General features: G+C 70.2%; 61 protein-coding genes (2 of these 61 running past the window's edge). 27 read left to right on the forward strand and 34 right to left on the reverse strand.

What is annotated here, in order from left to right:
• From Z052_RS13100 to Z052_RS13110, 3 genes are all read right to left on the reverse strand, one after another.
• Positions 1-209, reverse strand: partial view of a site-2 protease family protein gene (locus tag Z052_RS13100; protein WP_099289113.1) — the start only. The gene continues 940 nt to the left of window position 1, outside the view; the window shows 209 of its 1,149 coding nt (coding positions 1-209); it begins with the start codon at positions 207-209; its stop codon lies off the left edge, out of view.
• A gap of 196 nt (positions 210-405) precedes the next feature.
• The gene (locus Z052_RS13105) at positions 406-666 is read right to left on the reverse strand and encodes a hypothetical protein (RefSeq protein WP_049930246.1); all 261 of its coding nucleotides are present in this window, start codon (positions 664-666) and stop codon (positions 406-408) included.
• A 357-nt stretch (positions 667-1,023) separates the two neighbouring features.
• The gene (locus Z052_RS13110) at positions 1,024-1,881 is read right to left on the reverse strand and encodes a molybdopterin synthase (protein WP_099289114.1); all 858 of its coding nucleotides are present in this window, start codon (positions 1,879-1,881) and stop codon (positions 1,024-1,026) included.
• A gap of 130 nt (positions 1,882-2,011) precedes the next feature.
• On the opposite strand from Z052_RS13110, the gene pyrH reads away from it, so the two are divergent.
• The 4 genes from pyrH to Z052_RS13130 all read left to right on the forward strand — a co-directional run bounded on the left by pyrH (position 2,012) and on the right by Z052_RS13130 (position 5,736).
• On the forward strand, positions 2,012-2,731 hold the full coding sequence (pyrH, locus tag Z052_RS13115; protein ID WP_094494615.1) for a UMP kinase: 720 nt from the start codon (positions 2,012-2,014) through the stop codon (positions 2,729-2,731).
• The gene (lysS, locus tag Z052_RS13120; RefSeq protein ID WP_049930251.1) at positions 2,728-4,455 is read left to right on the forward strand and encodes a lysine--tRNA ligase; all 1,728 of its coding nucleotides are present in this window, start codon (positions 2,728-2,730) and stop codon (positions 4,453-4,455) included. Before pyrH ends, lysS begins: the two co-directional genes overlap by 4 nt.
• A complete protein-coding gene (locus Z052_RS13125) occupies positions 4,456-4,719 on the forward strand; it encodes a hypothetical protein (protein ID WP_049930252.1) in 264 nt (87 codons plus the stop codon).
• Positions 4,720-4,824: 105 nt separating this feature from the next.
• Complete coding sequence (locus Z052_RS13130; RefSeq protein ID WP_086219241.1) at positions 4,825-5,736, forward strand: sensor histidine kinase KdpD; 912 nt, start codon at positions 4,825-4,827, stop codon at positions 5,734-5,736.
• Here the strand turns inward: Z052_RS13130 and Z052_RS21255 are convergent.
• From Z052_RS21255 to Z052_RS13145, 4 genes are all read right to left on the reverse strand, one after another.
• A complete protein-coding gene (locus Z052_RS21255; RefSeq protein ID WP_004597316.1) occupies positions 5,720-5,854 on the reverse strand; it encodes a hypothetical protein in 135 nt (44 codons plus the stop codon). The genes Z052_RS13130 and Z052_RS21255 overlap by 17 nt on opposite strands.
• 103 nt (positions 5,855-5,957) lie before the next feature.
• Positions 5,958-6,260, reverse strand: a complete 303-nt coding sequence (locus Z052_RS13135) for a DUF5808 domain-containing protein (RefSeq protein ID WP_049930257.1) — start codon at positions 6,258-6,260, stop codon at positions 5,958-5,960.
• A gap of 113 nt (positions 6,261-6,373) precedes the next feature.
• The gene (locus Z052_RS13140) at positions 6,374-8,116 is read right to left on the reverse strand and encodes a bifunctional N(6)-L-threonylcarbamoyladenine synthase/serine/threonine protein kinase (RefSeq protein ID WP_099289115.1); all 1,743 of its coding nucleotides are present in this window, start codon (positions 8,114-8,116) and stop codon (positions 6,374-6,376) included.
• 9 nt (positions 8,117-8,125) lie between these two features.
• A complete protein-coding gene (locus Z052_RS13145; protein WP_099289116.1) occupies positions 8,126-8,431 on the reverse strand; it encodes a 30S ribosomal protein S24e in 306 nt (101 codons plus the stop codon).
• 149 nt (positions 8,432-8,580) lie between these two features.
• Between Z052_RS13145 and Z052_RS13150 the strand changes: the two genes are divergently transcribed.
• Positions 8,581-9,165 (forward strand): hypothetical protein, encoded by a 585-nt coding sequence (locus Z052_RS13150; protein ID WP_049930263.1) that lies wholly within the window; start codon positions 8,581-8,583, stop codon positions 9,163-9,165.
• A gap of 32 nt (positions 9,166-9,197) precedes the next feature.
• Here the strand turns inward: Z052_RS13150 and Z052_RS13155 are convergent, their stop codons facing one another.
• The 5 genes from Z052_RS13155 to Z052_RS13175 are packed head-to-tail and all read right to left on the reverse strand — an operon-like array spanning position 9,198 to position 12,366.
• A complete protein-coding gene (locus tag Z052_RS13155) occupies positions 9,198-9,836 on the reverse strand; it encodes a GTP-dependent dephospho-CoA kinase family protein (protein WP_049930264.1) in 639 nt (212 codons plus the stop codon).
• Between the two features lie 28 nt (positions 9,837-9,864).
• Positions 9,865-10,062 (reverse strand): transcription elongation factor subunit Spt4, encoded by a 198-nt coding sequence (spt4, locus tag Z052_RS13160; RefSeq protein WP_006114409.1) that lies wholly within the window; start codon positions 10,060-10,062, stop codon positions 9,865-9,867.
• Positions 10,062-10,637: a DNA-directed RNA polymerase gene (locus Z052_RS13165; protein ID WP_006114408.1), complete on the reverse strand. Its 576-nt coding sequence runs from the start codon at positions 10,635-10,637 to the stop codon at positions 10,062-10,064. Before Z052_RS13165 ends, spt4 begins: the two co-directional genes overlap by 1 nt.
• A 21-nt stretch (positions 10,638-10,658) precedes the next feature.
• Positions 10,659-11,120, reverse strand: a complete 462-nt coding sequence (locus Z052_RS13170) for a DUF188 domain-containing protein (protein ID WP_049930267.1) — start codon at positions 11,118-11,120, stop codon at positions 10,659-10,661.
• A 1-nt stretch (position 11,121) separates the two neighbouring features.
• On the reverse strand, positions 11,122-12,366 hold the full coding sequence (locus Z052_RS13175; RefSeq protein WP_049930268.1) for a translation initiation factor IF-2 subunit gamma: 1,245 nt from the start codon (positions 12,364-12,366) through the stop codon (positions 11,122-11,124).
• A 182-nt stretch (positions 12,367-12,548) separates the two neighbouring features.
• Between Z052_RS13175 and Z052_RS13180 the strand changes: the two genes are divergently transcribed.
• Both Z052_RS13180 and Z052_RS13185 read left to right on the forward strand, forming a co-directional pair.
• On the forward strand, positions 12,549-13,004 hold the full coding sequence (locus tag Z052_RS13180; RefSeq protein WP_049930271.1) for a DUF5810 domain-containing protein: 456 nt from the start codon (positions 12,549-12,551) through the stop codon (positions 13,002-13,004).
• A gap of 36 nt (positions 13,005-13,040) precedes the next feature.
• Positions 13,041-13,478, forward strand: a complete 438-nt coding sequence (locus tag Z052_RS13185; RefSeq protein ID WP_099289117.1) for a DUF5809 family protein — start codon at positions 13,041-13,043, stop codon at positions 13,476-13,478.
• Between the two features lie 98 nt (positions 13,479-13,576).
• On the opposite strand, the gene Z052_RS13190 is transcribed toward Z052_RS13185, so the two are convergent.
• The 8 genes from Z052_RS13190 to cofD all read right to left on the reverse strand — a co-directional run bounded on the left by Z052_RS13190 (position 13,577) and on the right by cofD (position 19,348).
• Positions 13,577-13,843, reverse strand: coding sequence for an elongation factor 1-beta (locus Z052_RS13190; RefSeq protein ID WP_049930274.1), 267 nt, complete (start codon positions 13,841-13,843; stop codon positions 13,577-13,579).
• Between the two features lies 1 nt (position 13,844).
• Positions 13,845-14,024, reverse strand: a complete 180-nt coding sequence (locus Z052_RS13195; protein WP_049930276.1) for an HVO_2753 family zinc finger protein — start codon at positions 14,022-14,024, stop codon at positions 13,845-13,847.
• A gap of 121 nt (positions 14,025-14,145) precedes the next feature.
• The gene (locus tag Z052_RS13200; RefSeq protein ID WP_099289118.1) at positions 14,146-15,381 is read right to left on the reverse strand and encodes a tripartite tricarboxylate transporter permease; all 1,236 of its coding nucleotides are present in this window, start codon (positions 15,379-15,381) and stop codon (positions 14,146-14,148) included.
• Positions 15,382-15,464: 83 nt separating this feature from the next.
• Positions 15,465-15,659 (reverse strand): 30S ribosomal protein S17e, encoded by a 195-nt coding sequence (locus tag Z052_RS13205; protein ID WP_049930279.1) that lies wholly within the window; start codon positions 15,657-15,659, stop codon positions 15,465-15,467.
• A gap of 104 nt (positions 15,660-15,763) precedes the next feature.
• Positions 15,764-16,399 carry a DUF447 domain-containing protein gene (locus Z052_RS13210; RefSeq protein ID WP_089308343.1) on the reverse strand — a complete coding sequence of 212 codons (636 nt, stop codon included), beginning with the start codon at positions 16,397-16,399 and terminating at the stop codon, positions 15,764-15,766.
• Positions 16,396-17,397: a triphosphoribosyl-dephospho-CoA synthase gene (locus Z052_RS13215; RefSeq protein ID WP_086219256.1), complete on the reverse strand. Its 1,002-nt coding sequence runs from the start codon at positions 17,395-17,397 to the stop codon at positions 16,396-16,398. Before Z052_RS13215 ends, Z052_RS13210 begins: the two co-directional genes overlap by 4 nt.
• A gap of 47 nt (positions 17,398-17,444) precedes the next feature.
• Entirely contained in the window at positions 17,445-18,299 is an 855-nt protein-coding gene (locus Z052_RS13220; RefSeq protein ID WP_099289119.1) for a tRNA-dihydrouridine synthase, read from the reverse strand.
• On the reverse strand, positions 18,296-19,348 hold the full coding sequence (gene cofD / locus Z052_RS13225; protein ID WP_049930284.1) for a 2-phospho-L-lactate transferase: 1,053 nt from the start codon (positions 19,346-19,348) through the stop codon (positions 18,296-18,298). Before cofD ends, Z052_RS13220 begins: the two co-directional genes overlap by 4 nt.
• Positions 19,349-19,543: 195 nt before the next feature.
• On the opposite strand from cofD, the gene Z052_RS13230 reads away from it, so the two are divergent.
• The gene (locus tag Z052_RS13230; protein ID WP_086219228.1) at positions 19,544-20,059 is read left to right on the forward strand and encodes a hypothetical protein; all 516 of its coding nucleotides are present in this window, start codon (positions 19,544-19,546) and stop codon (positions 20,057-20,059) included.
• A 55-nt stretch (positions 20,060-20,114) separates the two neighbouring features.
• Here Z052_RS13230 and Z052_RS13235 read toward each other — a convergent pair whose 3' ends face one another.
• A complete protein-coding gene (locus tag Z052_RS13235) occupies positions 20,115-21,053 on the reverse strand; it encodes an isoaspartyl peptidase/L-asparaginase (protein ID WP_094521436.1) in 939 nt (312 codons plus the stop codon).
• A gap of 122 nt (positions 21,054-21,175) precedes the next feature.
• Between Z052_RS13235 and Z052_RS13240 the strand changes: the two genes are divergently transcribed.
• The 3 genes from Z052_RS13240 to icd all read left to right on the forward strand — a co-directional run bounded on the left by Z052_RS13240 (position 21,176) and on the right by icd (position 25,186).
• Positions 21,176-22,705 (forward strand): HTTM domain-containing protein, encoded by a 1,530-nt coding sequence (locus Z052_RS13240; RefSeq protein WP_094521435.1) that lies wholly within the window; start codon positions 21,176-21,178, stop codon positions 22,703-22,705.
• 57 nt (positions 22,706-22,762) lie between these two features.
• Positions 22,763-23,767, forward strand: coding sequence for a glycosyltransferase (locus Z052_RS13245; RefSeq protein WP_049930293.1), 1,005 nt, complete (start codon positions 22,763-22,765; stop codon positions 23,765-23,767).
• A 156-nt stretch (positions 23,768-23,923) separates the two neighbouring features.
• Complete coding sequence (icd, locus tag Z052_RS13250) at positions 23,924-25,186, forward strand: isocitrate dehydrogenase (NADP(+)) (protein WP_094521434.1); 1,263 nt, start codon at positions 23,924-23,926, stop codon at positions 25,184-25,186.
• Between the two features lie 64 nt (positions 25,187-25,250).
• On the opposite strand, the gene Z052_RS13255 is transcribed toward icd, so the two are convergent.
• The gene (locus Z052_RS13255) at positions 25,251-25,664 is read right to left on the reverse strand and encodes an Lrp/AsnC family transcriptional regulator (RefSeq protein WP_006114390.1); all 414 of its coding nucleotides are present in this window, start codon (positions 25,662-25,664) and stop codon (positions 25,251-25,253) included.
• 96 nt (positions 25,665-25,760) lie between these two features.
• Between Z052_RS13255 and carA the strand changes: the two genes are divergently transcribed.
• Together carA and surE are read left to right on the forward strand one after the other, a co-directional pair.
• Complete coding sequence (gene carA, locus Z052_RS13260; RefSeq protein WP_049930296.1) at positions 25,761-26,822, forward strand: glutamine-hydrolyzing carbamoyl-phosphate synthase small subunit; 1,062 nt, start codon at positions 25,761-25,763, stop codon at positions 26,820-26,822.
• A gap of 188 nt (positions 26,823-27,010) precedes the next feature.
• Complete coding sequence (gene surE, locus Z052_RS13265; RefSeq protein WP_049930297.1) at positions 27,011-27,898, forward strand: 5'/3'-nucleotidase SurE; 888 nt, start codon at positions 27,011-27,013, stop codon at positions 27,896-27,898.
• Positions 27,899-27,979: 81 nt separating this feature from the next.
• Here surE and Z052_RS13270 read toward each other — a convergent pair whose 3' ends face one another.
• Positions 27,980-28,219, reverse strand: a complete 240-nt coding sequence (locus Z052_RS13270; RefSeq protein ID WP_080508553.1) for a hypothetical protein — start codon at positions 28,217-28,219, stop codon at positions 27,980-27,982.
• Between the two features lie 431 nt (positions 28,220-28,650).
• On the opposite strand from Z052_RS13270, the gene Z052_RS13275 reads away from it, so the two are divergent.
• Together Z052_RS13275 and Z052_RS13280 are read left to right on the forward strand one after the other, a co-directional pair.
• Positions 28,651-30,423, forward strand: coding sequence for a glutamate--tRNA ligase (locus tag Z052_RS13275; protein ID WP_094494626.1), 1,773 nt, complete (start codon positions 28,651-28,653; stop codon positions 30,421-30,423).
• A 102-nt stretch (positions 30,424-30,525) separates the two neighbouring features.
• Positions 30,526-30,855, forward strand: a complete 330-nt coding sequence (locus Z052_RS13280) for a ferredoxin family protein (RefSeq protein WP_094494627.1) — start codon at positions 30,526-30,528, stop codon at positions 30,853-30,855.
• Between the two features lie 375 nt (positions 30,856-31,230).
• Here Z052_RS13280 and tmcA read toward each other — a convergent pair whose 3' ends face one another.
• Positions 31,231-33,588: a tRNA(Met) cytidine acetyltransferase TmcA gene (tmcA, locus tag Z052_RS13285; protein WP_094521433.1), complete on the reverse strand. Its 2,358-nt coding sequence runs from the start codon at positions 33,586-33,588 to the stop codon at positions 31,231-31,233.
• Between the two features lie 136 nt (positions 33,589-33,724).
• Between tmcA and Z052_RS13290 the strand changes: the two genes are divergently transcribed.
• Positions 33,725-34,171: a UPF0179 family protein gene (locus Z052_RS13290; protein ID WP_049930303.1), complete on the forward strand. Its 447-nt coding sequence runs from the start codon at positions 33,725-33,727 to the stop codon at positions 34,169-34,171.
• A 27-nt stretch (positions 34,172-34,198) separates the two neighbouring features.
• Here Z052_RS13290 and Z052_RS13295 read toward each other — a convergent pair whose 3' ends face one another.
• Positions 34,199-34,924 carry a nucleoside phosphorylase gene (locus Z052_RS13295; RefSeq protein ID WP_094494629.1) on the reverse strand — a complete coding sequence of 242 codons (726 nt, stop codon included), beginning with the start codon at positions 34,922-34,924 and terminating at the stop codon, positions 34,199-34,201.
• Positions 34,925-35,110: 186 nt separating this feature from the next.
• Here Z052_RS13295 and Z052_RS13300 point away from each other — a divergent pair, with 186 nt between their 5' ends.
• From Z052_RS13300 to Z052_RS13320, 6 genes are all read left to right on the forward strand, one after another.
• Positions 35,111-35,305: a hypothetical protein gene (locus Z052_RS13300; protein ID WP_094494630.1), complete on the forward strand. Its 195-nt coding sequence runs from the start codon at positions 35,111-35,113 to the stop codon at positions 35,303-35,305.
• A gap of 96 nt (positions 35,306-35,401) precedes the next feature.
• Complete coding sequence (locus Z052_RS13305) at positions 35,402-36,724, forward strand: hypothetical protein (protein ID WP_094521432.1); 1,323 nt, start codon at positions 35,402-35,404, stop codon at positions 36,722-36,724.
• Positions 36,725-36,820: 96 nt separating this feature from the next.
• Positions 36,821-37,138 (forward strand): hypothetical protein, encoded by a 318-nt coding sequence (locus Z052_RS19800; protein WP_141213938.1) that lies wholly within the window; start codon positions 36,821-36,823, stop codon positions 37,136-37,138.
• A gap of 137 nt (positions 37,139-37,275) precedes the next feature.
• A complete protein-coding gene (gene hmgB, locus Z052_RS13310; protein ID WP_049930312.1) occupies positions 37,276-38,619 on the forward strand; it encodes a hydroxymethylglutaryl-CoA synthase in 1,344 nt (447 codons plus the stop codon).
• A 136-nt stretch (positions 38,620-38,755) separates the two neighbouring features.
• A complete protein-coding gene (locus tag Z052_RS13315; protein WP_094521431.1) occupies positions 38,756-39,211 on the forward strand; it encodes a 30S ribosomal protein S19e in 456 nt (151 codons plus the stop codon).
• 258 nt (positions 39,212-39,469) lie between these two features.
• Complete coding sequence (locus tag Z052_RS13320; RefSeq protein ID WP_094521430.1) at positions 39,470-39,946, forward strand: MOSC domain-containing protein; 477 nt, start codon at positions 39,470-39,472, stop codon at positions 39,944-39,946.
• 14 nt (positions 39,947-39,960) lie between these two features.
• Here Z052_RS13320 and ppc read toward each other — a convergent pair whose 3' ends face one another.
• The gene (ppc, locus tag Z052_RS13325) at positions 39,961-42,663 is read right to left on the reverse strand and encodes a phosphoenolpyruvate carboxylase (RefSeq protein ID WP_049930316.1); all 2,703 of its coding nucleotides are present in this window, start codon (positions 42,661-42,663) and stop codon (positions 39,961-39,963) included.
• A 243-nt stretch (positions 42,664-42,906) separates the two neighbouring features.
• On the opposite strand from ppc, the gene Z052_RS13330 reads away from it, so the two are divergent.
• Both Z052_RS13330 and Z052_RS13335 read left to right on the forward strand, forming a co-directional pair.
• Positions 42,907-43,746 carry a cytochrome B gene (locus tag Z052_RS13330; RefSeq protein ID WP_094494634.1) on the forward strand — a complete coding sequence of 280 codons (840 nt, stop codon included), beginning with the start codon at positions 42,907-42,909 and terminating at the stop codon, positions 43,744-43,746.
• Between the two features lie 118 nt (positions 43,747-43,864).
• Positions 43,865-44,254, forward strand: coding sequence for a hypothetical protein (locus Z052_RS13335; protein WP_049930320.1), 390 nt, complete (start codon positions 43,865-43,867; stop codon positions 44,252-44,254).
• A gap of 39 nt (positions 44,255-44,293) precedes the next feature.
• Here the strand turns inward: Z052_RS13335 and Z052_RS13340 are convergent, their stop codons facing one another.
• The 4 genes from Z052_RS13340 to Z052_RS13355 all read right to left on the reverse strand — a co-directional run bounded on the left by Z052_RS13340 (position 44,294) and on the right by Z052_RS13355 (position 47,739).
• Positions 44,294-44,767, reverse strand: a complete 474-nt coding sequence (locus tag Z052_RS13340; protein ID WP_099289120.1) for a hypothetical protein — start codon at positions 44,765-44,767, stop codon at positions 44,294-44,296.
• Positions 44,764-45,783 (reverse strand): PGF-CTERM sorting domain-containing protein, encoded by a 1,020-nt coding sequence (locus Z052_RS13345; protein WP_099289121.1) that lies wholly within the window; start codon positions 45,781-45,783, stop codon positions 44,764-44,766. Before Z052_RS13345 ends, Z052_RS13340 begins: the two co-directional genes overlap by 4 nt.
• 65 nt (positions 45,784-45,848) lie before the next feature.
• Entirely contained in the window at positions 45,849-46,379 is a 531-nt protein-coding gene (locus tag Z052_RS13350; RefSeq protein ID WP_049930326.1) for a DUF5817 domain-containing protein, read from the reverse strand.
• Positions 46,380-46,875: 496 nt separating this feature from the next.
• Positions 46,876-47,739: an inositol monophosphatase gene (locus Z052_RS13355; protein ID WP_049930328.1), complete on the reverse strand. Its 864-nt coding sequence runs from the start codon at positions 47,737-47,739 to the stop codon at positions 46,876-46,878.
• A 117-nt stretch (positions 47,740-47,856) separates the two neighbouring features.
• On the opposite strand from Z052_RS13355, the gene Z052_RS13360 reads away from it, so the two are divergent.
• The gene (locus tag Z052_RS13360) at positions 47,857-48,114 is read left to right on the forward strand and encodes a hypothetical protein (protein WP_094521429.1); all 258 of its coding nucleotides are present in this window, start codon (positions 47,857-47,859) and stop codon (positions 48,112-48,114) included.
• A 333-nt stretch (positions 48,115-48,447) separates the two neighbouring features.
• Here the strand turns inward: Z052_RS13360 and Z052_RS13365 are convergent, their stop codons facing one another.
• Entirely contained in the window at positions 48,448-49,224 is a 777-nt protein-coding gene (locus Z052_RS13365) for a hypothetical protein (protein WP_141213937.1), read from the reverse strand.
• A 451-nt stretch (positions 49,225-49,675) separates the two neighbouring features.
• Here Z052_RS13365 and Z052_RS13370 point away from each other — a divergent pair, with 451 nt between their 5' ends.
• Together Z052_RS13370 and Z052_RS13375 are read left to right on the forward strand one after the other, a co-directional pair.
• Complete coding sequence (locus Z052_RS13370; protein ID WP_089308413.1) at positions 49,676-50,266, forward strand: transcriptional regulator; 591 nt, start codon at positions 49,676-49,678, stop codon at positions 50,264-50,266.
• Positions 50,263-50,820: a hypothetical protein gene (locus tag Z052_RS13375; RefSeq protein WP_094521427.1), complete on the forward strand. Its 558-nt coding sequence runs from the start codon at positions 50,263-50,265 to the stop codon at positions 50,818-50,820. Before Z052_RS13370 ends, Z052_RS13375 begins: the two co-directional genes overlap by 4 nt.
• A gap of 53 nt (positions 50,821-50,873) precedes the next feature.
• Here Z052_RS13375 and Z052_RS13380 read toward each other — a convergent pair whose 3' ends face one another.
• The 3 genes from Z052_RS13380 to priS all read right to left on the reverse strand — a co-directional run.
• Positions 50,874-52,124 carry an MBL fold metallo-hydrolase gene (locus Z052_RS13380; protein ID WP_094521426.1) on the reverse strand — a complete coding sequence of 417 codons (1,251 nt, stop codon included), beginning with the start codon at positions 52,122-52,124 and terminating at the stop codon, positions 50,874-50,876.
• 105 nt (positions 52,125-52,229) lie between these two features.
• Entirely contained in the window at positions 52,230-53,345 is a 1,116-nt protein-coding gene (locus Z052_RS13385) for a hypothetical protein (RefSeq protein WP_094521425.1), read from the reverse strand.
• A gap of 10 nt (positions 53,346-53,355) precedes the next feature.
• Positions 53,356-53,850: the 3' portion of a DNA primase small subunit PriS gene (priS, locus tag Z052_RS13390; RefSeq protein ID WP_094521424.1), read on the reverse strand. The gene runs 669 nt beyond the window's last position; only the last 495 of its 1,164 coding nucleotides appear in the window; its start codon lies beyond the right edge, outside the window — the gene reads right to left on this strand; it ends in the stop codon at positions 53,356-53,358.

Here is a 53,850-nt window from a genome sequence, read left to right on the forward strand (position 1 = left end):
TCGACGACCTCCACGTCGACCTCGTACCCCGCCTCTCGAAAGTGGGGGGTCAGCTTGCGCAACAGCGTCCGCTCCGGGACGTACGACTCGCCGCGGTATCGCACGCGACCGTCCTCGCGGCGGACCTCGTCGATCCGAAAGAACGTCCGGAGCGGCTCCGGACGCGGCGCGCCGTCGCCGGCCGTCGCCGCGTCCTCGTGTTCTGGCATCGTGGGGTCGTAGCTGGTCGGCGAGTATAAACCCCGCGTCGGCGGGCACGGGTACCGCAAACACGGCGCGGCGCGTGGGCTGGCGGAACTCGACGCGGACGCGCTCGCGGTCAGAAAAGCGCGGGACGGGGACCGGTTCGTGAACCGAGTGCGCCTCGGAGCGGTACTGCGTTCGTCGGTCGGCGGAGCGCGTCCCTCAGGCGGGTTCGACGCGCCAGGTCGTCGCGCCCGTGTACGACCACTTCTCGACGGTGAGCTCCGTCGCCGAGTCGCGGAGCTTCACCATCAGGGCGCCGATCTCCTTCGGCGAGAGGTCGACGTCGTCGGAGATGAACTTCCCCTTGAAGTACATCTCGCCGTCTTGTGCGCGGTCGAGCAGGTACTGCTTCAGCCGCTCTTCCTTGCTGCGGTCGTCGTTCGCGCTCGCGTTCGTGGAGGGGTTCGCAGTCGCGCTCATAGTACACCTCACCCTTGCTCCCGGAGGGTGTTATAAAGGCGTCACCGTTGGGCGACGTTCAGGGGGTTTCAGGGCGTTTCACCGAACTCGCCGGGGTAAAACGTGTCTGACGGACTCTTTACAACGCTTCTAGAACGCGCTAGAAATTTTATAACCCGTTTTGAACACGTTTTCTCCGTCGCTGACTCGGTACGCGAGTAACTCGCCGCCGTCCGGTCCGACGGCCGGAAAGAAACAAAAAGCGCCGCGTATTCTCGGTCTCGGCGCGCTCGCGCGGCATCCCCGCGACCGCCGAGACGACCTCTTAGGACCGATCGCGGCCGCGACGAAACCGGAAGCGGCGACGCCGCGCGCCGGTCAGTCCCGGCGGTGGACCCAGAACGTCTCCGACTCCGTCGCCTCTTTCTTGAAGATCGGCACCTCGTCTTTCAGCCGGTCGATCCCGTCTTCGACCGTCCGGAACGCCTCCCCGCGGTGCCCGGCCAGCACGACCACGAAGACGATGTCCTCACCCGCCTCGATCACGCCGGTGCGGTGGTGCATCCGCACGTCGAAGACCCCATCGCGGGCCGCTAGCTCCTCCGCGATGGCGGCCATCCGATCCTCGGCGACCCCGTCGTACTTCTCGAACGCGAGGTGCGTTGTCCGGTCGTCGTCCGGGCCGTCGCGGGCGCGCACGCGGCCGGTGAACGTCGCTATCGCCCCCGCCCGGTCCGCGTCCGGCGACGCCTCGGCGCGGCGCACCAGCGTCTCACGGGTGATCCACGGCTCCGCGCTGTCGAGGTCGGCGACGACGTCGCCGAGGTCGACCCCGTCGGGGGCGGTCGCGCTCGCGACGACCGTCCCCGGCACGCGCTCCGGGTCCGGGTCGGACCCGAGGAGGACCGCGGGCACGCGCAGCCGCGGCTCGCCGGCCGCCAGCAGGTAGTCGTGGTCGGGGGCGAGCCCGTCGAGCAGGTCGTCGAACCCCTCGACGCTCCCCCGACCGCGCCAGTTCCCGTCTGCGTCGAACGCGACGGCGGTGTCCGCGCCCGAGCGCTGCGCCGGACCGACGACCCCCCCGTCCGCGGCCGGGTCGCTCCGTGTCGAGTCGCTCTCGGGGGCGCCGTTCGGGTCGTCGTCGCGCTCCACGACGGCGACTCGCCCGTCGAGTCGGTCCGCGAGCCGCCGGGCCAGCGTCGCCGCCCCGTCGCCGACGATCGATATCGGTCGCATACCCGAGAGCGGGCTGCGACCGATTTAGGCGTTTCCCGCCCGACGCGTCGGGCCGGATCGGGCTCGGGGCCGCTTCCACCGCGTCCGGGCTTGACAATCCTTAAGACTGCGACAGGGGTACTCCTCGGCAATGAGAATCGTCGTTTCTGTCGGCGGGAGCGTGCTCGCGCCCGACCTCGACCCCGAGCGCGTGGCCGCGTACGCCGAGGCGATCGAACGGCTGGTCACCGACGGCTGCGAGGTCGGGGTCGTCGTCGGCGGCGGCGGCGTCGCCCGCGAGTACATCGAGACGGCCCGCGAGATCGGGGCCAACGAGGTCGAGCTCGACCGGCTCGGGATCGGGACGACCCGGCTCAACGCCCGGCTGCTGATCGCCGCCCTCGGCGAGCGCGCGAGCCTCGCGCCCGCGGCCGACACCGAGGAGGCGGCGGCGGCCCTCCGCCGCGACGAGGTGTCGGTGATGGGCGGCGTCACGCCGGGGCAGACGACCGACGCGGTCGCCGCCGCGTTCGCCGAGTCCGTCGACGCCGACCTGCTCGTGTACGCGACGAGCGCCGACGGGGTGTACGACGCCGACCCCAACGCCGACCCCGACGCGGCGCAGTTCGCGGAGCTGTCGCCGGCCGAGCTCGTCGAGGTCGTCCTCCCGATGAGCCGCGACGCCGGCGCGTCCGCCCCCGTCGACCTCCTCGCGGCGAAGCTGATCGACCGGGCCGAACTCCGGTCGATCGTGCTCGACGGGACCGACCCGAGCGCCGTCGTCGACGCCGTGCTGCGCGGCGACCACACCGGAACGGACGTGGTCCCCCCGGGCGCCGGCGAACCGAGCCGCTGGACGGAGGCACGATGAGCGCGGACGACGCCTCCGACGACGCGTCCGCCGCCCCCGACGACTCCCCGCACATCCTCTCCGGGGGGTCCGCCCTCGACGACGGCGAGGACGCCGCCGAGGAGTCGACCGAGACCTTCCACGCCTTCTGGGCCGACGTCGTCGCCGACGAGGTCGAGGCCCGCGACCCCGACGAGCCGATCGTGATCAAGGGCGGTGTCTCGCCGTCCGGCGTCGCGCACCTCGGGAACTTCAACGAGATCATGCGCGGCTACTTCGTCGCCGAGGTGCTCCGCGACCGCGGCCACGAGGTCCGGCAGGTGTTCACCTCCGACGACAAGGACCCGCTGCGGAAGGTCCCGCGCAAGCTGGCGAATGCGGACGGCGAGATCGTCGGGCTCGGCGAGGTCGACGCGGGCGCGCTCGGCCGCAACCTCGGGAAGCCGTACACCGAGATCCCGGACCCGTTCGGCGAGGCCGAGTCGTACGCGGCCCACTTCGCGGGCCTGCTCAAGGCCGACGCCGACCGCCTGAACGTCCCGGTCGAGATGCTCTCGAACACCGATCTGTACGCCGACGGCGACTTCGACGAGGCGATTCGGACGGTACTCGCCGACGTCGAGCGCGTCCGCGAGGTGCTCTCCCCGTATCAGGACAAAGTTGACGACGAGTACGTCCCGTTCAACCCGGTCTGTGCGGAGTGCGGCAAGGTCACGGAGACGGTGACGGCGATCGACGCAGAGGCCGAGACCGTCGACTACGTCTGTACCGACATGGACGCCGGCGGCAACACGATCGAGGGGTGCGGCCACGAGGGCACCGCGACGTTCCGCGAGGGAAAGCTCCCGTGGCGGTTGGAGTGGCCCGCGCAGTGGGGCGTCCTCGGCGTCGACTTCGAGCCGTTCGGTAAGGACCACGCGGAGGGGTCGTGGCCCTCCGGCGTCGACGTCGCGCGGAACGTCTTCGGCGAGGAGCCGCCCGTGCCGATGGTATATGAGTGGTTCACGCTCAACGGCGACGCGTTCTCCTCCTCCGAGGGCAACGTCGTCACGGTCCAAGAGCTCCTGGAGCTGATCGAGCCCGAGGTGTTGCGCTACTTCTTCGCGCTCCACCCGAAGAAGGCCCGCGACCTCGACATTGAGCGGCTCGACCAACTGGTCGACCGCTTCGACCGGTTCGAGCGCGCCTACTTCGGCGAGGTCGACGACCCGGATCTGGTCGCCTTCGCCGAGCGCGCCTACCCGTTCGTCGTCGGCCAGCCCGACGACCCGCCGACGGAGAAGCCGATCCGGCTCCCGTACACGTTCGCGGCGGTGCTCGGCATGGTCGACGACCCCGACTTCCGCGAGCGCCTCGCCCGCGACGAGGGCCATATCCCGGACGACGCCGACGCCGACATCGTCGACGCCGCGCTCGCCCGCGTCGAGCAGGCGCGGAACTGGGCCGAGCGGACGGGGAACGAGTACGACTACCGGCTCCAGACCGACCTCCCCGCGGTCGAGTTCGACGGAGACGTCGCGGCCGCGCTCGACGACCTCGCCGACTTCGTCGCGGCCGGCCACGACGGGGAGGAGATCCAAGGGGCGATGTACGAGACTGCGCGCGACCACGACATCGAGGTGAGCGAGTTCTTCGCGGCGGGCTACCGCCTCTTCTTCGACGACACGCAAGGGCCGCGGCTCGGGGAGTTCCTCGGCGAGCTGGAGCGCGACTACGTCGTCGACCGGCTCCGACGGGAGGCGTAGATGACCGAGGACCGCTCGCTCGACGACTTCGCCGCGGACGACGACGGCGACGAGTCCGCCGAGAGCGCTCCGGACGACGCGGAAGGTGACGGCGTCGACCCCGACGAGGCGACCGACGCCGCTCCCGCGACCGACGCCGCTCCCGCGACCGCCACCTCGACGTGGCACGCCGACGGCGCCGAGTGCGACCGGTGCGGCGAGCGTGTCGACCGCCGCTGGCGCGACGACGACGCCTTCGTCTGTCCTGACTGCGCCTCGTGGTGACCGCGCCGCCGCGGTCGCCTCCCCGACTGGCGGTCAAAACTTAAGCCGTCGGCCGTCAAGGTGTTCCGTGAACGGAAAATTCGTTTGGAGTTAAATTAGATATAAATGAAATATATTCCGGACCTACTCCACGGGCGGTCGGCGACCGCCCTCACGGCGGCGTACCTGTGTATCGCGGCGGCGTCCGCGGTCGCGGTCGACCTCGCCGTCGCGTCGACGATTGGGGTCGCGGGCGGGTGGACGCCGACGCGTCTCGTCGGGGACTGGCTGCTCGTCGCCGGGTCCGGCGGGCTCCTCTACGGAGCGGTCACGCACCACCGCCAACGGGCGGAGACCGCGCGCCGAAACCTCGAAACCTCTAACCAGCAGATACAGGTTCTGAGTCGTGTGTTTCGGCACAACGTCCGCAACGATCTCAACGTGATCCGGGGGTACACCGACCTGCTGGCCGACCGGATCGACGACGAGCGGAGTCGAGAGTGCTTGGAGACGGTCCGGGAGACGACCGACGACATCGTCGAAATAAGCGAGAAGCTCCGCGTCATCGAGGACGCGTCGCCCGAGCGACCGGACGGCCGCGTCGACCTCGTCGCCGCGGTCCACGAGGCGCTCGACGTCGTCGACGCCGACGGCGCCGCGCTCACCGTCGAGACCCCCTCTGAGGCGTGGATCCGCGCGGACGACACCGTCGAGTTCCCGATCCGCGAGGTGTTCGAGAACGCGGTCACCCACAACGATGGCGCGACGCGCCGCGTGACGGCGACGATCCGCGAGAACGGGACGACCACCTGTCTGGAGGTCATCGACAACGGCCCAGGGATTCCCCCCGACGAGCGTGAGGTCTTACAGGCGGAAGAGGAGACGCCGCTCTCGCACGCGAGCAGCATCGGGCTGTGGCTCGTCAAGTGGATGTGCGAGACGCAGGGGGGAACCGTCCGGTTCGACGCGACCGACGACGGTACGACAGTCCGGCTCCGATTCGAGTCCGCGTCGCCGCCCGCTACTCCAACTCGGTGATCGTCACGGCGTACACCGCGCCGCAGTTCCCGCATTCGACGTGGACTCCCCGGCTCGTCTCGCCGCGGGTGAACTCGGAGATCTCCTCCGAACACGAGCACTCGAACTGGACTTTCATTACCTCTCCTTCATCCTGCTGATATTTAAAAGAAACCGACGCGGAATCAGCGGTGAAAACCGGTGATCGCGGTGCCGTCTCTCACCCGCCGTCGCGCACGGCGTCAGTCGTCGTCGACGATCACTTCGACCGGTCCGTCGCCGTCGTCGGCGGCGTCCTCGTCGGAACCGCCGGACAGGTCGGCGCCGCCGGACTGCTGCTGCTGGTAGTAGAGCCCGCCGGCGACCGCGAGGACGATCCACGACCGCCAGTTGGCGAGGTTCAGCGTGTAGCCGATGCCGAACGGCTTCTCGACGAGCATCCCCTTGCCGGGCTGCCAGTACGACGAGAGCAGCCGACCGAGGCTCGGCCGCTCGAAGTTGTACGGGATCCCGAGAACCTCTCCCGAAGACGGTTTGTCTGCCATACGAGTCTATCTGTCGGCCGACACCATAAATCGTGGCGACCCGGCGCGCCGATCGGAACGGCGCTGCGGCCGTCGCCGGTCAGGGCTCTGACCCCGGCCGAGCCGGCGGTTCGTCACCGGTAGCGGCCGCGGTCCGCCACGTCTCGGAGTCGGTCGAGGACCGCTTCGTCGCCGACGGCCTCGTACCCGCTCTCGAACGCCGCTAGCAACGGGCCGGGTTCCGTCGCGGTCGCTCGGACCGACCCCTCGAACACGTGGAGGTCCATCGCGTGGTCCTCGACGTGGCCCGTGTGGTAGCCGAGCCCGAAGTCGATGAGGTACGTCTCGGGCGGCGGACTCGACCGCCCGTCGCGTTCCGTGCGCTCGCCGCGCTTCGACACCCGAACGTTCCGCGTCGTCGGGTCGCCGTGGACCATCTCGGCGCCGTGGAGCCGCGCGAGGTGGCGACCGACGGCCTCCGCCGTCCCCTCGTCGAGGGCGGCCGCGAGGTCGCGCTCCCCGACGTGCTGGAGCGTCAACGTCGCTTCCGCGAGGTCGACGTCGTACACGAGCGGCGTCGACACGCCGGCGCGCCGCGCCTCGCTCGTCAGCCGGGCCTCCGCGACGGTCCGGTCGCGCCTGATCGTCCGGTCGAGTTCGGGGTGTCGGTACGACTTCGGCACCCGTCGCTTGACCACGCGCCGGTCGCCGTCCGTCCCCTCGACCGTCACGGTCGCCTCCGCGCCGCGGCGGTCCGCCTCCGCGTCGCGCGCCGCGCTTCGCGACTCGGCCCCCCCGCGTCCGCGCGCGACCGACTCCCCGTCTCGCCACGTCACCGGCACCTGATCCGGCCGGAAGCTCGGGTCGACCGCGGACTCCGCGATCGGGACGGTGTCCCCGGCGGCGGCCATCTTCGCGCCCAACACGGCGATCATCCCGGCGTTGTCCCTGAGGAATCGCGGTTCCGGCGCGTGGAAGTCGGCGCCGCGGGCCTCGCACATCGTCGCCAACATCTCCCGTAGCCGGTCGTTCTGTGCGACGCCGCCGCCCAACACGAGCTCGTCCGCGCCGGTCAGCGACAGCGCGCGCTCCGAGACCTCCGTCAGCATCGCGAACACGTGCTCCTGGAGCGAAAAGCAGATCTCCTCGACGGGGACGCCGCTGTCCGCGGCGTCGTTGGCGGCCGAGCTGATCCCCGAAAACGAGAAGTCCATCCCCTTGACCACGTAGGGGAGATCGAGGAGGTCGGTCTCGGCGGCCGACCCCTCCTCGCCTCCGGTCCCTTCCCCCTCGCTGCCGGCCTCGCCCGCGCCCGTCGCGAACTCGGCGGCCGCCGACTCCACCTTCGGTCCGCCGGGGTGGCTCCACCCGACGTGGCGCGTGAACTTGTCTATCGCGTTGCCCACTCCGGCGTCCATCGTCTCGCCGAGGACCCGGTACCGCCCGTCGTGGTAACCGAGCAGGTGCGCGTTCGCGCCGGAGGCGTTCAGACAGACCGGGTTGTCGAAGCCGGAGCGGTGGCGACCGATCTCGAGGTGCGCCACCATGTGGTTGACGCCGACGAGCGGGACGCCGAGCGTCCCGGCGAGCGACCGCGCCGCGGTCCCGACGATCCGGAGGCAGGGACCGAGCCCGGGGCCGCGAGAGAAGGCGACCGCGTCGACCGCGTCCGGACCGTGTCGCTCCTCGGCGGCGGTCAGGACGCTATCGACCACCTCTGGGATCGCCTCCGACATGTGTTCGGCGGCCTCGCGCGGGTGAATGCCGCCGCTATCCGGCTCGTATGGGTCTGATTCGATGAGAACTGAGTCGGCCTCGGCGTCGTACAGCGCGGCGCTCGCGCACCACGCGGTACCCTCGATGCCGAGAACGCGCATCCGGCGGAGTTACGCTTCCTCGGCGTCCGCCTCGTCGCCGCCGATCTTGTTGCGCTCGAGCATATGATCCTGCTCGACGTCCAGCGCGTCGGTCGCGGAGTCGTACACCTTCGCGTAGCCGACCGTCTTGCGCATGCCGAACTTCGTGTCGAGCTCGTGGACGACGACCTCCTCGGAGTCCTTGTCGAGCTTCGCCGCCAGCGAGTCGCGGACCGACAGTCGGGATGGCGTGGCCTCCTCGTGGGTCGTCTCGAAACGGATGTCCGTGCGGTGCAGCATCGGGTTCTCCTCCTCGGAGATGATATCGACGTCCATGGTTCAGTTGGACGTATATCCCCTCGAAAGCTGTAAAAGGATTTCGAAGCGGGGGTGTCGCCGCCGAACTCCGGACCGACCGCCGACGAGACACACTGTTCGGCGTCAGGGTTTCCCCCCTCCGGTGCGTGCGTACCGTTACCACGCGGATGTCAGACGACACCCGATTCGACCCCACCGACCGGTCGCAGTACGAACTCACTCGGGCGGCGAACGTCGTCGTCCCGCTGTCCCCCGTCCGAAAGGCCCGGATCTGCGGGACGCTGGCTCTCTTCGGGGCACTGACGGGCCCGCTCGTCGCGACCCTCCCCCCGGCCGTCCGCGAGGCGAACTTCTCCGGGCCGCCGCTCGCCGCCCACCTCGGCGTCGTGGCAGTCGTGTTGGCGGGGACGGTCGCCGCCGGCGGAGCCGGCCTCGGGCTCGTCGCGCTCCAGCGCCGGCTCGCGCGCGGTCCCGAACCGAGCGACGACCAGGTCTGGACGTTCCTCGCCCTCGAGGACGCGCTGACCGGGATCGGCTTCGTCACCGGCGGACTCGGCGTCGGCGTCGGCTTGGTCCTGCTGGCGAGCGGGCACTGGGGCGTCGAGGCCCTCGAAGCGCTCCGCCGCAACGGCGTCGAGCCGTACCTCTCTATGGGAGCGATTCCGACGACGCCCCTGCTAGCGACGGCGGCCGGACTGATCGCCGGTCTCGGGGTCCTCACGGCGACCGTCGTCGCGGTCGACGGCGAGTGACGCCGGTCGAGGCCGCGTCGCTCGGGCGGCCGTCACGCCGGATCCGTCGGATCTCTCCCGTCCGGGCCACCATCGTCGCTCTCACTCAGCTCGACGCCGAGGGCGTCGTAGCCGGCCGCAGTGTCGCCGGCGAGCCCCTCGAACAGTTCCCGAGCCCGTCGCCGGGCTTCGGGCGTGACCGCGACGCGGACCATCCCCTCGCCGGGCTGTCCGTAGACGACGGTGGACCCGAGCGGGGCCGCGAGCATCGCCGGCAGCGCCGCCAGGTCCTCCTCGCCGGTCACTTCGATCGTCACCGGCTCGTCCGCCGCGAGCGCCTCGGCGAGCGCGTCGAGCAGCGCCGCTGACAGCGCCGCGGCCGGGTTTTCGACCGCGATCCGCCGCTCCTCCGTCGCCGCGAGCGCGGTCTCGATCTCCTCGCGGACCGCCTCGCGCTCCGTCTTCCCGTCGACCAACGCCACGTCCGGGACGCGGCCGGCCTCTCGGAGGTGGTAGGTGACCACGTCGCCGACCGCGATCAGCTGCGGCGGTCCCCCCGCGGACGAGCCGCGTCGCTCGCGGGCCTCGTCGACGGCCTCCAAGAGCGCGCCGGCGTCCGTCGTCACCGGTCCCAGCGGCTCCTTGAAAGCGTCGCGGAGCGATTCGGGGAGGGTGAGAAGTGGGTCGCTCATCGGCTTCGTCCGGCGGCGCGGCGTTGGGTCACCGCACCTTGAGCGCGTACGCGCCCGCCTCGGAGACGTTCATCTCCTCGGCGATATCGCTGTCCTCGGGCTTGGTGATGATGACGTAGCCCGCCCAGTCCTCCGTCAGCGACGACGACCCGCAGAGCGCGCAGGTCTGAGCGTCCGGGTCGTTGACGTGGTGACACTCCCGGCACGCCAGGCGGTCCTCGGCCATCAGTCGGCCTCCTCACCGGTCTGTTCGCGGTGCTTCCGCTGCCCTTCGAGCCAGTCGTGCTTCCCGAGGCCGGGCTGTTTCGCCGTGAGCCCGATCTTCGAGTCCCGGGGGTTGCGCTCGTCGATGCTCTTGGTGACGACGCGGACGCGCACCGCGTCGTCGACCCCGAGCGTCTTGTCGGAGTCCGACGAGGCGAGCTGCTGGTTCGCGCCGTCGAACGTGAGGTACTCGTCGGTGATCTGCGAGACGTGGAGCAGCCCGTCCACCGGTCCGATCCCGACGAAGGCGCCGAACTCGACCGTCTCGACGACGGTTCCGTCGGCGACCTCCTGCATGTCGGGGTCGTAGGTGAGCGCGTCGAACTCCGCCTCGTAGTAGACGCCGGGCCGGTTGTGTAACACCGCCCCCTCGCCGATGTCGTGAACCTCGATGACGCTCACGACGCTGCCGACGTCCTCGTCCATCCGTCCTTCCAGCTTGTCCTGAAGCAGGGCTTTCACCCGCTCGTCGGTGACGTCCGCCAAGTGCTTCGGCGGGACCTCGACCGTGTCCTTGAGTCGAACTCGTTTGTACATGTTGTTGGTTGTCCGCGGCCGCTAGGGTTCCGTTATCGCCAGTGTGTTCCGACCCCTTAAACCGATTACTGGTGCGTCCGCCGCCAGCACCCGTTTCGCGAGGGGGCCGTCGTTGGTGACGACGGCGTCGACCCGGCCGGCCGCGGCCAAGGCGACGAGCGCGTCGTCGGCGTACGATTCGTCCGTCTCCACCGCCTCCGCCCGCTCCGCGAGGTCCGCGCCCACGCTCGCCGCGGTCGCCTCCGCGCCGTTCCCGGCCTGAAGCCCGTCGAGCTCCGCCAGGACCGCCGCCGGCACCACGGTCTCGTAGCCGCCGAGGAGCCGATCCAACTCCTCGAACAGCCGCAGGTCGGCCTCGACCGGCGCCATCAGCGCGCTCGCGTCGAGCGCGACGACGGGAACGCCGCTTCCCCCGAGCCCCTCTGCGCGGTCGTCGTCCGCGGGCGTCGCGTCGGGACCGTCTGCGGGGGCGTCGTCGGCCACGCTACGTGAGCGTTCCGACGCCGATGAGCCGCCAGCGCGCGCCGACGCGCCGGTTGATCGCGATCTGCGCGCCCTCCTCGGCGCAGACGGGCCGCTTGAGGCTCACCTCGCACTCACCGTCGCGCGCGCTCGTCACCGCGCCGACCGTCGTCGCGGTACCGACCGTGAGCATCAGGGGCTCGCCGGTGCTGATCTCCTCGATGTCGCTCTCGCCGCTCTCGTCGTCCTCCTTGCCGACGACGCGCTCGAGCAGGTCGACCGTCATCTCGAACTCCTCGCGGGTCGGGGGGAGCGTCCCCGGCTCGCCGGCGACCTGGCCGGCGAGGGCGTCGCCCTTCGTCAGGCTCGGGTCGAGCCCGGTGCCGACGCCGAGGAGGCCGCCCGGGTGGGCGGTGTCGACGTCGCGGTTGCCGGCTTGGAGCGACCGGACGGTCGTCTCCAGCGGCCGCCACTCCGTCTGGCCTTCCTCGTCCACCTCGCGCCCCGGTCGGATCTCCAGCCCGTCGCCGACCGACAGCTCGCCGCTGACGAGCGATCCGCCGACGACGCCGCCCTTCAGGTCCTCGGCGGTCGCACCGGGGCGGTTGATGTCGAACGAGCGGGCGGCGTACATCCGGGCGCTCTCGCCCGGGTCGCGGTCCGGCGTCGGGATCTCGGACTCGACCGCGTCGATGAGCAGGTCGAGGTTGACCTCCTGCTGGGCCGAGACGGGGACGATCGGCGCGTCCTCCGCGACGGTTCCCTCGACGAACTCCTGGATCTGCTCGTAGTTGTCGACGGCGCGGTCGCGGCTCACCAGGTCGACCTTGTTCTGCGCGATGACGATGTTCTCGATCCCGATGAGATCGAGCGCCATCAGGTGCTCTTCCGTCTGGGCCTGCGGGACGTCCTCGGTCGCGCTCACGACTAGGACCGCCCCGTCCATGATCGACGCGCCCGAGAGCATCGTCGCCATCAGCGTCTCGTGGCCCGGCGCGTCGACGAACGACACCGTTCGGATCGGTTCGCTCTCGGAGCCGTCCTCGCACTCCTCGTCGACGGTGTAACACTCGGGCTCGTCGACGCCGGGGCAGCGCCGGAACGTCGCGTCCGCGTACCCCAGCCGAATCGAGATGCCGCGTTTCATCTCCTCGCTGTGCTGGTCGGTCCACGAGCCGGACAACGCCTGTACGAGCGTCGTCTTCCCGTGGTCGACGTGACCGACGAGACCGATGTTCACCTCCGGTTGTGTGTTGGCTTCAGTCACTGTTGGACCTCCTAACGGAGTAGTCTTATGCGAATTTCGCCCCGTGCGAGTGATAAAGTTGCTGTTATAGTGGCGTCAGCGCGCGCGACGACCCGGGGCGAGGTCGCGAGCGGTCGCCGTTCGGCGCGGGGCGCTCCACCTTCGACGCGGCTTTACGGCTCACCCGCGAATCTTCGACCGACATGGGATACGCGTGCCCCGTCTGCGACACCCCGCAGCGCGACGGCGAACACCTCGCGCATCACCTCGCGTTCACGGCGATGCTCCACGGCGGCGACCACGAGGCGTGGCTCGACGAACGCGTCGACGACTGGAGCGACCGCGAACCGGCGGAACTCGCGGCCGAGGTGACGCCGCACGCCGACGACGCCGAGTACGACGAGGTGTTCGAGGACACGGTCCCCCGAGGCCGCCCGGACGTCGGAATGGGGTCGGGCGGGGACGCGGCTCCCTCAGACCACGCTCACGACCACGGCCACGCCGACCCCGCTTCCGGGGCCGGCGTCCCGGATCCCGACGCCGTCGACGACCCAGCGGTCGCCGAAGCGCTCCGCGAGGCGCGCGAGATGACCAGAAACGCGGCCGCAGACGACGCCGATGAGGAGTCCGATTCCGCCGACCCCGACCCCGACGCGTAGCGGAACGCCCTTGCCCGCCCCCGGTCAATCGTGTCCATGGAGACCAGAGGCACGTTCGCCCCCCAGACGCGCGCCGAGGCGCTCGAACGGTACGAGGAGGTCGGTCCGGTCGCGCAGGTGGTCGTCCGCGAGGCGACGAAGGCGATGTCGTTCGGCGCCGACGAGTACGACGAGCGCGTCACCCCTGAGGTGATCCGAACCGCCCGCGACGCGACGTTCGCCGAGCTGCTCGCGGTCCACGTCGGCGAGGGCGACGAGTTCGACGCGTGGCTCGTCGACAGCGAGTTCGACGAGGACGCGGTCGTACGGATCGGCTCCGACAGCGTCGACAACGTCGTCTGGCACCCGATTCCCTTCGCGGACACCGTCGTCGCGGCGACGTACCAAGAGGAGCCGGACGCGGCGGCCAGCACCCTCCGGCGCAACGCCTTCGGGCGCGTGTACCGCGAGGAGTTCTACGAGTCGGGGCGGTAATCGGCCGACCGACACGAACGCCGGAGCGGCGGCTCTCCGAGCGGAACGGAAACCGCAAAACCCGGACCGCGGGTGCCGTCCGAACGGCGGCCCCGGCCTTACAGGCGACCGACGTTCTCGACGTTGACGGACTCGACGTCCTCGACCTGCGAGAACGCCTCCTCGACGGCCTCGGTGCCGCCGGCGCCGTCGGGGACGATGACGGTCGGCAGGAGCGCGACCAGCCCGAACGCGACGTCGTCGCGCTCGAAGCCGCGGATCTTCGCGCCCTCGGGGAGGACCTCCTCCAACCGGTCCTGTAGCTCGTCGAGGTCGACCTCGGGGCTGTTCGGCATGACCTTGATCTTGGCGGCAACGTCGCCCATCTCAGGGCCCCCGGAAGCCGCAGTCGTGGCACTCGTAGAGGTTGCTCTGCTTCCGGCACTTCGCGCACCGGTAGATGGTGGCGCCGCAGTCCGGGCAGGAGAACTGCGCGGCGTTCATCCCGGACACCTGAATCCCACAGGAGACGCACTGCGGGGTGGCTTGAGAGTCGCTCTGGCTCATACACGTACCTACCGGCCGCGACTTTTAACCGTTGTTCTTTGCCTCGGAACCCTCCGTGCGTGACGGTACCGTGCCGCTGCTCGGGCGATCCGCCGCGTCCCGCCGCGGTCTCCGCGACGTCTCACCCGGCGATCAGCGGTCCGATCAACACGCCCATCAGGTGGACGCGCCGCGCGCCGACCCGGGGCGGGGCGAGCCCCAGCGCGCCGGCGACGATCAGGACGCCGACGCCGAACGCCCCGGCGAACGCGTACGAAATGAGCGCGAGCAGCCCCAACACGCCGACAGAGAGCCGGGTGTAGTCGGCGTTCCCGACGATCCGGAGGTACGGGTCGCCGACGAGCACGACCAGCGCGAACCCGAAACACGCCGCGGTCGCGGCCGCGACGAGCAGCAACGGGAGCGCGAACGGCACGCCAGCGCGGTCGATCGCCACGGTCACGCCCGTGCGGGGCGTCCCGAGCGCGACCAGCGCGAACAGCGCAAAGATAGTGTTCGCGGTGTTCGCGCCGCTCGTCGCCACCACGAACCCTCGGTCGACCGACTCGGAGGGCACCGCCGGCATCGCGGCCACGGCGGCGATGGCTGCCGACACGCCCGGCACGTAGCCGACCACCGCGCCGGCGAGCGAGCCGGCACCGGCGCTCGTTCCGAGGTCGCGCGCGTCCATCGCGATCTGCGGGTCGGCCTGCGGCGGGACGCCGTCGCCGCCGAGCGCGTCGACGAGGACCGGAACGCCGAACAGCCCGGCGAAGAGCGGCGCGAGGACGCCGCCGGTCGACAGCGGGGCCGCGGGGTCGGCGTCGAGCGTCGCGAGGCCGAGCGCGGCGCTCGCGAGGAAGGCGACGAGTCCGCCGACCGCCGCCCGCCGCGACGACTCCGTCAGGACGAGCGCGACGACGACGGCGCCGAGCAGCAGCGGGAGGTGCGCCCGCAGCGTCGGGTACCACCGGATCATGAGCCACGTGATCGGGACCGCCAGCGGCACCGCGAGCGCGACCGCCAGCCCGGAGCCGACGGCGGAGAGGCGGACCGCCTCTCTCCCCCGCCCCGCGATCACCAACCGATGACCGGGAAGCGCGGCGACTGCGGTCGCGGCGTCGGGGACGCCCAGCGCGAGCGCGGGGACGATGTCGAGGAACGAGTGGACGACGCCGGCGCCGAGCATCGCGACCCCGACGAACAGCGGATCGGCGGGTACCGACGGCGCGAACCCGGCCAAGAGCAGCGCGAAGTTGTTGGCGTGGAGCCCCGGGACCAGCCCGCTCGCGGTCCCGAGCGCGACCCCGGCGAGGAGGAAGGCGAGCGCCCCGGCCGCGAACGCCGGGTCGACCGTCGGCCGCACGAGCGCGTCCATCGAGGCGGCGTGGCCGCGGCTCCGGACTTAAGCGGTCGGACGGTCGGACCCGTCGGCAGAACCGGACGATTCGAACCGAGCGGTTACGCGTTCTGCGCCGCCTGCGACTTCTTCTGGGTGACGTAGCCGGCGATCCGGTTACGGACGCCCTTCGACTCGACGGTCGTCAGCGCCGTGACGCTCTCCTTGTTCGTCTCGAAGTCCGCGTTGAACGAGTCGGGATACTGCTCCAGCAGGAGGTTCCCGAGCTGTTTGATGTACTTGGGTTTGATGGCCATACCGAGCGGTACCGGCGGCCCGAACTAAAAGGGTTCGTTCCGCCGCGAGCGGCCGCGAGGCGCGCTCCCGGCGGCCGAAGCGAGCCTCGGTCGCTCCCGCCCCGTCACTCGCCGTCGCGCTCGCGCCACCCGGTCGCCTCGTCGATGCGATCGAACGCCTCGCGCTCGGCCGGCCCGCCGCAGCGCTCCACCACGTCGGCGAAGTAGCGGAGCCGGTCGAGCAGCTCGGCCGTGTCGAACGACGGCACGTCCAGCCGCGAGGCGGCCACCGTCGCGTCGACGACCGCGCCGAACCCCCGGTTGACGGTGGGAACGCGCTCGGCGACGACCGCCGACTCGACCGGCGACAGCTCCCACGTCCGGATCGTGGTCTCGCCCTCGGCCTCGGCCGCGACCTCCTCCGCGCGCACCTCGACCCACGCGTCGGCGCTCGGGAGGACGGGGTCGTCCGTCTCCCGGACCGTCAGCGCCGCGTCGACGAACGTCCGCGGGTCGACGGTGAACTGGACCACGCCGCCCCCGCGCTCGGCGAAGTTCCGCCATGTCCGGGTGCGGCCGTAGGTGCGCGCGGTGACCGGCTCGTCCGGCTCGTCCGGGGCGTGAACTCCGAGCGCAGCGACGTTCCACCGGTCGTTCGGCCCGCGCGTCGTCACCACCGACTCCGTGACGCCCCGGAGCGGCACCGGCCACCCGTCCGGGGCTACGCCGACGGGCCCCCCGTCCGGCGCTCCATCGCTCACGGCGCCACCTCCGCGCCGCGCCGGAGCGCGACGAACAGCGCCGCGCAGGTGAGGTCGGCGGTCGTGCCGGGGTTGATCCCCTCGGCGACGAACGCCGCCGCCAGCGACTCCGCGGCGTCGAGGTCGGCGCCGTGAACGGCCTCGGCGTCGACCGCGGAGACGTCTCCGACGGGGTCGCTCGGGTCGCTGCCGTCCGGATACAGGATCTCTCTCGCCCGCGCGCTCGCCTCGCGGGCCGTCTCCGCCCCCCGAGTCGACGCGACGAGGGTGTCCGGCTCCGCGGCGAGCAGCCCGAGGAACGCCCGCGCCGCCCGGTCGGCCAGCGGCCCCTCGTCCGTCAGGATCCACTCGGCCGCGCGGAACGTCCGCGGGAACCCCTCGACCCACTCCGCCGCGTTGCGGTCCGGGACGCGGTCAGAGGCGGCCGAGCCGCCCGCCGCCCCAGCGTCGACCGGGTCCGCTGACAGCGCGAGCACGTCCCGAAGCGTCGTCTCGCGCTCGCGGAGCGCGGGCTCGGCGGCGCCCCCGCGGCGCACGTCGAGGTCGGCCGCGCCCTCCGGCGGGTCGTCGACCGCGACGTCGACGACCTCGAACACCCGGTAGAACGCGACCGCGTCGTCGACGGTCGTCGACCGACAGACCGCGTCCACGCCGGCGGGGGAGAGCTCGCGGTCGGGGTCCGCAGCCGCCCGCACCAGCGGGACGAGCAGCAGGAGACAGCCGAACTGGGTGTTCGTGCCGGCGCGTGCGGCCATCCCCTCCACGGCCCGCTCGAAGGCCGCGCCGACCGCGGGCCGCTCGGCGACGCCGCCGTCGGTCTCGGCAGCCAGTTCGAGCCCCGGCCGGGCGCCGACCGCGCCGCCGAGGAACGCCTCGAACCGGAGGTCGTCGAGGTCGCGGCGGCGGTCCACGTTCCCGGGCTTCGGCGTGCCGGCCACCTCCACCAGGAGCGCGAGCGTCGCGTCGTCGACGGGGTCCGTCGCCCCGCTCGGCGTCACGTCTTCCGCCGGTTTCGTCGCATCTCCTGTCGGGCGCTCGTCACCGCTCACGGCCGCACCTCCGGCCCGGGATCCGCTTCGCCGGCGCGCTCCCGCAGCGATCCCGCCCGCCACTCATCGACAGCGTCCGCGACGCGCGCGAGGACCGGCGGGTCCTCCGTCGGGCGCCCCGCGCTCACCGCGTCGGCCCCGTGCGCGGCGTATTCGGCGACCGTCTCGTGGGCTCGGACGCCGTTGTTGGCGACGACTGTCAGGTCGGCGAGGCGGTCTCCGCCCCCGGATGCCGCGTCGACCGCCGCTGCGAGGTCCGCGATCACCGCCTCCGAGTCCATCGCGTCGACGTGGAGCCAGTCCGCGCCCGCGCTCGCGACGCGCTCCGCGACGGCGACGAGGTCGACGCCGGGCACCTCGGCGCGGACCTTCACGCTCGTCGTCGCGCCCGTCCCGCTCGCGGCGGCGACGTACCGCGTCAACCGGGCCGGATCGCGGAGCAGCGACTCGCCGCAGCCGACCGCGCGGAGTTCGGGCTGCCGACAGTGGGCGTTGACCTCGCAGACCGCGCCGCGGTCGGCGCAGATCCGCGCGGCCTCCCGGACCGGCTCCGGCGCCGCGCTCCGGACGTTGACCCCCGGCCGGACCGGAACCTCGGCGAGCGCGTCGATCTGGTCGGCGACGAACCCGAGCGGGTCGGTCGGGAGGAACTCCGATCGCCCGCGCGCGACGAGATCGCGGGCGGCCGCCCGACTGGCGGGATCGAGCGCGACCCCGCCGAGTAGCGCGGCGTCGACGTGCTCGGCCGCAGCGCGGGCCCACTCGCTGTCGGCCGCGCCGCTGAGGCTCGCGGCGACGAGGAACGGATCGTCGCCCGCGGACGCTCCGGCCGCGTCGGCGCGCCGGGTCACTCCGCCCCCTCCCGCGGCGCCCCCGCGTCCGCCGCGCCGCCGGCGACCGCCGTCAGCGCTCGTTCGCAGGCCCGGGCGACGCGCTCGGCGTCGTCGACGCCGTCGATCTCCGTGTCGGTGCGCTCGACGTGCCGATCGAGGTCGGTCGGGTCGTCGTCGTCGAGGACGAACGCGTCCGCGAAGGGGTACGCTTCGGCCACCCCCGCTGTCGAGGGCTCGCGGCCGACGCCCGCCATCAGCTCCGCGGCCGGGCCGGAGAACACCTCGTCGCCGACGAACGGCGAGACGGCGACCACGGGCGTCTCGCGGAGCGCGCGCTCGAACCCGGGGAGCGCCAGCATCGGGCCGAGGCTCGTCACCGGGTTCGAGGGGCCGATCACGACCGGGTCGGCGAGCGCCGCCAGCGCGGCGTCGGTCGGTTCCGCGTCGGCCGCCCCCCGGAACTCCACGTCGGCGACCGCGGGCTCGGCGCGGCGCGCGACCCAGTACTCCTGGAAGTGGATGGTCTCGCCGCCCTCGGTGTGGACCAGCGTCGCCACCGCGTCGTCGGACATCGGGAGGAGGTCGACGTCGAGGTCGAACGCCGCGGCGAGGACGCGGACCGCCTCGGTGAGCGACTTCCCCTCGTCGAGCAGGCCCGTGCGCGTGAGGTGGACCGCGCGGTCGCGGTCGCCGATCTCCATGAACTCGCCGACCGCGGAGAACCGCCGCCAGCGGGCGATCTCGCGGCCAGCGGTCTGCGTCGCGTCGTCGAGGTAGCGCGGGGTCCCCGGCTCGCCGTCGAGCGCGTCGCCCGCGGCGCTCGCGAGGCGGGAGAGCTCCTCGTGGGTCGCGGTCGTGTCGCCGTCGATACCCCACCACGTCTCGCGGTCGAGGACGCCGCCGCCCGCGAACAGCACGGTGTCGACGTCGGGGCAGACGAGGTGACCGCCGATCTCGACGTCGTCGCCGGTGTTGGCGACGACCGCGGTCTCGGACGGATCGAACACCCGGGCCGCGCCGTCGAGGAGCTTCGGCGTGCCCGTCCCCCCGGCGAGGAAGGTTACCATACCGGCGCAAGGCGACGGTCGGGCTTGTATCCTCGCCTCCGCGGGCGACGAGGTACGACCGGTGCTACCAGTGGCGGTCCCCTCGAGTCACCGTCGCGGGGGCAGTCGACGGAGGCGCTGAAAGCCGCCAATAGGTGTCGAAAGCTACATATCAGACGAACCGAAAGAACCGTCTCGACACCGTCCTGTCCCCTCATGAATTTCACGACCGAAGCACACCTCGATGAATATATCATCGACGGAGAAAACACGGTCTCGTTTTCTGCGTCCGACGGGGAACTTACCTACCGTCGGCCGTCCGCGGACGAACCCGTCTCGATCCCGGTCCGCGATATCACAAGCGTCGAGTTCGAGCGGGACACGAGCCTCCACCGGCACACGTTCCTCGGACTGTTCTTCCTCGTCCTCTCGCTCGTCCTCACCGTCGGCGCTATCGGGCTGGTGTACACCGGACGCGTCGAGACCCGCCCCGAGATCGCGTTCGCGGCGTTCCTCGGGCTGTTCGCGGTCGGCGGCTGGAACACGACCCGCGACTTCCTCTCTCACTCGGACCGCGACGTGATCGACGTCTACGTCAACACCGAGGCGGAAACCCACGTCCTCTGCGGCGAGGTCGGTCACGCCGGGTTCGTCGACGCCTGCGGACAGCTCATCGACTCCGACGTTCCCACGACGAACCGCAACCGAAAGCTCGCGACCGCCCTCGAATAGCGCGGGTCCGTCGCCCGGCCGGGACGCCGCCTCGCCGCGCCGGACTCGCCGGCGGCTATTCGTGTGCGACGCTCGTCTGCATCCCCTCGGTGTTGAACGCGCTCCCCGCCGCGTCTGCGCCCGCCGCGGTCGGGTCGAGGACGATGACGCCCGCCCCCGACCCGGTCAGCCCCTCGAACTCCGCGATCGCCCGGTCCGCCGCCTCCTGCGCCCCGAGGCCGTCATCGAGGTGGCCGACCGCTCGTCGCGAGAGCGTCACCCGCGCGATGTCTTCGCCGGCGCCCGTCGCGCTCGCCCCGCCGGCCTCGGTACAAAAGAAGCCGGAGCCGACCTGCGGCACGTCGCCGACGCGCCCCGCGAGCGCGAACGACCGCCCGCCGGTCGAGGTGACCGCCGCGACGCGCTCCCCGTCGGTCGCGACCGCGCCGACGGTGTCGTGATCGGAGGCGCGGCCCGACGCCTCGACCCCCGTCCCGTCGCCGTCGTCCGGCCGCTCGCCGGCCCGATCGTCGCCCGACCCGAACCGCGACGCGAGCCAGTCGAGGTGCTCCCGCGGGCCGCCCCGCGGCGGGTCCTCCGCCTCGTATCGCTCCCGCGTCTCGTCGGTGAGCAGGGCGGCGCCCGTCTCGACGCCGAACTCCGCCGCGAGTTCGACGGCGTGTTCACCCGAGACGAAGACGTGCGGCGTCTCGTCACGGACGATCCGGGCGACGCTCGCCGCGTGTTCGACGCCCGGCATCGAGCAGGCCGCGCCGATCTCGCGGTCCGAGGTCATCACGCCCGCGTCGGTGCGGACGACGCCGTCGGACTGGACCGCGCCGCCGACGCCCGCGTTGAACCGGGGGTCCGATTCGAGGACGGCAACCGCCGACTCCACCGCGTCGAGCGGCGTCGCGGCGTCGGCGCCGCGCGCGGCCGCCTCGTCGAGGACCGCCTGCCTGGGCTCCGGGTCGTCCGGGGCGCCGCCGGCGCCGCCGTGAACGATGACTCGCATACCGGAGGCTCCCGCGGCGGCCACATAAGCGTCCGGAAGCCGGCGGCGACCGCTGGGGTCGACCGGCCTCCCGCTCCGCCGCCGCAAGACCTATTCCCGCCGCTGGGCGAGTCGGAGCCATCGTGACGACGGCCGATTCCGCCGGCGGCGCCGCCCCACGCCGCGCCGCGTCCCGGCTCCGCGCCGCGCTCCGCCGGCGACTCGGGATTGACCCCCGCGCGCTCGCCGCGTTCCGGATCGCGCTCGGCGCCGTCCTCCTCGTCGACCTCGCGCTCCGGTCGCGGAACCTCGTCGCCTTCTACACGGACGCCGGCGTCCTCCCGCGGGCGACGCTCACCGACGCGTATCCACTCGGCGCCCGCTTCTCGCTCCACGCCGTCTCCGGCGAGGCGTGGGCCGTCGCGCTGCTGTTCCTCGCCGCCGCGCTCGCCGCCGTCGCGCTCGCGGTCGGCCACCGGACCCGCGTCGCGGTCGTCGCCTCCCTGCTCCTGCTCGCGTCGCTTCAGGCGCGGAACCCCTTCGTCCTCAACGCCGGGGACACCCTCCTCCTCCAGCTGCTCGGCGCCGGACTCCTGTGCCCGCTCAGCGCTCGCTGGTCGGTCGACGCGGTCCGCCGCCGCGCCCCCGATGCCGCGGCCCCGCCCAGCGGCGACGGCCGCGACCGCGTCGCGGGCCCCGCATCGGCGCTCCTCCTGACGCTCGCGGTCGTCGTGTACGTCGCCAACGCGGTCGAGAAGTTCCGAGGGTCGATGTGGCCCGGCGGCGAGGCGGTCGCGCGCGTGTTCCGGCTCACCTACCTCCACGGCCCGCTCGGCGGGCTCGTCCCTGAGTGGCCGGCGCTGCTCTCGGCGGCCACCTACGGCTGGCTCGCGCTGCTCGTCGCCTCCCCGCTGCTGGTCGCGGCCGCCGGCCGGGTCCGGGCCGCGCTCGCGGGGACGTTCGTCGCCGCGCACCTCTCGATGGCCGCCGCGCTACAGATCGGCGTGTTCCCCGCGATCTCCGCGACCTCGCTGCTGCCCTTCTTCCCGCCGTTCGTCTGGGACCGCGTCGAGCGCGCGGTCGCCCCCGCCGCCGACCGGCTCCACTGCCTCGCGGAGCGTCGGACCGTCTCCGCGGGACGACCGGCCGGTCCGCGGTCGCTCCGGGTCCTCCGCGAGGGAGTCGCGGCCGCGATCCCGGTCCTCGCCGCGGTCCTCCTCGTCGCGGTCGTCGCGTGGAACGGGATGGCGCTCGGGGCCGTCGAGACGCCCGACGCGGTCACGTCGGTGTCCGACCCGACGGAGGGCGGCTGGACCATGTTCGCGCCGAACCCGCCCTCGACCGACGCGCGCGTGTCGGCGACCGCCGCGACCGCCGACGGCGACCGGATCGACGCGCTGTATGGCGACCGCGTCGCGCGCGACCGACCGCCCTCCGACGCCCGCGCGTACCCGACCGCGCGCTGGCGGAAGCTCCTCACGGCGCTCGCGAACAACCCTGACTCGGCCCGCGTCGACCCGCTGCTCGCGCACCTCTGCGACCGGGCGGGGGGCTTCGCCGAGGGTGGAGACGGCGCGATCCGGTCGGTCACGGTGTCGGCCGTCGACGTCGACGTGAGGGACGGGGAGACGGGGGTCGACGAACTGGGGACGCGCTCGTGCTCGGCGCCGTGAACGGGGCGCGAGACTCGATCGCGGACGTTTACTTTCGGACCGCCCGATACCCCTGTCGTGACAGCTCCGGAACCGACCGCGTCGCCGGGAAACTCGACGCCGGTGTCCGTCCTGCTCCCGACCGTCCGCTGGACCGACGCCTGCGACGAGGTGGCGGCCCAGCTCCGCGGGTCCGAGGCGCTCGGCGGTGAGGCGAGCGGCGCGGCCGACGACGACGCGGACGCCGACGAACTCCTCGTGATCTGCGACTCCCCGGACGACCCGGTCGCCGACCGGCGGGGGGACCTGCCGCCCCGCGTCCGGATCGTCATCGCCGGCGAACCGGAGGGGTGTTCCGGCAAGGCCAACGCGATCGCCGCCGGGATGGCGGCGGCCGCGAACGACCGGATCGCCTGGACGGACGACGACTTCCGCCATCCGCCCGACTGGCTGGCGACGCTCGACGCCGACTACGACCGGCAGGGGCCCACCACGGAGGTCCCGGTGTTCGTCGGGCTCGACCCGCTGGCTCGCCTGTTCGAACCCGCGTACGTGATCGGCGGGACGCTCGCGGTGTTCGCGGCCGGCGTCGCGTGGGGCGGCGCGGTAATATTCGAGCGCGAGGACCTCCGCGCCGGGGAGGCGGCGTTCCGCCGGGACCTCCTGCGGACGGTCAGCGACGACGGGACGCTCACCGACCATCTCGACGTGGCGTCGGTCGACCGGACGCGGTACGTCCGGGCGGGCGGGTCGGCCCGGGACTCGCTGGAGCGGTTCGTCCGCTTCCTGACGATCACCCGGTACCACGCCCCCGGGGCGACCGCGTTCAACGCCGCCTTCGGCGTCTCGATGGCGGCGCTCTGCCTGTTCGCGCCGGTCGCCGGGGTGACGCTCGTCACGGCCCTCGCCGGGGCGGCGTACGCCCGGTTCGGGATCCGGCGCGCGACGTTCCTGCTCGCCGCGCCGGGCGTGCTGATCGCGCCCCCGCTGATGGCGTACGCGTTCGCCCGCCGGACGTTCGTCTGGGGCGGGCGCCGCTACCGCTGGCGGTCGCTGTTCGACGTCGAGGTCGAGCCGATCTGACCGCGGGACACCGCGGGGAGGCGTCGGGGCCGCCCGCGGTGAGAACGGGAGAGACTGCGAGAGCGCCCGCGGCGAGAACCGGCAAAGGCTGCGAGCGCGACGCTCACGCCGAAAACGGCAACCACTTTAGGGGGCCACGGAAATCGTCGAACGTTCATGAGTTACGATAAAGTCGATGTCCCTGACGACGGCGAAGCGATCACGCTCGCCGACGAGGAGACCGGCGAGCTGAACGTGCCGTCGAACCCCATCATCCCGATCATCCACGGCGACGGAATCGGCACCGACGTCGGGCCGGCCGCACAGCAGGTGCTCGACGCCGCCGCGGAAGCGACCGGCCGATCCATCTCGTGGATGCGCGTCTACGCCGGTGCCAGCGCCCGCGAGAAGTACGACGAGAACCTCCCCGAGGACACCGTCTCGGCCATCCGCGACCACCGCGTCGCGATCAAGGGCCCGCTGACGACCCCCGTCGGCGCCGGCTTCCGCTCGCTGAACGTCGCCCTCCGCAAGACGCTCGACCTGTTCGCGAACGTCCGTCCCACCTACCACCTCGAGGGCGTCCCGTCCCCCGTCAAGAGCCCCGGGGAGATGGACATGGTCACGTTCCGCGAGAACACCGAGGACGTCTACGCCGGCGTCGAGTGGGAGGCCGGCACCGAGGGCGCGGAGCAGGTACGCGACTTCCTCGAGGACGACATGGGCATCGCGGACGTCATCCACGACGGTCCGGTCGGCATCGGCGTCAAGCCCATCTCCGAGTTCGGCTCGAAGCGCCTCATCCGCGAGGCCGTCGACTACGCGCTCGCGAACGGCCGCGACTCGGTCACCCTCGTCCACAAGGGGAACATCATGAAGTTCACCGAGGGCGCCTTCCGCGACTGGGGCTACGAGGTCACCGAGGAGGAGTACGGCGACGACGTGATCACCGAGGACCAGCTCTGGGAGGAGCACGACGGCGAGCAGCCGGAGGGCACCCTCGTCGTGAAAGACCGCATCGCGGACAACATGCTCCAGCAGCTGCTGACCCGCACCGACGAGTACTCCGTCATCGCGACGATGAACCTCAACGGCGACTACATGTCCGACGCCGCCGGCGCGCAGATCGGCGGCCTCGGCATCGCGCCCGGCATCAACCGCGGTCACGGCCGCTGTCTCGCCGAGCCCGTCCACGGCTCCGCGCCCAAGTACGCCGGCGAGGACAAGGTGAACCCCACCGCGATGATCCTCTCGGGCCGCGAGATGCTCGACTACCTCGGCTGGTCCGACGCCGCGGACCTCGTGCGCGACGCTGTCGAGGAGACCATCGCCTCGGGCAAGGTCACCTACGACCTCCACCGGCAGATCGAGGGCGGCGAGAAGCTCGCCACCAGCGAGTTCGCGGACGCCGTCGTCGACAAGATCGACGAACTGGCGTAAGGCTCCGTCGTCGACCCCGCGGTCAACGACTCCTCTTCTCTCCAAATCGTCGCTGCGTCCCCGCCTATCCCAACCGCTCGTCGAGGATGAGCCGCGTCTTCGTCGACTTGACCTCGTCCATCTCTCGGGCCTGCGTGATCAGTTCGTTGACCGCGCGCGTGTCGACCGCGTCGACGACGAGGACGACGTCCTCCTCGCCGGACACCTGCCAGACGAAGTCGACCTCCTCCCACTCCACCATCCGCTGGCCGACCGCGTCCGTGTTGACGTTCATCTCCACCGAGATCTCGATCATGGCCTTCACGTTGCCGGTGCGGGTCGTGACCGTGAACCGCTCGATCACGCCCTCGTCCGTCATCCGGTCGACGCGGTTGCGCACGGTCCCCTCGGAGGTCCCCACCCGGTCCGCGATCTCCGTGTACGGGGTCCGCGCGTCCCGTCGCAGGATCGAGAGGATCCGTCTGTCGAGGTCGTCCATACCGATCCGTCTCGGTCCGCCGACTTACCCGTTACGAATATCGTAACTAACCTTCGAACGACGCATTTATTATCCTTTACGCGTACGTTTCTCGTAATGTCGGACGCCTACATCGCGCTGGCCGACGGTCGCGTGCTCGAAGCGCGCGCCCGTGCGCCGGGGCGGACCCGCGGCGAACTAGTGTTCACGACCGCGTACACCGGCTACGAGGAGTCGCTCACCGACCCCTCCTACGCCGAACAGATCCTCACCTTCTCGTACCCCCTCATCGGGAACTACGGCGTCCGAACCGAGCGGTTCGAGTCCGAATCGGTCCGGCCGAACGCGGCGGTCGCCCGCGAGATGACCGACGACGTCGCCGACTGGCTCGCCGCGGAAGGCGTTCCGGCCGTCGACCACGTCGACACCCGCGAAATCGTCACCACCGTCCGCGAGGAGGGCGCGATGGCCTGCGGGATCGCCGCCGGCCCGGACGCGACCGCCGAGGACGCCGTCGAAGCGATGGAGGCGTGTGAGCCGATGAGCGACCACGTCGATATCGGCGCGCAGGTGTCCGTCGCGGAGCCGACCGTCCACGAGGGGGGCGGCGACGCCGACGTGGCCCTCCTCGACTGCGGCGCCAAGGGATCGATCATCTCCTCGCTCACCGACCGCGGCGCGGACGTCCACGTGCTCCCGTACGACGCGACCCCCGAGGACGTGGCCGCCGTCGGGCCCGACGTGCTCTTCGTCTCGAACGGCCCGGGCGACCCGGAGAACTTCGTCGCGGCCCAGGCGGTCGTCGACGAGTTCGCCGGCGACCTGCCGATGGCCGGCATCTGCCTCGGACAGCAGGTGATCACGAGCGCGCTCGGCGGCTCGACCGAGAAGATGGCGTTCGGCCACCGCGGCGTCAACCAGCCGGTGAAGGACCTCCGCACCGACAAGGTCGTGATGACCACCCAGAACCACGGCTATACGGTCGACGACACCGGCCCGCTGGAGGTGACGCAGGTGAACGTCAACGACGACACCGTCGAGGGACTCGACAGCGAGGATCTCGACGTGATCACCCGCCAGTACCACCCCGAGGCGAACCCCGGGCCGCACGACTCGCTCGGCTTCTTCGACGAAGTGCTCGACCTGGCGACCTCGTCGCGCCGCGTCGCGGCCGACTGAGCCGACGGTCCGCCCTCCCCGCTCCCGGCGGTTCCGACGCCCTCTGACTGACCACTCGGAGTACCACCCGGTCGGCGCTCGCGATGCCGTCTTCGCTCTCCGCTCTCACCTCTCGGTCCGTCCTTCGGTCTCCGCGCCCCTCGCCGCGGACCGGCGACGTTTTCTCCCGTCCCCCCGCACACCGTCGTATGCCAACCGAGATCCTGCTCACCAACGACGACGGGATCGACGCCGTCGGGCTTCGGGCGCTCGCGGACGCGCTCTCGCGCGACCACGACGTGACGGTCGTCGCGCCCGCGACGAACCAGTCCGGCGTCGGCGGCGCGCGCTCGTGGTGGGACACGACGGTCGACTACACCGAGACGGACCGCGGCTACGCGGTCGAGGGGACTCCCGCGGACTGCGTCGCGGTCGCGGACGTGGCGCTCGGGCTCGACCCCGACGTGGTCGTCTCCGGCTGCAACCACGGCCCGAACATCGGCGCGCACATCCTCGGGCAGTCCGGCACCGTCGGCGCCGCGATGGAGGCCTCGTTCCTCGGCACGCCCGCGATCGCCGTGTCGCTGTACGACCGCGGGAACCTCCCCGTGCCGCCGACGCTCGACAACGGCGACTTCGCGGTCGCCGGCGAGGTCGTCGCCGACCTGATCGACCGCGCCGAACGCGACGCCGGCGACGGCGCCCTCGAACTCCCGTTCGGCGCCGACGTGTTGAACGTCAACGTCCCGGCGGCGGACGACGAGGCCGCGGAGGACCCCACCTACCGGCTGACCGAGCCCGCCCGCGGCTTCGACGTGATCGAGTTCCGCCCGGGCGAGGAGGGACCCGACGACGAGAACGTCCCCGAGGGCTGGGAGTTCGGCGAGCGCCGCGGCGAGATGGGGATGGAACTGCGGGACCGCTTCTGGCGGGAGTTCCTGCGCGGCGACGTGGCGGACGATCCCGGGTCGGACCGCCGCGCGGCCGTGGAGGGCGAAGTGAGCATCTCCCCGCTGTCGAGTTCGCGCGCCGTCGCGGGCGAAAAGGCGGGCGAACTCGTCGAGCCGGTTCGAGGCGCAGAGACGGGAGCCGATTAACGGCGGTCGTCGGTCGGAGTACGACCACTATCGACCACTTCAGCGGCGCGGTCTGCCGATTTAGCGGCGCGGTCTATCGATTCAGCGACGCCGCCGGGGCCGTCGCCCGCTCCCGCTGAACTCCGCGGCGAGCCGACCGAGGTACCACACGACGACCAGCCCGACGAGGAAGCCGCCGCCGAGCGCGGCGAGCAACTGGAGAGGCGACGGGTCCAACTGGAGGGCGAGGAGCGGCGGCGAGGCCGTGACAATCGCGAGCAACGCGATCCTGATCTTCCGGTTCCCCGCGTCCCGTTCGGACTCGGAGATGGGTCCTACCACCGCGATCCCCTCATCTGTGTTCCGACGACTCCCGGCGCGACGCTCATGCCCCCACCACGTCCCCGGCGAACATCAAGGCGACGAACCGAACCCGTTCGTCCGAGTCCGGTGCCGCCGGAGCGACCGCGGAACGATCGTCGCCCCGGACCGTCCGTCGGACGTGCCCACGTCGACGGTCGATCGGTGCGTTCGGTCCCGCACGGGCAAAAGACTCTCGACCGTTCACGCCGTCTCTGGGCTCTCTCCGCCGTGAACGGTCTGGGTCGTTTAAGCCCGTTCGGCGGCTCGTGTCGAGTGCCCCTACCCGCCGTTCCGGTGCGACGGGCGCCGCGGCGACGCCGCCCGCGCCCCGCGTCGCCCGCTCCGCTCCGGGACTCGCCCCTCCCCGCCGTTTCGCGGCGTTTTTGACCCGACCCCGACAAGCGAGCGGCATGGACGACGAACTCCGCGAGCGCGTCGCGGCGGCCGGCGAGGCCGCGGCGCTTTTCAACGCGCTCAAACACGGCAGCGACCCGGACGTGGGCGCGATCATGGGGCCGATCATGGGCGAGAACCCCGAGTTCCGCCCACACGGCGACGAGATCCCGGGCGTCCTCGCGCCGGTCGTCGAGGAGGTCGGCGAGATGGACGAGGCGGCCCGCCGGGAGCGGCTCGGCGAACTCGCCCCCGATAAGCTCGCGGAGCTGGAGGCCGACGACGAGGACGACGACCGCGTCCTCCCCGATCTCCCGAACGCCGAGGACGGCGAGGTCGTGATGCGCGCCGCGCCGAACCCCAACGGCCCGTGGCACGTCGGCCACGCGCGGATGCCCGCCGTCATCGGGACGTACAAGGAGCGCTACGACGGCGAGTTCATCTGCCGGTTCGACGACACCGACCCGGAGACGAAACGCCCCGACTTAGACGCGTACGACGCCATCCTGGACGACATCGAGTACCTCGGCTTCGAGCCCGACCGCGTGCTCTACGCCTCCGACCGGCTGGAGACGTACTACGAGCACGCCCGCGACCTGATCGACGCCGGCGGCGCGTACACCTGCTCGTGCTCCGGCGACGACTTCTCCGAGCTGAAGAACGCGGGCGAGGCGTGCCCGCACCGCGAGAAGGACGCCGAGACGGTCCGCGAGGAGTTCGCGGCCATGGTCGACGGCGAGTACGGCTCGGGAGAGATGGTCCTCCGCGTGAAGACCGACATCGAGCACAAGAACCCCGCGCTGCGCGACTGGGTCGCCTTCCGGATGATCGACACGCCCCACCCTCGCGAGGCGGCCGCCGACTACCGCTGCTGGCCCATGCTCGACTTCCAGTCCGGCGTCGACGACCACCTCACTGGCGTCACCCACATCATCCGCGGCATCGACCTCCAGGACTCCGCGAAGCGCCAGCGGTTCGTCTACGACTACTTCGACTGGGAGTACCCCGAGGTGCTCCACTGGGGCCACGTCCAGGTCGACGAGTACGACGTGACGCTCTCCACCTCGACGATCAAGGGGCTCATCGCGGACGGCGAGCTGACGGGCTGGGACGACCCGCGCGCCCCGACCATTCGGTCGATGCGCCGCCGCGGGCTCCGGGGGCAGGCCTTGGTCGACTCGATGACGGAGCTGGGGATGTCGACCTCCGACGTCGACCTCGCGATGTCGTCCGTCTACGCGCATAACCGCGACCTCGTCGACGACGAGGCGGACCGCTACTTCTTCGTCCGCGACCGCGACGACGCGCCCGCCGTGGCGCTCCCGGTCGTCGACGGCGACGCGCCCGCGCCCGCGGCTGGCCATCCGCCGCTCCACCCCGACCACGAGGACCGCGGCGACCGCGAGGTGCCCGCCGGCCGGGTCCTCGTCGAGTCCCCCGACCTCCCGAGCGAGGGCGAGCGCGTCTGGCTCAAGGGGTACGGCTGCGTCCGGTACGAGGGCGACGAGCTCGCCTTCGTCGACGACGGCATCGAGGTTGTCCGCGAGGGGGACGTGGACGTGGTCCACTGGGCGCCCGCTGAGGAGGGCCTCGACACGCTCCTCCGGACCGTCGACGGCGACGTGCGCGGGATCGCCGAACCCGCGCTCGCCGACGTCGACCCCGACACGGTCGTCCAGTTCGTGCGCGTCGGCTTCGCCCGGATCGACGGGTTCGACCCCGAGGCGACCGATGAGGAGGACGGCCCGAACGGAACCGAGGACCTGCTAGCGTACTACGCGCACCCGTAGGCCGAGGTCGGCGATGTCCGGCCGCCCGGCGGCGCTGCGCTCGGTCGACCGAATCCGTTCGTCGGGGAATTTAAACCCGCGACCGGCGAAGCGAGGGCAACGATGGCCATCGACTCGAACTTCGAAGTGAACCGCGAGCGGGTCGGCGAGGAGGACGGTGTCGCCGTGTGGGGCCCCGTCGAGCCGCCGGAGAAACAGGGGATCCGCGGCACCCACGTCGCGGTCGACTTCGACATCTGTCTCGCCGACGGCGCGTGTCTGGAGGACTGTCCGGTCGACGTGTTCGAGTGGACCGACACCCCCGACCACCCCGAGTCCGAGCGGAAGGCGAACCCCGCCGACGAGGACCAGTGTATCGACTGTATGCTCTGCGTCGACGTCTGTCCGGTCGACGCCATCGACGTGGACCCCGGGCGCGAAAACCGGTTATAATCGGCTGTAAGTGGTCGTTTTTGAGGCCGTGTGGTCTCTGTCGACCGAGTCCCCGTGTTCTGATTGATCCACATTGGATCGACTGCGAACCCCTCCGAAGCCCCAGCCGCGAGGCCGCCGGACGCTCGCCGTGCGCTTCACTCGGTCGCTCACCGCGTTCTTCCCTGCGGTGCTTGCGTCGCCTGCGTTCGCCTCGCGACTGCCCCTTTGAGTCCCGCCCCGACCGCACAGCACGGCACCTCACGCCTCCCCAGCCTCGCGGTTCGCGCTCTCCGAGCGCGAACTGTGTCCCTCGCGCGTGCTCCTCATCCCCTACGGGCGTTCGGAGGCACGCGCCACCGCAGACCTGTTAGCAAGCGGCCGTAGCCGATCCGCTCATTCGCCGGTGAACCGCTCCCGTTCCGCGAGCGCGAAGTCGGTCCCGTACCGCTCCACGAGGGGGGTGTAGGCGTCGCCGAGCGCCCGCATACACGCGCTCGTCGAGGCGAAGCCGAGGTCGTCGGCGACTTCCTCCCACGGCCGGCCTTGGAGGACCTTCCGAACGAGCAGGCGCTCCGCCCGGTCGTCGAGGTCGGTCCCCTCGACCAGCGCCGCGAGCGCGAGGTCGCGGAACGCGCCGGGCGCGCTGTCGTACATCCCCGGCCCGACCGACGCCCCGACGACGGAGCGCCACTCGGTCTCGGTGAGATCGACCGGGACGGAGGCGGAACACGCACCCAGCGCGCCGCGGATCACGTCCGGATCGACGTCGCGGTGCGCGTCGGAGAGCCCGTCGCGCTCGCGGTCCCGGAAGGCGACCGCGTGGCGGGCGAGCAGGTCGCGCCCGGCCGCGGTCTCCGGGCGCAGCATGATCGCGGAGTGCTCCCCCGAGGCGTCGTTGCGGCTCGTCGAGAGGTGGCCGATCCGGTATCCCGCGCGCTTCCAGAAGCGGAGCAGGCGCGGCGTCGCGCCGTAGCCGACCGAGAAGTAGTCGACCGGCTCTCCGTCGTCGTGAGTCGCTTCGCCGTCGCCCGCCACTTCCCCCCCGAACTCCGCGTGGACCTCGTCGAGCAGCCGCGAGCCGAAGCCGGCGTCCCGGAGCGCGTGGTGGGTCGCGATCCGGACCGTTCGCAGGCCGCGCGGGGCGGCGGCGTCCTCGTCGCGGAGTTGGCTCGTGAGCACGTCCGGCACCATGTTGCCGCGGACGCGCTCGCCCTCGTACATCCGCCGCCGCGTCTCGGCGTCGAGGCCGCCCTCCCGCGCGAGGAGCGCGACCGCGACGACCCGGTCGTCCGCGACGAGCGCGCGCGCGACGAGGTTCGGCGCGTCGAGCAGCCGCGCGAGGTCGTTCGGCTCCGTCCGGTAGTGTGCGGTGACGAGCAGCCCGAACGCCTCGCCGAGCAGCGTCTCGTCCGCGCGCAGTTCCTCCGGGTCGAGCGCCCGATACGTCGCGTCGTCGACCGACGCGTCCGCGACCGCGTCGTCGACCGCCGGGCGAGCGTCCAACAGGAGCGCCCGGGACGCCCACGCCTCCACCGGGTCGTTCCGCGCGTACCGGATCGGCTCGTCGAGCCGCACGTCCCGGACCGCGAACCGCGAGCCGACCAGCCGCTCCCGGAACCGGACCGCGAACCCGCGACCCGCCCCCTCGTAGCCGTGGACCGTCGTACAGAACGCGACCGCGGGCGCGTCGAGGAACCCCTCCAAGAGCCGCACCGGGAGCGCCGCCGCCTCGTCGACGATCACGGCGTCCGCCTCGTCGGCGTCCGCCGCGGCCGCCGCGGGCGACATGAACCGGACGCGACCGCCGGCCGGCGTTCGGAGGTCGCGCTCGTCCGCATCGCCGTCGCGGTCGATCCCGTCGCGTTCCCAATCGGTCTCGCTCTCGATCAGCTCTCGGGCCCGCGCGAACACCTCGGCGGCGTTCCGGAACGCGGGCGCGGTGACGAGCACGTCGGCGCCGCCGAGCGCGAGCGCGCCCGCCGCGATCCCGGCCGCGCTCGACTTCCCGCGCCCGCGGTTGGACTCGACGACGACCGCCGATCCGGGGTCGGCGAGCGCCTCGAAGGCCCGCACCGCGCGGGCCTGGTCGTCCGTGAGACAGGCGCCGTACGCGGCCGCGGGGAACGCCGCACCCGGCGGCGGGCTCGGCGCGTCGCGGTCGTCCGCGTCGTCGGGTTCGCCCTCGCCACCGCGTTCGTCCCCACCGCCGCGCTCGTCGCCTTTCTCCGCGGTCAGGCCGTCTCGTTCGAGGGCGTCGCCCGCGGGGTCGTCCCCCAGTGCGACGACCGCGATTCCGGGGTGCGTCCGGAGCGTCGAGACGAGGCGCTCGCGGAACCGCCCGGTCACGTCGCCGAGGCCGTACGGGGGCACCGCGAGCGAGTCGTCGAAGCGGTCGCGGACCCCGGGCCAGTCGTCGAGGAGGGGTGTGAGGAGGATCAGCAGCCCACCGCCGTCGACGGCGCCGACCGCTCGGCCGAGCGCGTTCGGTACGAACTGCCCGTGGCAGTCGAGGACGACCGCCTCGCGGGTGCGTCCGAGCAGCTCGTCGGCGCTCCGCGGGCGGTGCTCCTCGAACCGGAACCCCTCCCGGGTCGAGACGAGCGAGACCGCCTCGTCGTCGACGCCGAGGGACACTATCGCGTCGTAGGCGGCGTCGGTTCCCCGGTCGCGGTCGCCCGCCAGCACGAGGACGCGCCGCTCGTTCGTCCGCTCGGCCTCGGCGCGCAGTTCGCGCGCGACTCCCGCGATCATCTCCGCTCGTGGTTGCCGAGGCGCGGTCATGTGTCTTCCCCTCCGCGCGTCGCCGAGGCGAGTTGCTCGTTCACGACGCTCCGGCGACGCCGGCAAAGGCGGGAGGCTTACGGCCGCGCGGCGCGTCGCTCCCGGCATGACCACGGTCACGCTCATCGGGACTCGGCTCGCGGACGTGGGCCGCGAGTTCGTCTACGAAGGGGAATCGGCCGGCTGCGAAGGGTGTCCCTACCGCGGCCAGTGTCTCAACCTCACCGAGGGGAAGCGGTACCGGGTGACAGACATCCGCGAGAACGCCCAGACGCTCGACTGCGCCGTCCACGACGCGGGCGTCCGCGCGGTCGAGGTCGAGCCCGCGTCGGTCCCGGCGAACGTCCCGTCGAAGCGCGCGTACGCCGGGAGCAAGGCGTCGCTCGCCGGTCCCTGCCCGCACACCGAGTGCCCGAGCCACGGCTACTGCGTCCCCGACGGCGCCGACTTCGACGAGGAGCGCGTCATCGATCAGGTGCTCGGCGACCCCCCGCACGAGACGTGCGCGCTCGACCGCGACCTGACGCTCGTGGAGTTCCGCGCGGAGGAGTGAGTCCGGCCGCGGGGCCGCTCCCTTCGCTTACAGCGAGGTGATCGCGTTCAGCGTGATCCGGATCGCGCGCTCGACGTTGTCCTTCGCCTTCTCCGGTAGTTCGTCGTCGGAGTCTGCCCCCTTCTGCGTGCCCGCGACGAGGTTACCGTCCACCGTACAGATGGCGCCCGCCGCGAGCCCCTTGCGCCGCGCGAGCGAGAAGACGGTCGCCGCCTCCATCTCGATCGCGAGCAGGTTCGCGTCGTTCCAGTCCTCGACGTACTCGTCGTCCTCGTTGTAGAACGCGTCGTCCGAGACGATGGGGCCGACGTGGATCTCCTCGTCGTTGTCCTCGGCCGCATCGACCAAGCCGGTGAGTACGTCGTAGTCCGGGACCGCCGGGTAGTTCGCCGACTCGTACCGCTTGCTCGTCCCCTCCTCCTTGGCCGCGCCCGTCGCGACGACCATGTCGCCGACCTCCATCTCCGGCTGGAGCGCGCCGCAGGTGCCACACCGGACGAACGTCTCCACGCCGACCCGCGAGAGCTCCTCCACGGCGATGGCGGCCGACGGGCAGCCGATCCCGGTCGAGCAGATCGTGAGGTCGACCCCGTCGTAGGTCGCGTTGACGAGCTTGTATTCGCGGTTCTGCGCGACGACCTCGCTGTCGTCACACAGGTCGGCGATCCGGTCGACGCGACCCGGATCGCCCGGGATGACCGCGATCTCGTGGACGTCGCCCTCCTCGACCAGCAGGTGCGGCTGTTTCGCCATACGCGCCGCAACAGCGGCCGCGCGCAAAAACGGACCGGTCGGCGGGCGGGGCTCACGCCGCAAACACAATTTGATATCGCGCTATGCGATTTACAACAGCGATCGAACGGCCGCGGTCCCCCCAGGCTGGACCGCCGACTCCACCGGATCGGACCGTTTTATCGCCCGAGGCCGCGACGTTCGACTATGACCGACGCTGACGCCTCCGCCGATTTCGGTTCGACGCTCGGTGCGCTCACCGTCGCGTTCCTCCTCGTGACACTCGTCACCGGGACGCTGCTTGGCTTCAACTGGACGCAGGCGGTGTTGCTCGGCGGGTTCGCTGGCGTCGTGGCGGTCGGGTCGGCGTGGCTGACGGACCGGCGAGCAGACAACGACTAAAGCCGCGCACGCACCGGTTGCGGCCGCACGGACGCAATTCTCGCGACTGAGAAGGCAACGGAGGATTTTATACCCGTTCGGCGACGACATCGCACAATGCGCTTCAGTCGCGACCGTCGGGGCCAGTCGGTCGTGATCGGGACGGTGGTCCTCTTCGGGTTCCTGATTGTTGCGCTCTCGCTGTATCAGGTACAGATCGTTCCGCAGCAGAACGGACAGACGGAGTTCGAACACTTCGAAGCAGTTCAGAATGATCTCGTCGAACTCCGAACTGCGATTTCCGCTGCCGGACAGTCGGAGCGTCCGCAGTTCCTCGACGTGAAACTCGGAACGAGCTACCGGACTAGGACGTTCACGATCAACCCGCCAGACCCGGCGGGAACGCTGCGGACCAGCGACGCGTACAACATCACGATCACCGACGACTCCGGCACCACAGTGAACGTCTCCACGCGATTTATCGAGTACCGGCCGCGGTACAACGAGATCGAATCGGGGTCGACGTGGTACGACAACTCCGTTCTCTACGTCGAAGAGACGGACTCGAACCGTCCTGCCGTAATCATCGAAGATCAGAATATCTTGGTCGACAACGACACGCTCAGACTGACCGCCGTCCAGAACGACTTCAGCGCGTCCGGCACTCGGAAGGTTGCCGTGGAGCTGTACCCGACGAGCAATGCGACCAATCTGTCGAAACTGTCTGGAGGACTCGACGTCCGTATACCGACACGACTCGGCAGCGAGGACGGCTACTGGAACGAGTCGATCGAGAATGGTTCGGTGACGTATCAGGGGATGGATGATGCCGCGTATCCCGAATCAAGCGAGGTCTCGGCGCTGCTGCTTCGGGTTGACAGCCCTGACAATATCAGCGTGAATTCGGTGGGCATTCAGAGAGAACCAACGGGAGAAGCGACGAAAGACAACATTGGGCCCGCCGGTGGCGGTGGTAGTGACGGGAGCGATAGGAGTGATGGGAGCGGTAGTGGCGCCTCCAGTCAAATAAGTTCTGACAACAATATAAATATCAACAGTTCTGGCGAACATCTTTTCTTCCGCTTCGATACTGGTGGATCAACCTTTACAATAGTCAACGCCAGCGTCGACACCACAAATATGCCAGATGGGTCCCGACCAGATCTCAATGGAATATGGATTAATGAGAACCGCAAATACAATGCGGGAAGCGGTGGATACGCGTCTGATGGTACAACAATAGATATCGATGACACCGCCGTCAGTGGGTCAACCTCGATCAGGTTTGGTCCCTTCACAAGAAGAGAGGGTGTGGCTTTGCCGGGAGGCGCGAGCGACTACACGTTCCAGAACACTCAACCTTCAGGTAGCTACATCGTAGTCAATGTTGGATTCAACGATGGTACCACGAAGACGTTCTATATAGAATACTCTCCATAACAAAACAAACCTGTTCGGCGAATAGCATTCGACAACTGTTTACATCTTCTATTGGGTGGGTGATATTTTTGCTCGTGATGGTGCCAGCCTATCCAATTGGGGACAAGATCACTTCGGGATTACGTTGACTCTCCAAGTGACGAATCAAACGAAGCGAGTTCCAGTAACGGAGACTTTGAATACGTGTTTGATCCGAGAGTCACAGTTCAATCAGGAGTAAAGACTGAAATTGAATTTGATAATTTTAATAGTAGAATAAAAGAAATTAGTATCATTAATTCAGAATCTAACGCAGATATTATGATCTCGCTTCGGCTAGAAGATGGGAGCGTCAAAAAGATATACTTTGATGCGGAGGAACGGATACAGGGCGGGAACGGGAGCGGGGGTAATCCAGGAAGAGGAAACAATTAGAGGAGCTATACAGTCATACACTGATTGAGCGAGTTCGTCTGTATTGAGCAGCATCACATGCGAGTTCCGACAGCACTTCCACAATCGACGTAATTCCCATCGACAAAGCCATATGCCGGCCGCATGAACGACCGTGTATGACCGCAGTCGGGATCGACGGCATCGAGATCTGGACCGGGAAGCTCAAACTCGACCTGCCGGGCACGTTCGCGCCGGAGAAGGGCGACGACCCCGAGAAGTACACGAAGGGGCTCGGGCTCACTAACTCCTCGTTCCCCGACGTGTACGAGGACATCGTCACGATGGGCGCGAACGCCGCGAAGGGGCTGATGGACCGGAAGGGGCTCGAACCCGAGGACGTCGGCCGGATCGACGTCGCCACCGAGTCGGCGTTCGACCACTCGAAGCCCGTGTCGACGTATATCGCCGGCTGCCTCGAACAGGTGTACGACGGCGACTTCACCCACGCCAACAAGGGCGAGCGCAAGTTCGCCTGCCTCGCCGGAACGCAGGCCATTGACGACGCGTACAACTGGATCCGCGCCGGCCGGAACCGCGACCGCCCCGCGCTCGTCATCACCACGGACACGGCGCTGTACGCTCGCGGTGACCCCGGCGAGGCGACGCAGGGCGCCGGCGCCGTCGCGATGCTGATCGACGAGGACCCCTCGATCGTCGAGCTCTCGACGGACCAGGGGTACGGCTCGAAGGACGAGACTGACTTCCTCAAGCCGAACCAGCAGTTCCCCAGCGTCGACGGGAAGCGGTCGGTCCAGGTGTACCTCTCCCGGATGCGCGAGGCCCTCGAAGACTACGAGTCCGTCACGGACGACATCGAGCTGGAAGACTTCGCGTACGCGCCGTTCCACACGCCGTTCCCCGGCATGGTCCGGAAGGCGGCGCTCCTCGCCTACCGTCACGTCATCCGCGATACAGCACACGAGGACGCGCTCGCCGACGAGATCGGCCGCCAGCCCCGCGAAGGCGAGTACGACGACCGGGAGGCCTACGAGGAGGCGATCCGCGGGTACATGGACGAGTTAAAGACCACCGAGCAGTACCAGACGTGGTACGACACGGCAGTCGAGCCGACGCTCGGCCTCTCTCGCGAGGTCGGCAACTGGTACACCAGTTCGGTCCACATTGCCCGCGTGAGCGCCCTCCGAGACGCCCTGACCCGCGACCGCGAGTTCGTCGGCGACACGCTACTCGTCGCTTCCTACGGCTCGGGCGCGCAGGCCGAGATCCACGCCGAGACGATCCGAGAGGGGTGGCGCGCCGAGATCGAGAGGCTCGACATCGACGACCAGCTCGACGCCCGCTACGACCTGACGTGGGAGGAGTACGAAGACGTCCACGACGTCCACGAGTACGACGCCGACCTCGGGCGCGAGGTCGAGGAGTTCACCCAGCCCGACGGGGAGTTCGTCTTCACCGGCTGGGGGCGGATGAACGAGCGCCAGTACGAGTACGCCGAGTAGCGCCGCGACCGCCGCTGACCGGCACGCTCACCGAACCGTGAGTCATCCGCAGCGGCCCGCAATCCCGTGAAAACGGCTCACACGGGTCGTTCGCGATACGATGCTTTTAAACGACGCTGGCGTGAATCGACACCCAATGGTGACCATCTACGACGTGCCGGCCGACGACCTCATCGAGGCCGTCGCCGCCCGCCTCGAGGACCGGATCGAAGAGCCCGACTGGGTCGAGTTCGCCAAAACCGGCGCAGGCAAGGAGCTCCCGCCGGAGCAGGACGACTTCTGGTACGTCCGATCCGCGAGCCTCCTGCGAAAGGTCGCGCAGAACGAGCCGATCGGCATCGAGCGGCTCGCGACCGAGTACGGCTCGAAGAAGCGCGGCTCCAATCGCTACATCGTCCGCCCCGGCGAGCACGAGGGGGGCTCGCGTAAGCTCATCCGTTCGTCGCTCCAGGCGCTCGAAGAGGACGGGCTCGTCACGACCGCCTCCGGCGAGGGTCGCCGCCTCTCCGACGAGGGCGAGGCGTTCCTCTCCGAGGTCGCGACCGAGGTCTTCGAGGACCTCGACCGTCCGGAACTCGAACGCTACGCGTAAACCGATATCTCTGTTTCTGGCCGCTTTACCGCCGTAGCGACTGCTTTCTCGGTCACATCGCACGCGTCTCGCAAGCGGCTGCTTCGTCTCGCGAGTTCGCCCGTTGCGCACGTCGTAAACCAAACACCGCTATACAAAATCTGATATCGGGTAAATCGACACATACGCGTCGGCCTTCTTCTCCTCGGACGCTCTCCTTCGGTCGCTCCCCCGCTACCTTCTTGATCCCGCGTCTCGGAGTGCCGGCGTGAGTCGCGCATGACGGAGTCACGCGTCGGCACGGTCGAACGAATTCACGTCGCCTCTGGGACGGGCGGCGACCCGGAGCCCCGGGAGGCGGTCGAGGCGGTCGCGGACCGCGGGCTCCGCGGCGACCGCTACTTCGACGGCGACGGGATCTACAACGAGCAGTCGGAGTTGGAGCCGAGCGACATCACGCTGATTGAGGCCGAGACGCTTGCGGCCGCGGCCGCCGAACACGGCGTCGACCTAGAGGCGGGCGCGCACCGGCGCAACGTCACGACGCGTGGTGTCGACCTCAGAGAACTCGTCGGCGAGCGGTTCCGGGTCGGCGAAGCGACCGTCGAGGGGACGGGTCGCTGCGAGCCCTGCGGCTACATGGCCGATCTCGCGGAGGAGTCCGACGCGGTGACCGCGCTCGACGGTCGCGGCGGGCTCGACGCCCGCATCGTGGAGTCGGGAACGGTAGCGGTCGGCGACGAGATCGTCTGGTAGCGACCGACCCCGGGTTATCCGGTGTTTTTCATCCCGGCGGCGATGCCGTTGACGGTGAGCCGCAGGGTGCGCTCCTCCTCGTCGGTGCGGTGGGTGCGTCCGAGCAGGTTCGCCTGGAGGAGGTTCAGGGGGTCGACGTAGGGGTTCCGGCGGTCGAGGCTCTCTTCGAGCCACTCGCGGCGGAGCAGCTGGTCGCGGCCGCTGATCGACAACACTAGCTCGCGGCCGCGCTCGTACTCGTCGACGAGTTCGGGGAAGAAGCGCTCGCGGAGCTCGTCGTCGGCGAGGTCGGCGTACTCGGCGGCGATCTCCGGCTCAGTGCGCGCGAGCGCCAGCGAGGCGTTGTCGAGCGTGGTCCGGAAGAACGGCCACTCGTCGAACATCTCGCGGAGCGTCTCCATCCCCTCCTCCTCGCCGACCTCGTCGAGGTAGGCGTCGATCCCCGAGGCGATCGCGTACCAGCCGGGGAGGATGAGCCGCGTCTGGGTCCACGAGAACACCCACGGGATCGCGCGGAGGTCCTCGACGCTGCGCTCGCCGGAGCGGGAGGCGGGCCGGGAGCCGAGGTTGAGGTCCTCGACGACGCTGATCGGCGTCGCCTGCTCGAAGTAGGAGACGAATCCGTCGCTGTTCAGCAGTTCCCGGTACGTCTCCCGGGCGGCGGGCGCCATGACCTCCATCGCCTCCACCCAGCGGTCCGGGACGTTCTCGACCGGCTCCTCGTTCGCCTCCTTCCGGGCGCGGATCTGGGCGTCCAGCATCTGTTCGAGCTCGCGCTCGGCGATCCGCGGGTTGGCGTACTTCTCGGCGATCGCCTCCCCCTGCTCGGTGAACTTCACCTGTCCGGTGACGGTCTCGTTCGGGAGCGCGGTCAGCGCCTCGTTCATCGGGCCGCCGCCGCGCGAGATGGAGCCGCCGCGGCCGTGGAACAGCCGGAGGGTGACCTCCTCCTCGCGGCAGAACCGGGCGATCCGGCGCTGGTTCTCGTAGAGGTCCCAGTTCGCGGCGAGGAACCCGTTCTCCTTGTTGGAGTCGGAGTAGCCGAGCATGACCTCTTGGACCTCGTCGCGTGCCTTCAGCGCGGCCGCGTACGCCTCGTTCTCGAAGAGGGTACCGAGGATGCGCTCGGCCCCGTTGAGCGCCGATTCGGTCTCGAGCAGCGGGACGACGTCGACCGCGCAGTGGTCGGGTAAGGAGACGACACCGACCTGGTCGGCCAGGAAGAGCACCTCCAGCACGTGGCTGGGTTCCTCCGTCATCGAGATACAGTAGGTGTCTATCGCCTGCTGGCCGTACTCGTCCTGCCAGCCCGCGAACGACGCGAACCGGCGGAGGACGCGCTCCGTCGTCTCGGAGACGTCGCCGGGTTCGTCGACGTCGACGACCGGGTCCTCTTGGAGGATCGCCTCGGTGAGGAAGTCGACGCGCTCGTCTTCGTCCATCTCGGCGTAGTCGACGCCCTCGGCCGCGACCGCCTCGGCGACGGCCTCGGTGTGGTTCTCGCGGTGGTCGCGCAGGTCGAGCGACGCCAGCGTGAGCCCGAACGTGTCGACCTGCCGGCGGAACGGCTCGACGAACGACTCCAGCACCGACTCCTGTCCGTCCTCGCGGAGCGACTCGGCGATCACGTCGAGGTCGTCGAGGAACGCGTCGCCGTCGGGGTACTCGCCCGGCCGGACGTCGTTGACGCGGTCGAGGCGCTCGCGCATCAGCCGGAGCTTCTGCCGGTACGGCTCGTCGGGGTACCGCTCGCGCGCCTCCTCGACGACGGTCGGGAACCGCTCGGCGTCGGCCGCGAGCGACTCCGCGAGCGCGTCGCCGTCGGCGTACCGGTCGCCGTCCTGGCTCAGCACCGCGGAGAGCCGCTTACAGCGGTCTCGGTACTTCTCGACGGCGACCTCGCGCTGGCGTTCGAGCGTCTCGTCGGTCACCTCGGGCGTGACGAACGGGTTGCCGTCGCGGTCGGAGCCCGCCCACGAGCGGAACTCGAAGAGCTTGGGGCAGTCGACGTCGTCGTACTCCTTCGAGATGGTCTCCTCGAACTCCTCGTAGGCGTCACCGACGACGTCGAACAGCGTGTTCTCGAGGTACCACTGGACGTTGCGCGCCTCGTCTTCCGGCTCGGGGGCCCGCTGGCGAACCTGTCGGGTGCCCCACAGGCTGGTTACCTCGGCGGTGACGTCGCGCCAGACGGCGCGCCGCTCGCGGTCGGTGAGGTTGCGCTCGTCGAGCTCGCCGAGGTGGTTCGCGATCGAGCGGAGCTTGGACTTCACGGTTGACCGCCGGGCCTCCGTGGGGTGAGCGGTGAACGTCGGCTCGATGAGCACGTCGGCGAGCAGCTCCTCCAGTTCGTCTGCGTCGACGCCGGCCTCGGCGAACTCGGCTATCGTCGCGTCGAAGGAGTCGTGGAGGGCGGTCCCGTCGTCGGCGTTTCGGACCGCGCGGACGCGCTCGCGCTCCTCGGCGAGGTTGATGAGCTCGAAGTACGTCGTGAACGCGCGGGCGACGACCTCCTCGCGTGTCGTCGAGAGGTCGGCGACCGCCTCGTGGAGGGCGGCCCGGTCCGCGGCGTCTCCCCGCCGGTAATCGATCGCCGCGTTCCGCAGCGTCTCGACCGTCTCGTACGCGTCCGTCGACGCCTGTGCGGCCAGGACGTCTCCCACCAGCGCCCCGAGTTCTCGAACGTCCGTCCGCACGTCCCGATTATGCAACTTCATACCACAGACAGTTCGGTCGGGATCGGTTAAATCCGTGGGCTAGACGAATGCTTGCCCCGGTTCCGAGTAAATTCGATCACGAACGTTCCTTGCCGACCCCGGCCGGAGGCGATGGCGGCGGCGACTCGTCGGTCCCGGGCGCGGCCCGGTTCCGAAGCGTCGCCGTCGACCCGGAATGGCTCCGATTCTCGCCGCTGTGGAGGGTTCGTCACCCTTTTTACCGATCCAACCTCAGTAGCGAGCATGAGTGCGTCCGATAAGTATCCGTCTGAGTCCGGGCGGCGACGCTTCGTGAAGGGCGTCGTCGGCGGCGCGGCCCTCGCTGGGGTCGGCGCGATGGGGTCGGCGACCGTGAACACCCTGACGACCGCCGGCGGCGTCGGCGGCGGGTCGACAGTCGCGAAGACCATCGCGCAGACCGGCGGTCCGGCGCCCCGCGGGCTCCCGCAGATCCCCGTTCAGGTCAACGATGACGGGTACATTGAGGGCATCTGGCCCGAGACGACGACCATCACCCAGGAGGGACAGGAGATCGAGGTCGCACAGGAGGATCTCGGCGGGACGACCTACTCCGGCGCGTGGTTCCAGTACTGCGGCGTCGAGTCGCAGGAGAACGTCCAGCCGAACTTCGAGTCCGACAACCTGTTCCGCGCCGCGAGCGGCCCGCCGTACGACTGGCAGTCGAACACCTACTCGGGCGGCGACCGGATCCACATCGACGACTTCGACGACTACGAGGAGTGGGGGAACGGGATCGGCAGCGACGGCGTCGGCAAGCCGGCGATGACCACGTGGCGCTCCGAGGACTCCGACACGAACCTCAACGCGATCGTGATCCGCTCGCCGGAGATCGAGGAGGCGGCCCAGAACGACGAGTGGCTCCAGGCCTCGACCGATCAGGGGTTCATGGCGTACCTCAACGTCTGTACCCACTTCTGCTGTATTCCGGGCTACAAGGAGCTAGAGGAGTCGGCCCGCTACGACGCCGCCGACGGCTCGTACTGCGTCTGCCACCAGTCGACGTACGACCCGTTCACCATCGAGGAGGCGCTGTTCATCGCGCGTCCCCGACCCGAAGAGTAATCCCAGCCTGAGGAGTAACCCCGCCCTGTCGCGGCTCCGCCCTCTTCTCCGCTCGTCCCTCGGACGTCTCGTGTAAGTCGTCGCCGCGCTTTTCACCTCGCTCGTCCGAGGGAATGACATGAGCGACGACCCCGCTTCCGACGAGTCCGTCTCCAAGGCCGCCGGCGACGACGACCGATCCGCGGCCGCCGGCGGTGCGGACGCCCCCGCGAGCGACGACTTCGAGGCGGAATTGGCCCGCGCCCGCGACCTGCTCGACGGCGACGACATCGACGCGGTCCACGTCGGCGTCGTCCGCGACGGCGAGGTCGACACCACGTTCGCCCAGCGCACCGACGACGACCCGGAGGGGGCGGGACTCCGCGCGCTCGCGCTGCTCGCCGCACACGTCAGGCTGGTCGCGGGCGAGGCCGGCGTCGAGCCCTCCACCGTCGCCGGCGACGCCGCGACGCTCGCGGGGCAGGTGGAACAAATCCCGACGGACACCGAGCAGATCCCCGATGAGTAGCGGGCCGGCTCGTCGTCGCCGGCTGTCTCCGGCGCCGGTCTACTCGGACCCGCCGGACTCCGCCGAGCGGATCCGACGGAGCTGGTGGGCCACGCCCGCGAGCGCGACGAGCAGGACCGCGAGGTTGAACACCGCGAGCGCCACGGACTGGTAGGCCGGATCGAACCACGTGCGGATCGCGTTGCCGGACTGGCTGTAGAACCCCCAGCCAGCCACGACCGCGAGCAGCGACAGCACTGCCAGCCCGACGCGGTCGAGCAGCCCGCGGAGGTCGTCGGTCGAAAGGCGGCCGAAGCCGCCGGAGCCGGCCGGCTCTGTCCAGTAGTCCGTGTCGGTCTCTTCCGGGTCCGTCCGGTCGGGACCCGTTTCCGTGCGGTCGGTCGCGTCGGTGTCGTCTGTCATTGGCTGTGGTGGGTCGCGGGTGCGGTCGCCGTCGGCAGTCGCGCGGTCGTCGCTCGGGCTGTCACGTGGCGGTTCGTCGGTCGCATCGGCACGCGGCGGTTCGTCAGTCATCGTCGCCTCCGTGCGAGCAGCGCCGTGACGACGAGCGCGACGAGCGCGACGAGCGGGCCGAAACCGGGCGTCGCGTCGCCGCTGGCGCCGCCGTCTCGCGTCGCTCTGTCGTCACCGGCACTGTCGCCGCCGACGCCCCCCTCGCCGCGCTCGAAGTCCTCGACGGTGAACTGCACGTCGCGGACCGTCTCGTTCGCGGAGAGGGTCTCCTGCGGGTTCAGGTTCGCGACGCCCTGCGTCTCGTCGACGAGCACGTCGTCGTCGAACAGCGCGGCGTCGACGTAGTAGTTGTAGCCGTTCGGCACCTCGACGGTCGCCGTCACGGTGTCGGTGCGACCGGGGCGGACGGTGCCGACGGTCTCCGTCGCCTCCCCGGCGATCACGTTCGACTCCGCCTGCCGGAGGTAGAGCCGGAGGTCGACGTCGTCGCTCGGCTCGTCGCCGCGGTTCGTCACGGAAATCGACGCCGACAGCGTCGCCGTCTCGTTGTCGGCCTCGGTGACGCTCACGGCGACCGTCGGCCAGACCGTCCCGTCGGTGAAGCCGACCCTCGTGTCCGCGTAGTCGGGCGTGAGCGCCGCGACGCCGCCGACGCGAGTGGTCTGTTCCTCGCGGCGCTGGCCGTCCGCGAAGACGACCGTCTCGATGCGGTAGCCCCCCTCGCGCTCGACGTCGACCGTGCCGTTGACCGTTTGCTCCCCCTCGAAGTCGACGTCGCCCACGTCGACCGTGGTCTCGTCGACGAGGAGGCCGGACTCGCTGCCGATCGCGCGGTGGCGGACCGTGACGTTCTCGACTGTCGAGCCGCGGTGGCGGAGGTCGGTGCCGAGCCGGAGCTCGGCGGTCTCGCCGCGCACCTCGCCGGGCGCGACGGTCGCGCCGGCGACGTCGATCCGGCCGGGCGGCTCGTTCGTCTCCCGCGGGTCGGTGATCGCGCCGGGGACGGCGACGGCGCCGACCGCGCTCGCGACGAGGAGGGCGGCGGCCGCCGCCAGGAGGGCCGTGCGGGTGTCCATACGCGACCCCTCACGAGCGTCATATAAGTGCTTTGTCCAGTCGGCGTCTGCGCTTGGAACCGAGCTCAGAGGAGGCGATACCGCCCGTTCGACTCGGTGAGTTCGCCGCGGTGCGCGAGGCGGGTCAGGATCTCGCGGGCCGCGTCGGCGGGGACGCCGTCGGCCGCGGCGCGATCCACGACGGCCGCCTCTGTCGGGTCGTCGAGGGCGTCGACCGCGTCCCGGACGACCTCGGTGCGGCTCCGGGAGCCGCCCCCGCCGCCCTCGGCGCGCGAGGCGGCCTCGTCGACGGCGTCGGCGTCGATGCCCGACGACTCGAGGTACTCGCGGTCGCCGATGCCGGCGTCCTCGACGGCGGCTTCGAGGTCGGCGACGTGGTCCACCTCGGCGAACGCCGCGCTGTCGCCGCGCTTCTTGGCGAGCAGCGCGGACCGCGCCTGGCGGGCCGCCGCGCGCTCCTCGGACTCGAAGAAGCGCTTGAGCTTGGCGGTCCGGTGGGTCTTGCCGCACCGCGAGCACTTCGCCGTCTCGCTCGTCTCCGGGTCCGTGACCAGCCACATGTTGGCGCACTCGTTACAGCCGACGACCGCGTACATGCGACGGGGTTCGCCGGCCCCGAAGTTGAACCCTCGGCTCCGAGACGCGGCCGGGCTCTCGACAACCCAACACGATGCCGTGGCGCGTGCCTCCGAGTGGCCGCCTCCGGCGGCCGCGAGGAGCACGCGCGAGGGAGTCGCGAGCGAAGCGAGCGACGAGGCTGGGGAGGCGTGAGGCGCGGTGCGGGGCGGGACTCGAAGGGGCAGTCGCGAGGACGACGCAGGCGACGTAAGCACCGCAGCGAGTGAGCGAAGCGAACGAGCGAGGAGCGCAACGAGCGTGCGTCGTCCTCGCGACTGGGGCTTCGGCGGTGTTCGCCGTCGATCCGCCACCAGTCATTTATAAACAAGCGACTGTGGCTTCGGCGGTGTTCGCCGTCGATCCGCTATCAGCCAGTTATAACTGAACGGATACGGCGGCTATCCACCGATCGGCGACCTCGATTTATCACCTAACGACTCGGCACTGACCAGCAACGACTACGGACTCCGCTTATCAGTCTGATTCGATCTCGTTCGCGGCCGCGAGCACCTCGTCGTGGAGTGCGCCGTTCGAGGCGACCAGCCCGGTCGAGTCGTGCCGCCAGCGGTTCCCGTCCAAGTCCGTCACGCGCCCGCCGGCCTGTCGGATCGCGAAGACGCCCGCCACCGTGTCCCACGGGTTCGCCGCGACGTTCGTGATCGTCCCCTCCAGCCCGCCGGCGGCGACGGTGGGCAGGACCACCTGCGCCGCGCCGAGCCGGCGCATATCGCCGAAGCGGGTGACAATCGCCTCGCAGGCGCGGGCGTACTCGTCGCGGGCGTCGTATTCCCACCAGATCGTCGGGTCGACGGTCGCGTGCCGGGTCTCGGTCACGCCGCTCACCGCGATCGGTTCGCCGTTGCGGTACGCGCCCTCGGCGTCGGCGATGTAGGTGTCGCCGAGCGCGGGCGCGACGATCGCCGCCGCCACCGGCTCGCCGTCGACGACGGCGGCGACCGCGGTGGCCCACACGCGGATGTCGCGGACGTAATTGTGGGTTCCGTCGATGGGGTCGATCACCCACGCGGGGCCCGACTCGGGGACCGTCTTGCGCTCGTCCTCTTCCTCGCCGACGACCGCGTCGTCGGGGTACGACTCGCGGATCGACTCGATGACGGCGCGCTGGGCGGCGCGGTCCGCCTCGGTCACCACGTCGTCCTCGCCTTTCGTCTCCACCGCGATGTCGCTCCGGAAGCCCTCGTTCGCCACCGCGGCGCCCGCCTCCGCGGCACGCTTCGCGACCGCGGCGCGTTCGTCGACGTCGTCCGTGCGGGCCGCGGGAGCGGGGACCTCCTCGCGCCCGCCCGAATCGGCGCCGCGCTCGTCTGCGTCGGTCATGCGCCCAGTCGACGCCGCCGCGGAGTATAAACGTCGGTTCGACGCGGGGCGCGAGCCGAAATTAACTCAGTTCCGAATCCGAGTACATTTAAGTAGGTCGGAGTCGGACAATTGGATATGAAACCCGAGGAAGCGGTCCGTCAGCTCGAGTACACCATCGACGCCTCGCTCGACGAAATCGGACAGCGCGCCGCCGCGGGCTACCGGCCCACGTTCGAGCGCGTGGCCGAGCGCGCGGACGGCGGTGCGGTGTACGACCTCGCGGGCGAGCTCTCTCAGGAGGTCGTCGACGGCTCCTGTCCCTCGCCGGCGGAGGCGAACGCGGCCGCCGAGCGCGTGCTCGACGACTGGGCGTACACCGACGGCGGGGAGTAAGAGAAACTAATCTTTTCTCCGACCGACTTCTCGACACGGTAGGAAACCCGACTTCTCAGGGGTTGTGCCGGTCGTGAGTTACCCGCTCCCGTTGCGGTAGACACATCATTTCCCAGACAACCGGACATCCTGTACCCGGAGCGTGCGGCGTCGTGTCAGCACAACGTGTGTGAAACCGCAGTTCGAGAACGGTTATGACGGGTAGTGGTAGATGTATTCACAATCTGAACTGATGTCGAAGCGACTACTGCGTGTAGGGCGATGGGACAACTCAAAAAACCGGATATCCGAGACGGCCTCCGGGTGGTCCCCGAAGTACAACGTGAGATTAGTTCAGTACCTGTTGCTATCTAAGTTGATCTCCGAGGTGATGTTATCGCTTAGCCCAATGGCCGACTCGGAAGTGGTAGCGTTGACGAGGAACCGCGTATTCGGAACACTATCGTTCACGACGTCGAAATTATCAGTGACTGCCCGCACAGTAACTGGAACTGTCTTCCCAGACGGGATCCTAACGTAACCCGTGTCATTGATTTCAAGGAAGTTGTACGGGAAGCTCGCACCGGCCTGTAGCGCGAACGTCGACGGATCAGACGGGGTTCCGTAGTTGTCGCCGGTCGAGGGAGCGGAATCACGTCCAATAAGACCGACTTCGCCGGAATTGAAGCCCGGAGCCGTCGTCGAAGCGGCGAACTGTACGTCAAGGCCTGCGGGTACGGTGGTTCCTCCGCTGAAGCCGTCAGTATTTGTCTGACTGCCGCTAATATCGTTGTTCCTGAGGGTATTCAGAATCCCCACGTAAAGTTCGCGAGACGAATTATTCTGTAGGGTGAAGGCTGGGCGGATCTCCGTCGAACCCTCGTTGTTCACACCGGCCCCGCTGGCGGCCGCTCCGCTGAGGTCGAGACCGATAATATTCTCGTTACTGTCCGTCACGACGAACTGTGAGTTCGGGTTGGGGTCAAGTCCTAAGAACGCCGCTCCGTCACCAGCGACGTCGACGGACAGTTCGCGGTCAGTTGAAATCGTTTCAACTGCGCCAGTACCAATTGCGGCTGTCGTGCCAACAGCCATCGATCCCATTCCGACGAGGAATTTGCGCCGATCCATATTGTGTTTCACCTGTGTTCGCGCACCCCCGCAACCCGGTCGTCCGGGCCGGGAGCGCTCGGATAATCCATACGGGGCATGGTACTTCGTTATGAAATTCTCGACACGATCACGCGCCGGGCTCGATAACGCGACGTGAGCTCCTCGATGCGAGTCGACCGCCTCTCGCAGTCCGTATCGAGCCGCGCTTGAACCCGACGTGGAGACGCTGAAGCCGGCACCTGAAGCGCTCGCCGCGTCTCAAACACTCCCTGAAAACCCGCGACGACCCCGCTCCGCGGTTCAACTGTCTCTCGAGGAACCGACGAGCCGAACGTTTTCTCATCACGTTTCTTAAATTAACAGGTTAATTATCCAACCTATTTATGATAGACACAATCACACATTATAAGCGAAAATCGCCGGTTCACGGGAGGGGGACCCGCCGGCGCGGAACCAGGTGATCACATCGATGCTCTCCACAGCGACAACGACCTACGGGGCGGGGCGAAACGGCGGCGGCGAACTGTCCGAAGACGAGATCTTCAAACTGCTGTCGAACAGGCGCCGCCGGTTCGTCATCCACGCGCTCAAGCGCGCGGACGAGCCGGTCGAGGTCTCGGATCTCTCCACGCACGTCACCGCGTGGGAGCGTGGCGTCGATCCGGAGGAGGTCCGGTACGAGGACCGACGGAACGTGTATAGCACCCTCCAGCGGACGCACCTGCCGAAACTGGAGGAGAAGAACGTGGTCACGATCGACGACGAGGAGAACCTCGTCGCGCCGACGCCCGAACTCGAGGAGCTCGACATCTACGTCGAGGTACTCCGGAGCAGAGAGATCCCGTGGAGCCTCTACTACGTCGGGCTCGCGGGCCTCGCCGCTTCGCTCCTGCTCGCCGTCGCTACGGGAACGCCGGGGTTCGCCGGGCTCGAAGCGATCGACGTGGGAGTGTTCACTGCAACCGTCTTCGGAATCTCTTCGGTCGCTCACCACGTGATCGGCCGCCAAGCACGCCTCGGAAACACGGAGAAACCACCCGAAATCCGCCGGCGAGAATGAGTATCCCGGCCCGGATGTCGTCGACCCGCGTGCGGCCCCTCCGCGCGCTGAGCCTCGTGCTCGCGTTCACCGCTGCGGTCGGACTGGTCTTCGGCACCGCCGGATTCACCGCGATGGAGGCCGAGCGGGGGCTCGCGGTCACCGTGACGAACGACACGAGCGCGTACCTCGGCTACGCGCCGCTCAGCGACGAGGTCCACGACGGTGAATCGATGTCGGTTGTCGAGTATCGCAACCAGCTCGGGAATGATCTCGACGAGTTCGATGTCGATGTTTCGATCGCGGACCCCGAATCGACGGACGCCGCGATCGAGTCGGTCGAGACGCCTTCGTCGCTCGAAGCGGGAACCGCCTCGGTGGTCAACGTCACGCTGCGCTGTCCCGAGGAGGATACTGTCCGACTCTCGTTCGAGACCGACGCGAGCGGCGACGGCCTCAGCGTCTCGTTGAACCGAATACACACCGTGACCTGCATACCGAGGGGATCGACGACAACGGGAGACCGGCACGCGGGCGTCTCGAACGCGTCCGCCGCTGACGGACGCGACGGTTGATTTCGCCTACGCTCGATCCGCACACGGTCCGACCCGCACACGGCCCGGCCCGCCTACAGCTCGATCCGCTCGCCGATCTCGGGCGCGCTCGCCTCGAAGCCGTCCGCCCGCAGCTCCGCCGCGAACGCCTCGCAGCGGTCGCCGTGGTTCACCAGCACGCGCGCCCCTCGATACGACTCGAGGAACGACTCCAGCCCCTCGCGGTCGGCGTGCGCGGAGAAGTCGTACGACTCCACGCGCGCGCTCACGAGCCTGACCTGCCCGTTCAGCTCCAACCGCCCGCGCTCCTGTAGCTCGCGGCCGGGCGTCCCCTCCACCTGGTACCCCGTGAGCGTCACGAGGTTCGTCGGGCTCGTCCTGATCTCCGGGAGGTACGTCTGGACCGGGCCGCCCGCGAGCATCCCGGAGGTGGTGACGACCAGCGCGCTCTCGGCGGCGACCCGCTTCCGCTGGCCGTCGCGGCCCGTGACGACGCGCGCCTGCCCGACCGCCTCCCCGAACGCGTCGGCGTCACGGAGGAACGACGGGTACCGCCGGAGCGTTTCCGTCACCCCGACGCCCATCCCGTCCACGTACGGCGTGAGGTCGTTCGCGGCCGCGACGAGGAGCATCTCCTGCGTCCGGCCGATGGCGAACGCGGGCGCGACGACGGTGCCGCCCTCCCAGAGGGCCCGCTCGACGCGCTCGGCCCACCCCGACTCCACCGCGGCGCGGTCCTCGTGCGTCACGTCCGCGTAGGTGGACTCACAGATCACCGCGTCGGCGTCGGGGCGCGCCGTCGTCCCCGCGACCAGCCGCTGGTCGTCGGTGTGGAAGTCGCCGGTGTACAGCAGCCGAGTGTCTCCGTCGTCGACGAGGACGTGCGCCGAGCCCGGAATGTGCCCGGCCGAGAACAGCGTCACCTCGTAGCCGCCGCCGTCGATCCCGCCCGCGACCGGGAAGGGGTCGCCGTAGCCGTGTCGCACCTCCACTTCGCCCAACCGCGCGACGTGCTCGGCCCCGAACGGGCACAGCGGGCTGTTCCCGTGGAGCTTCAGCGTGTCCTCGGCGAGCGTCCGCGCGAGCTCCCCGGTCGGCGGCGTCCAGTGGATCGGCGGGCGGCGGTCGCCCTTCAGCAGCGCGGGGACCGCACCGACGTGGTCGAGGTGTCCGTGCGAGACGACGACCGCGTCGGGCTCGGGATCGCGAACCGGGTACTGCGGCGGCTCCGCGGTCATCAGTCCGTAGTCCACGAGCAGCGCGTCGTCGACGAGGAGGGCGCTCCGCCCCACCTCGCGGGCGCCGCCGAGGAACTCGATCTCCATCGAGGGACCGTAGCGGCCGCTGGCGTTAGTGTCCGTCGGTCGGTCGAGCGGCGCTGTCGACCGCAGTGAGTCACTCACTCGGGCGACCGACCTCGCCGACCGCGGTCAGTCGATCCGCTCGGCGGCGTCGCGCTGGACGAGCGGATCGACGTTCTCGACGGGCAGTGAGACCACGTCCTCGCTCGCGAGCTCGTACTCCCGCTCGTCGACGCCGAAGATCGCTCCCACGTCGCGGGTGATCCGCACCGTGGCTCGCTCGGTGGGCCGGTCAGGCTTCGAACCGGCACCCGGCTCCGCAGCCGCGTCCGATCCGCCCCCTGCCGGCGACTCGGGGATCGCTCCCCCGTCCGTCGTCGCGCCGGGGTCGGCCCCCTCGTCCGTGTCTCCCGCGGGGCGATCGCCCGGGACCGTGCCGCTGTCGCCGATCGTGTCGTCGGCGTCGGCCGCGTCGTCGGCCCCGACCGCTCCCGGAGGCGCCGGTTCGGGGGGCACCGGCGTCGGACCCTCGCCGCCGTTGGACGCGGACTCGGGGTCGGGCGCCGGGCGGTCCTCGTTCGGCTCCGGCTCGGCGTCGGCGGAGGAGTCTCCCCCGTCGCCGCCCATCGCGCCGGCGAGGGCGCCGGCGTCGCCCGACGCCGTAGCGGCGTCCGACGGCTCGGGTTCCGGGTCGGCGGGAGCCGCGTCCGCGTCCGACGGCTCGGGGCCACCGTCGGGTGAGTCGGTGTCTGCCCGACTCGGGTCCGGCGTCCTCGCTTCGGGGGCCGAGGACCCCTCCTCGGCCCCGAGCAGCCGGTCGTCGCTGTCCGCGGTCGCGGACTCGTCCGGGACCGGCGACTCGCCCGCGAGCACATCGAGCACCGCTGACTTGTTCGCGCTGATGCGCTCGACGAGGTCGTCGAACAGCCGCCGCTCCTCGGCCGTCATTCCCTCCTCGTCGACGGACATGTCGGCCGCGGCGAAGGAGGCGAGCTTGACGACCTTCCCGACCCGGCGCTCGTAGAGCGCCTCGGCGACCTCCTCCGCGGTCTCCACCTCGTCGGAGAGCCGTCGGACATCGTCGTCGGAGAACGGGTTCTCGACCTGCTCGGCGCGGCGGTCGCGCGCGGCGCGCAGGTCCGCGACGTACGCGCCCACGTCGTCGTAAAACGAGTCCCGCAGGTGCTGGAGGCTGTCCTTCCGGCGCTCCTTCGCCTGCGCGGATCGGAGTTCGTCGAGGTTCATTTGTCGTCGGTCATCGTTCGGGAGCTTTCCGCGCCTCGCCGCGGGCCATCAGGAAGGCTCCCGCGAACTCGGGCACGGTGTTTCTACCGGATTCAACTCTGACGCGCTCGCCGTTTAATTCTACCGTCCGATCCGCGTCCGTCTCGATCCGGATCTCGCGGCCGACGAACCGGTCCGGAACCGCGTCCCGGAGCGGGTCGAAGTCGGCAAGCTCGTCGCGGTCGAGCGGCGTGACGACGAGCGCGGAGCCGCCGTGGAGCGTCCCCGGGAGCCGGATGAGCCGCCGGGTATCGGTCGTCACCGGCTCGTCGATCGGCGCGGCGTCGGTCGCGGCGACGCGCGCGGCGAGCGCGGAGACGAGCCGGCGGACGCCCGGCCCGCCGGCCTCCACGTTGCCCTCGCGCACGGCGGTCGGGTTCCGGTCAAACGCGCCGAGGATCGTCTCCGCGCGCCCCTCGCCGATCCCGTCGAGTTCCATGAGGCGCTCGCGCGCGGCCTCGTCGCC

Source organism: Halorubrum sp. C191 (assembly GCF_002727095.1).
Lineage (GTDB): Archaea > Halobacteriota > Halobacteria > Halobacteriales > Haloferacaceae > Halorubrum > Halorubrum ezzemoulense.

Bases quoted from the DNA above. Each gene is read 5' to 3' on its own strand.
- Z052_RS13105 (WP_049930246.1), bottom strand. From the start codon at position 666: ATGAGCGCGACTGCGAACCCCTCCACGAACGCGAGCGCGAACGACGAC.
- Z052_RS13110 (WP_099289114.1), bottom strand. From the start codon at position 1,881: ATGCGACCGATATCGATCGTCGGCGACGGGGCGGCGACGCTGGCCCGG.
- pyrH (WP_094494615.1), top strand. From the start codon at position 2,012: ATGAGAATCGTCGTTTCTGTCGGCGGGAGCGTGCTCGCGCCCGACCTC.
- lysS (WP_049930251.1), top strand. From the start codon at position 2,728: ATGAGCGCGGACGACGCCTCCGACGACGCGTCCGCCGCCCCCGACGAC.
- Z052_RS13125 (WP_049930252.1), top strand. From the start codon at position 4,456: ATGACCGAGGACCGCTCGCTCGACGACTTCGCCGCGGACGACGACGGC.
- Z052_RS13130 (WP_086219241.1), top strand. From the start codon at position 4,825: ATGAAATATATTCCGGACCTACTCCACGGGCGGTCGGCGACCGCCCTC.
- Z052_RS21255 (WP_004597316.1), bottom strand. From the start codon at position 5,854: ATGAAAGTCCAGTTCGAGTGCTCGTGTTCGGAGGAGATCTCCGAGTTC.
- Z052_RS13135 (WP_049930257.1), bottom strand. From the start codon at position 6,260: ATGGCAGACAAACCGTCTTCGGGAGAGGTTCTCGGGATCCCGTACAAC.
- Z052_RS13140 (WP_099289115.1), bottom strand. From the start codon at position 8,116: ATGCGCGTTCTCGGCATCGAGGGTACCGCGTGGTGCGCGAGCGCCGCG.
- Z052_RS13145 (WP_099289116.1), bottom strand. From the start codon at position 8,431: ATGGACGTCGATATCATCTCCGAGGAGGAGAACCCGATGCTGCACCGC.
- Z052_RS13150 (WP_049930263.1), top strand. From the start codon at position 8,581: ATGTCAGACGACACCCGATTCGACCCCACCGACCGGTCGCAGTACGAA.
- Z052_RS13155 (WP_049930264.1), bottom strand. From the start codon at position 9,836: ATGAGCGACCCACTTCTCACCCTCCCCGAATCGCTCCGCGACGCTTTC.
- spt4 (WP_006114409.1), bottom strand. From the start codon at position 10,062: ATGGCCGAGGACCGCCTGGCGTGCCGGGAGTGTCACCACGTCAACGAC.
- Z052_RS13165 (WP_006114408.1), bottom strand. From the start codon at position 10,637: ATGTACAAACGAGTTCGACTCAAGGACACGGTCGAGGTCCCGCCGAAG.
- Z052_RS13180 (WP_049930271.1), top strand. From the start codon at position 12,549: ATGGGATACGCGTGCCCCGTCTGCGACACCCCGCAGCGCGACGGCGAA.
- Z052_RS13185 (WP_099289117.1), top strand. From the start codon at position 13,041: ATGGAGACCAGAGGCACGTTCGCCCCCCAGACGCGCGCCGAGGCGCTC.
- Z052_RS13190 (WP_049930274.1), bottom strand. From the start codon at position 13,843: ATGGGCGACGTTGCCGCCAAGATCAAGGTCATGCCGAACAGCCCCGAG.
- Z052_RS13195 (WP_049930276.1), bottom strand. From the start codon at position 14,024: ATGAGCCAGAGCGACTCTCAAGCCACCCCGCAGTGCGTCTCCTGTGGG.
- Z052_RS13200 (WP_099289118.1), bottom strand. From the start codon at position 15,381: ATGGACGCGCTCGTGCGGCCGACGGTCGACCCGGCGTTCGCGGCCGGG.
- Z052_RS13205 (WP_049930279.1), bottom strand. From the start codon at position 15,659: ATGGCCATCAAACCCAAGTACATCAAACAGCTCGGGAACCTCCTGCTG.
- cofD (WP_049930284.1), bottom strand. From the start codon at position 19,348: ATGGTAACCTTCCTCGCCGGGGGGACGGGCACGCCGAAGCTCCTCGAC.
- Z052_RS13230 (WP_086219228.1), top strand. From the start codon at position 19,544: ATGAATTTCACGACCGAAGCACACCTCGATGAATATATCATCGACGGA.
- Z052_RS13235 (WP_094521436.1), bottom strand. From the start codon at position 21,053: ATGCGAGTCATCGTTCACGGCGGCGCCGGCGGCGCCCCGGACGACCCG.
- icd (WP_094521434.1), top strand. From the start codon at position 23,924: ATGAGTTACGATAAAGTCGATGTCCCTGACGACGGCGAAGCGATCACG.
- Z052_RS13255 (WP_006114390.1), bottom strand. From the start codon at position 25,664: ATGGACGACCTCGACAGACGGATCCTCTCGATCCTGCGACGGGACGCG.
- carA (WP_049930296.1), top strand. From the start codon at position 25,761: ATGTCGGACGCCTACATCGCGCTGGCCGACGGTCGCGTGCTCGAAGCG.
- surE (WP_049930297.1), top strand. From the start codon at position 27,011: ATGCCAACCGAGATCCTGCTCACCAACGACGACGGGATCGACGCCGTC.
- Z052_RS13275 (WP_094494626.1), top strand. From the start codon at position 28,651: ATGGACGACGAACTCCGCGAGCGCGTCGCGGCGGCCGGCGAGGCCGCG.
- Z052_RS13280 (WP_094494627.1), top strand. From the start codon at position 30,526: ATGGCCATCGACTCGAACTTCGAAGTGAACCGCGAGCGGGTCGGCGAG.
- tmcA (WP_094521433.1), bottom strand. From the start codon at position 33,588: ATGATCGCGGGAGTCGCGCGCGAACTGCGCGCCGAGGCCGAGCGGACG.
- Z052_RS13290 (WP_049930303.1), top strand. From the start codon at position 33,725: ATGACCACGGTCACGCTCATCGGGACTCGGCTCGCGGACGTGGGCCGC.
- Z052_RS13295 (WP_094494629.1), bottom strand. From the start codon at position 34,924: ATGGCGAAACAGCCGCACCTGCTGGTCGAGGAGGGCGACGTCCACGAG.
- Z052_RS13300 (WP_094494630.1), top strand. From the start codon at position 35,111: ATGACCGACGCTGACGCCTCCGCCGATTTCGGTTCGACGCTCGGTGCG.
- Z052_RS13305 (WP_094521432.1), top strand. From the start codon at position 35,402: ATGCGCTTCAGTCGCGACCGTCGGGGCCAGTCGGTCGTGATCGGGACG.
- hmgB (WP_049930312.1), top strand. From the start codon at position 37,276: ATGACCGCAGTCGGGATCGACGGCATCGAGATCTGGACCGGGAAGCTC.
- Z052_RS13315 (WP_094521431.1), top strand. From the start codon at position 38,756: ATGGTGACCATCTACGACGTGCCGGCCGACGACCTCATCGAGGCCGTC.
- Z052_RS13320 (WP_094521430.1), top strand. From the start codon at position 39,470: ATGACGGAGTCACGCGTCGGCACGGTCGAACGAATTCACGTCGCCTCT.
- ppc (WP_049930316.1), bottom strand. From the start codon at position 42,663: ATGAAGTTGCATAATCGGGACGTGCGGACGGACGTTCGAGAACTCGGG.
- Z052_RS13330 (WP_094494634.1), top strand. From the start codon at position 42,907: ATGAGTGCGTCCGATAAGTATCCGTCTGAGTCCGGGCGGCGACGCTTC.
- Z052_RS13335 (WP_049930320.1), top strand. From the start codon at position 43,865: ATGAGCGACGACCCCGCTTCCGACGAGTCCGTCTCCAAGGCCGCCGGC.
- Z052_RS13340 (WP_099289120.1), bottom strand. From the start codon at position 44,767: ATGACTGACGAACCGCCGCGTGCCGATGCGACCGACGAACCGCCACGT.
- Z052_RS13345 (WP_099289121.1), bottom strand. From the start codon at position 45,783: ATGGACACCCGCACGGCCCTCCTGGCGGCGGCCGCCGCCCTCCTCGTC.
- Z052_RS13350 (WP_049930326.1), bottom strand. From the start codon at position 46,379: ATGTACGCGGTCGTCGGCTGTAACGAGTGCGCCAACATGTGGCTGGTC.
- Z052_RS13355 (WP_049930328.1), bottom strand. From the start codon at position 47,739: ATGACCGACGCAGACGAGCGCGGCGCCGATTCGGGCGGGCGCGAGGAG.
- Z052_RS13360 (WP_094521429.1), top strand. From the start codon at position 47,857: ATGAAACCCGAGGAAGCGGTCCGTCAGCTCGAGTACACCATCGACGCC.
- Z052_RS13365 (WP_141213937.1), bottom strand. From the start codon at position 49,224: ATGGATCGGCGCAAATTCCTCGTCGGAATGGGATCGATGGCTGTTGGC.
- Z052_RS13370 (WP_089308413.1), top strand. From the start codon at position 49,676: ATGCTCTCCACAGCGACAACGACCTACGGGGCGGGGCGAAACGGCGGC.
- Z052_RS13375 (WP_094521427.1), top strand. From the start codon at position 50,263: ATGAGTATCCCGGCCCGGATGTCGTCGACCCGCGTGCGGCCCCTCCGC.
- Z052_RS13380 (WP_094521426.1), bottom strand. From the start codon at position 52,124: ATGGAGATCGAGTTCCTCGGCGGCGCCCGCGAGGTGGGGCGGAGCGCC.
- Z052_RS13385 (WP_094521425.1), bottom strand. From the start codon at position 53,345: ATGAACCTCGACGAACTCCGATCCGCGCAGGCGAAGGAGCGCCGGAAG.